General features: G+C 48.8%; 48 protein-coding genes (1 of these 48 cut by a window edge). 20 read left to right on the forward strand and 28 right to left on the reverse strand.

Translation table 11 applies throughout. The features are described 5' to 3' along the window. Positions 1-23: the 5' end (the start) of a WYL domain-containing protein gene (locus tag ACN0S4_RS07690; RefSeq protein ID WP_417657099.1), read on the reverse strand. 676 nt of this gene lie to the left of the window's left edge; 23 of the gene's 699 nt are visible here — the first part of the coding sequence; its start codon is at positions 21-23; its stop codon lies beyond the left edge, outside the window. Between the two features lie 192 nt (positions 24-215). On the opposite strand from ACN0S4_RS07690, the gene ACN0S4_RS07695 reads away from it, so the two are divergent. The 5 genes from ACN0S4_RS07695 (at position 216) to ACN0S4_RS07715 (ending at position 10,873) form a co-directional block, all read left to right on the forward strand. Next, positions 216-1,706 carry a Wadjet anti-phage system protein JetA family protein gene (locus tag ACN0S4_RS07695; protein ID WP_417657100.1) on the forward strand — a complete coding sequence of 497 codons (1,491 nt, stop codon included), beginning with the start codon at positions 216-218 and terminating at the stop codon, positions 1,704-1,706. Beyond that, on the forward strand, positions 1,696-2,334 hold the full coding sequence (locus ACN0S4_RS07700; protein ID WP_417657101.1) for a DUF4194 domain-containing protein: 639 nt from the start codon (positions 1,696-1,698) through the stop codon (positions 2,332-2,334). The genes ACN0S4_RS07695 and ACN0S4_RS07700 overlap by 11 nt, the downstream gene beginning before the upstream one ends. Beyond that, positions 2,331-5,753 carry an SbcC/MukB-like Walker B domain-containing protein gene (locus tag ACN0S4_RS07705; RefSeq protein ID WP_417657102.1) on the forward strand — a complete coding sequence of 1,141 codons (3,423 nt, stop codon included), beginning with the start codon at positions 2,331-2,333 and terminating at the stop codon, positions 5,751-5,753. The genes ACN0S4_RS07700 and ACN0S4_RS07705 overlap by 4 nt, the downstream gene beginning before the upstream one ends. Beyond that, entirely contained in the window at positions 5,750-6,988 is a 1,239-nt protein-coding gene (locus ACN0S4_RS07710; protein WP_417657103.1) for a Wadjet anti-phage system protein JetD domain-containing protein, read from the forward strand. The genes ACN0S4_RS07705 and ACN0S4_RS07710 overlap by 4 nt, the downstream gene beginning before the upstream one ends. A gap of 126 nt (positions 6,989-7,114) precedes the next feature. Continuing rightward, the gene (locus tag ACN0S4_RS07715; RefSeq protein ID WP_417657104.1) at positions 7,115-10,873 is read left to right on the forward strand and encodes a hypothetical protein; all 3,759 of its coding nucleotides are present in this window, start codon (positions 7,115-7,117) and stop codon (positions 10,871-10,873) included. A 937-nt stretch (positions 10,874-11,810) separates the two neighbouring features. On the opposite strand, the gene ACN0S4_RS07720 is transcribed toward ACN0S4_RS07715, so the two are convergent. Then, positions 11,811-12,041, reverse strand: a complete 231-nt coding sequence (locus tag ACN0S4_RS07720) for a DUF2188 domain-containing protein (RefSeq protein WP_417657105.1) — start codon at positions 12,039-12,041, stop codon at positions 11,811-11,813. A 776-nt stretch (positions 12,042-12,817) separates the two neighbouring features. Further along, positions 12,818-13,711, reverse strand: a complete 894-nt coding sequence (locus ACN0S4_RS07725; RefSeq protein ID WP_417657106.1) for a hypothetical protein — start codon at positions 13,709-13,711, stop codon at positions 12,818-12,820. 100 nt (positions 13,712-13,811) lie between these two features. Here ACN0S4_RS07725 and ACN0S4_RS07730 point away from each other — a divergent pair, with 100 nt between their 5' ends. Next, complete coding sequence (locus ACN0S4_RS07730; RefSeq protein WP_417657107.1) at positions 13,812-14,426, forward strand: hypothetical protein; 615 nt, start codon at positions 13,812-13,814, stop codon at positions 14,424-14,426. A 517-nt stretch (positions 14,427-14,943) separates the two neighbouring features. Here the strand turns inward: ACN0S4_RS07730 and ACN0S4_RS07735 are convergent. Beyond that, complete coding sequence (locus ACN0S4_RS07735) at positions 14,944-15,426, reverse strand: hypothetical protein (RefSeq protein WP_417657108.1); 483 nt, start codon at positions 15,424-15,426, stop codon at positions 14,944-14,946. A 225-nt stretch (positions 15,427-15,651) separates the two neighbouring features. Here ACN0S4_RS07735 and ACN0S4_RS07740 point away from each other — a divergent pair, with 225 nt between their 5' ends. Genes ACN0S4_RS07740 through ACN0S4_RS07750 form a run of 3 tightly spaced genes read left to right on the forward strand, consistent with a single transcriptional unit; the run spans position 15,652 to position 21,503 of the window. Further along, positions 15,652-16,209 (forward strand): hypothetical protein, encoded by a 558-nt coding sequence (locus ACN0S4_RS07740; protein WP_417657109.1) that lies wholly within the window; start codon positions 15,652-15,654, stop codon positions 16,207-16,209. Position 16,210: 1 nt separating this feature from the next. Further along, positions 16,211-20,932 (forward strand): RHS repeat domain-containing protein, encoded by a 4,722-nt coding sequence (locus ACN0S4_RS07745; protein WP_417657110.1) that lies wholly within the window; start codon positions 16,211-16,213, stop codon positions 20,930-20,932. Between the two features lies 1 nt (position 20,933). Continuing rightward, positions 20,934-21,503, forward strand: coding sequence for a hypothetical protein (locus tag ACN0S4_RS07750; protein ID WP_417657111.1), 570 nt, complete (start codon positions 20,934-20,936; stop codon positions 21,501-21,503). 55 nt (positions 21,504-21,558) lie between these two features. Here the strand turns inward: ACN0S4_RS07750 and ACN0S4_RS07755 are convergent, their stop codons facing one another. From ACN0S4_RS07755 to ACN0S4_RS07770, 4 genes are all read right to left on the reverse strand, one after another. Then, the gene (locus ACN0S4_RS07755; RefSeq protein WP_417657112.1) at positions 21,559-22,860 is read right to left on the reverse strand and encodes an ISL3 family transposase; all 1,302 of its coding nucleotides are present in this window, start codon (positions 22,858-22,860) and stop codon (positions 21,559-21,561) included. A 23-nt stretch (positions 22,861-22,883) separates the two neighbouring features. Continuing rightward, positions 22,884-23,807 carry a DUF1259 domain-containing protein gene (locus tag ACN0S4_RS07760; protein ID WP_026949793.1) on the reverse strand — a complete coding sequence of 308 codons (924 nt, stop codon included), beginning with the start codon at positions 23,805-23,807 and terminating at the stop codon, positions 22,884-22,886. Positions 23,808-23,898: 91 nt separating this feature from the next. Then, a complete protein-coding gene (gene chrA / locus ACN0S4_RS07765; protein ID WP_417657113.1) occupies positions 23,899-25,353 on the reverse strand; it encodes a chromate efflux transporter in 1,455 nt (484 codons plus the stop codon). A gap of 2 nt (positions 25,354-25,355) precedes the next feature. Then, on the reverse strand, positions 25,356-25,685 hold the full coding sequence (locus ACN0S4_RS07770; protein WP_417657114.1) for a chromate resistance protein ChrB domain-containing protein: 330 nt from the start codon (positions 25,683-25,685) through the stop codon (positions 25,356-25,358). A 287-nt stretch (positions 25,686-25,972) separates the two neighbouring features. Here ACN0S4_RS07770 and ACN0S4_RS07775 point away from each other — a divergent pair, with 287 nt between their 5' ends. Further along, positions 25,973-26,239 (forward strand): hypothetical protein, encoded by a 267-nt coding sequence (locus tag ACN0S4_RS07775; protein ID WP_417657115.1) that lies wholly within the window; start codon positions 25,973-25,975, stop codon positions 26,237-26,239. A gap of 52 nt (positions 26,240-26,291) precedes the next feature. Here ACN0S4_RS07775 and ACN0S4_RS07780 read toward each other — a convergent pair whose 3' ends face one another. The 6 genes from ACN0S4_RS07780 to ACN0S4_RS07805 form a co-directional block, all read right to left on the reverse strand. Beyond that, complete coding sequence (locus ACN0S4_RS07780; protein ID WP_417657116.1) at positions 26,292-26,936, reverse strand: RES family NAD+ phosphorylase; 645 nt, start codon at positions 26,934-26,936, stop codon at positions 26,292-26,294. A gap of 6 nt (positions 26,937-26,942) precedes the next feature. After that, entirely contained in the window at positions 26,943-27,878 is a 936-nt protein-coding gene (locus ACN0S4_RS07785) for a hypothetical protein (RefSeq protein ID WP_417657117.1), read from the reverse strand. Positions 27,879-28,507: 629 nt separating this feature from the next. Further along, positions 28,508-29,188 carry a hypothetical protein gene (locus ACN0S4_RS07790; RefSeq protein WP_417657118.1) on the reverse strand — a complete coding sequence of 227 codons (681 nt, stop codon included), beginning with the start codon at positions 29,186-29,188 and terminating at the stop codon, positions 28,508-28,510. Positions 29,189-29,402: 214 nt separating this feature from the next. Continuing rightward, positions 29,403-29,690, reverse strand: coding sequence for a type IV toxin-antitoxin system AbiEi family antitoxin domain-containing protein (locus ACN0S4_RS07795; RefSeq protein ID WP_417657119.1), 288 nt, complete (start codon positions 29,688-29,690; stop codon positions 29,403-29,405). Further along, on the reverse strand, positions 29,665-29,910 hold the full coding sequence (locus tag ACN0S4_RS07800; protein ID WP_417657120.1) for a hypothetical protein: 246 nt from the start codon (positions 29,908-29,910) through the stop codon (positions 29,665-29,667). The genes ACN0S4_RS07795 and ACN0S4_RS07800 overlap by 26 nt, the downstream gene beginning before the upstream one ends. Before the next feature lie 354 nt (positions 29,911-30,264). Further along, on the reverse strand, positions 30,265-31,179 hold the full coding sequence (locus tag ACN0S4_RS07805; RefSeq protein WP_417657121.1) for a magnesium chelatase domain-containing protein: 915 nt from the start codon (positions 31,177-31,179) through the stop codon (positions 30,265-30,267). Positions 31,180-31,353: 174 nt separating this feature from the next. Here ACN0S4_RS07805 and ACN0S4_RS07810 point away from each other — a divergent pair, with 174 nt between their 5' ends. Next, positions 31,354-31,617: a hypothetical protein gene (locus ACN0S4_RS07810; RefSeq protein WP_417657122.1), complete on the forward strand. Its 264-nt coding sequence runs from the start codon at positions 31,354-31,356 to the stop codon at positions 31,615-31,617. A 12-nt stretch (positions 31,618-31,629) separates the two neighbouring features. Here ACN0S4_RS07810 and ACN0S4_RS07815 read toward each other — a convergent pair whose 3' ends face one another. Genes ACN0S4_RS07815 through ACN0S4_RS07825 form a run of 3 tightly spaced genes read right to left on the reverse strand, consistent with a single transcriptional unit; the run spans position 31,630 to position 33,207 of the window. After that, the gene (locus ACN0S4_RS07815; protein WP_417657123.1) at positions 31,630-32,157 is read right to left on the reverse strand and encodes a hypothetical protein; all 528 of its coding nucleotides are present in this window, start codon (positions 32,155-32,157) and stop codon (positions 31,630-31,632) included. A 13-nt stretch (positions 32,158-32,170) separates the two neighbouring features. Further along, the gene (locus ACN0S4_RS07820; RefSeq protein WP_417657124.1) at positions 32,171-32,914 is read right to left on the reverse strand and encodes a ferredoxin--NADP reductase; all 744 of its coding nucleotides are present in this window, start codon (positions 32,912-32,914) and stop codon (positions 32,171-32,173) included. 29 nt (positions 32,915-32,943) lie between these two features. Further along, positions 32,944-33,207, reverse strand: a complete 264-nt coding sequence (locus ACN0S4_RS07825; protein WP_417657125.1) for an accessory factor UbiK family protein — start codon at positions 33,205-33,207, stop codon at positions 32,944-32,946. A 99-nt stretch (positions 33,208-33,306) separates the two neighbouring features. Between ACN0S4_RS07825 and rep the strand changes: the two genes are divergently transcribed. Beyond that, positions 33,307-35,322, forward strand: a complete 2,016-nt coding sequence (gene rep, locus ACN0S4_RS07830) for a DNA helicase Rep (RefSeq protein ID WP_417657126.1) — start codon at positions 33,307-33,309, stop codon at positions 35,320-35,322. Here the strand turns inward: rep and ACN0S4_RS07835 are convergent. After that, on the reverse strand, positions 35,319-37,934 hold the full coding sequence (locus ACN0S4_RS07835) for a diguanylate cyclase domain-containing protein (RefSeq protein WP_417657127.1): 2,616 nt from the start codon (positions 37,932-37,934) through the stop codon (positions 35,319-35,321). The two genes, rep and ACN0S4_RS07835, sit on opposite strands and share 4 nt — an antisense overlap. Positions 37,935-38,067: 133 nt before the next feature. Beyond that, positions 38,068-38,499, reverse strand: coding sequence for a c-type cytochrome (locus ACN0S4_RS07840; protein ID WP_417657128.1), 432 nt, complete (start codon positions 38,497-38,499; stop codon positions 38,068-38,070). A gap of 92 nt (positions 38,500-38,591) precedes the next feature. Here ACN0S4_RS07840 and dinB point away from each other — a divergent pair, with 92 nt between their 5' ends. Further along, positions 38,592-39,662: a DNA polymerase IV gene (gene dinB, locus ACN0S4_RS07845; protein WP_417657129.1), complete on the forward strand. Its 1,071-nt coding sequence runs from the start codon at positions 38,592-38,594 to the stop codon at positions 39,660-39,662. A 10-nt stretch (positions 39,663-39,672) separates the two neighbouring features. Here dinB and ACN0S4_RS07850 read toward each other — a convergent pair whose 3' ends face one another. From ACN0S4_RS07850 to ACN0S4_RS07860, 3 genes are read right to left on the reverse strand one after another with little or no spacing between them, the layout of a single operon-like run. After that, entirely contained in the window at positions 39,673-40,524 is an 852-nt protein-coding gene (locus ACN0S4_RS07850) for a prephenate dehydratase (RefSeq protein WP_417657130.1), read from the reverse strand. A gap of 23 nt (positions 40,525-40,547) precedes the next feature. Next, positions 40,548-41,603, reverse strand: a complete 1,056-nt coding sequence (locus ACN0S4_RS07855; RefSeq protein WP_417657131.1) for a PepSY-associated TM helix domain-containing protein — start codon at positions 41,601-41,603, stop codon at positions 40,548-40,550. A gap of 8 nt (positions 41,604-41,611) precedes the next feature. Beyond that, the gene (locus ACN0S4_RS07860) at positions 41,612-43,726 is read right to left on the reverse strand and encodes a TonB-dependent receptor (RefSeq protein WP_417657132.1); all 2,115 of its coding nucleotides are present in this window, start codon (positions 43,724-43,726) and stop codon (positions 41,612-41,614) included. Between the two features lie 189 nt (positions 43,727-43,915). Between ACN0S4_RS07860 and ACN0S4_RS07865 the strand changes: the two genes are divergently transcribed. Both ACN0S4_RS07865 and alr read left to right on the forward strand, forming a co-directional pair. After that, a complete protein-coding gene (locus tag ACN0S4_RS07865; RefSeq protein WP_417657133.1) occupies positions 43,916-45,295 on the forward strand; it encodes a Na+/H+ antiporter NhaC family protein in 1,380 nt (459 codons plus the stop codon). Positions 45,296-45,303: 8 nt separating this feature from the next. After that, positions 45,304-46,413, forward strand: coding sequence for an alanine racemase (gene alr, locus ACN0S4_RS07870; protein WP_417657134.1), 1,110 nt, complete (start codon positions 45,304-45,306; stop codon positions 46,411-46,413). On the opposite strand, the gene ACN0S4_RS07875 is transcribed toward alr, so the two are convergent. Genes ACN0S4_RS07875 through ACN0S4_RS07885 form a run of 3 tightly spaced genes read right to left on the reverse strand, consistent with a single transcriptional unit; the run spans position 46,410 to position 49,484 of the window. Continuing rightward, the gene (locus ACN0S4_RS07875) at positions 46,410-46,919 is read right to left on the reverse strand and encodes a TIGR00645 family protein (protein ID WP_417657135.1); all 510 of its coding nucleotides are present in this window, start codon (positions 46,917-46,919) and stop codon (positions 46,410-46,412) included. The two genes, alr and ACN0S4_RS07875, sit on opposite strands and share 4 nt — an antisense overlap. 15 nt (positions 46,920-46,934) lie before the next feature. Further along, positions 46,935-47,360, reverse strand: a complete 426-nt coding sequence (locus ACN0S4_RS07880) for a YqaA family protein (protein WP_417657136.1) — start codon at positions 47,358-47,360, stop codon at positions 46,935-46,937. 9 nt (positions 47,361-47,369) lie between these two features. Next, positions 47,370-49,484: a S9 family peptidase gene (locus tag ACN0S4_RS07885; RefSeq protein WP_417657137.1), complete on the reverse strand. Its 2,115-nt coding sequence runs from the start codon at positions 49,482-49,484 to the stop codon at positions 47,370-47,372. A gap of 337 nt (positions 49,485-49,821) precedes the next feature. Here ACN0S4_RS07885 and ACN0S4_RS07890 point away from each other — a divergent pair, with 337 nt between their 5' ends. The 5 genes from ACN0S4_RS07890 to ACN0S4_RS07910 all read left to right on the forward strand — a co-directional run bounded on the left by ACN0S4_RS07890 (position 49,822) and on the right by ACN0S4_RS07910 (position 55,023). Continuing rightward, positions 49,822-50,901 carry a GGDEF domain-containing protein gene (locus tag ACN0S4_RS07890; protein ID WP_417657138.1) on the forward strand — a complete coding sequence of 360 codons (1,080 nt, stop codon included), beginning with the start codon at positions 49,822-49,824 and terminating at the stop codon, positions 50,899-50,901. Between the two features lie 11 nt (positions 50,902-50,912). Continuing rightward, a complete protein-coding gene (locus ACN0S4_RS07895) occupies positions 50,913-52,274 on the forward strand; it encodes an amidohydrolase family protein (RefSeq protein WP_417657139.1) in 1,362 nt (453 codons plus the stop codon). Positions 52,275-52,431: 157 nt separating this feature from the next. Next, the gene (locus ACN0S4_RS07900; protein ID WP_417657140.1) at positions 52,432-53,889 is read left to right on the forward strand and encodes a cytochrome ubiquinol oxidase subunit I; all 1,458 of its coding nucleotides are present in this window, start codon (positions 52,432-52,434) and stop codon (positions 53,887-53,889) included. Next, positions 53,889-54,890, forward strand: coding sequence for a cytochrome d ubiquinol oxidase subunit II (cydB, locus tag ACN0S4_RS07905; protein WP_417657141.1), 1,002 nt, complete (start codon positions 53,889-53,891; stop codon positions 54,888-54,890). Before ACN0S4_RS07900 ends, cydB begins: the two co-directional genes overlap by 1 nt. Next, positions 54,883-55,023, forward strand: coding sequence for a hypothetical protein (locus ACN0S4_RS07910; RefSeq protein ID WP_417657142.1), 141 nt, complete (start codon positions 54,883-54,885; stop codon positions 55,021-55,023). Before cydB ends, ACN0S4_RS07910 begins: the two co-directional genes overlap by 8 nt. A 4-nt stretch (positions 55,024-55,027) precedes the next feature. Here ACN0S4_RS07910 and ACN0S4_RS07915 read toward each other — a convergent pair whose 3' ends face one another. The 3 genes from ACN0S4_RS07915 to ACN0S4_RS07925 form a co-directional block, all read right to left on the reverse strand. Continuing rightward, positions 55,028-56,629, reverse strand: coding sequence for a leucyl aminopeptidase family protein (locus ACN0S4_RS07915; protein WP_417657143.1), 1,602 nt, complete (start codon positions 56,627-56,629; stop codon positions 55,028-55,030). A 64-nt stretch (positions 56,630-56,693) separates the two neighbouring features. After that, a complete protein-coding gene (locus ACN0S4_RS07920; protein WP_417657144.1) occupies positions 56,694-57,296 on the reverse strand; it encodes a UDP-2,3-diacylglucosamine diphosphatase in 603 nt (200 codons plus the stop codon). A gap of 2 nt (positions 57,297-57,298) precedes the next feature. Then, positions 57,299-57,508 (reverse strand): hypothetical protein, encoded by a 210-nt coding sequence (locus tag ACN0S4_RS07925; RefSeq protein WP_417657145.1) that lies wholly within the window; start codon positions 57,506-57,508, stop codon positions 57,299-57,301. Positions 57,509-57,671: the final 163 nt, after the last annotated feature.

The raw sequence follows: 57,671 nt of genomic DNA on the forward strand, positions 1-57,671 counted from the left end.
GCCAATACTCGCGAGGCTTGCACGCTGGTTATTCCAAACTTTTCCCTAAGGCGCCGATTGGTTATCTCCCCTTCATATGCTAGCAACATCTCAATGAACTCAAACTGCAGTCTCGTGCGACTATCCAATGGTGTAACTCTCTTCTGGATTTGTATTAACATTGGTGTTAATTTAACATTGATGTTAATACAAAGTCTAGGAAGATTGGGTGCCTTATGCCTGAAAATGCGGACAACCTATTTGATCGTGTACCTGAGCATATTTTTAGACCGCTCGGCGCGCACGAGCATGCGCGTCGTAACTGGTCGCTCCTAAACCATCTGTATTACGATTTCTATGCACCTGAGGCTGATCCTCCAGAGGGAGAAGGCTGGACACAGAAGCGCGTGGTAGCATCAATTGAGCGTTTCTTGGTCCGGTGGGATGATGAGAATAAAACCAATGTTGAGGAGCAAGCGACTCCGGTAAACATACGCGCCCATGACGCTCTTTCAAACTTTCTGGATAGTGGCTGGCTGAGCATCGATCGAGTCGGCTTTACTCAATTCGTGATCATGCGCCCGACGGTTCAAAACCTATTTGAGTTGCTCAAAACCTTTGCTGAGCAAGGTCCCGAATTTATCGGTGGGCGTGTGCAATCGGTCCGGAATAACTTACTGCAGGTGCAGGCGGATCCTGAAAAAAATGCTGCTGTGTTTCAGGTTGCTGCTAAGGAATGCTCCGCGCTTCTGCAAATGTTGAACAATACGCGAATGCGTGTTCGGGAGGCTAGCGAATACTTGCGCACCCAAGAGTCAACCCACCTCTTCCTCGAGAAGTTTTTTGGAGACTATATCTCCAGTTTATATATCGGCGACTACTCAGACCTGTTCTCCCGCAATCATCCGCTCGCATCCCGCTGGGATATCGTCGATCTGGCTTCCCGAATTACAGAGGAACCAGAAAGTCGCGAGCAATTACGTCGGTGGTACCGCAGAAACTTACGTTGTCGGTCTATTGAAGAAGCGGATGCATTAATTGAAAGTGATACGGCCCGTGTTATGGCACTTCGCGAGGTCGATAGGTTACTCGCACGCCTTAAAGATGCCGTCACTCGCGCTAACGACCAAGCCCTCGGATATCTCGAATACAAGGTCCGCTCTCAGGGCAATTTCGATATGAAGACCGATCAGGTCATAAATGCGGTTGTTCGCGCTGCTGATTCACGACCAAATGATGAAAATTTGGCTCTATCCACAGGTTGGTCTCAAGGAAAACTCTTAAGTGAAGACGCCCTAAAAATGCCGAACAAGAAGCCACGAAAGCTCAGAGGTGCGGTTATCCAGAAGCGTCAGCTTTCACCGGAGGCAAAAGCACGACGATTGGTACGCCAAATCATGAAAGGGAACCGAGAGGTTTCTGAGACTCGCATTATTCAGTACATCGATCGTCATGTGGATCCTGGAGGTGTTTTGGAAAGTAGTTCCATGGAAGTGGCCTCCATCAACGACCTATGTATTTTGGCAGCATTCTCTCGCCTTGGGTTGATGGCTGACCGAACGGAGAGAAATGCTCGGGCCGGCATTGTTCGACCAACATTATTTAAGGAGCTCAGCAAGCATATCGAGATTGAGCTGACAGGTGAGCACTTTGAGAATGAATACATTGAGGCGCCTGTTGTAAGGATTCGTCGCCGACAGGAAGGGAGTACGAATAATGCCAATTAGCTGGAAACGTATTGCAGAGCAAGACGAGGCTTATACTGTTCGGGATTTTCAGAGGGCGGCACAACGTCTGATCATTGATCAAGTGTTGTATCAAGCAAACCCGAAGCAGAGATCGGACTATGACTTGGTGGCGGCCCATGAAGATGCATTCACGGAAGCGCTTGATCTTTTTGGCTGCATGCTCGATCTCAATGTCCAGGAGCGATATGTGGCTGCTGTTCCGACAGTTACCGAAGTTAGCAAGATTCCTCTCATGCATACCTTGTTGGCTTTGGTGTTGCGGAAACTGTATGACCATCACATGAACAGGGGGTCACTCAATGCAGGCGTTGCGGGTGTTAGTTTGCCTGAACTAGAAGCTGCGTTCCGGGAATCAACAGGACGTGAATTACCAATGAAGCCCCAGTCGGAACTTCAGGGGATGATGGATGCAATGAAAAGGTGGGGAATTGCTCGTTTAGTCAGAACTGAGAATCTAGGAGAGGCGACATGGTTTACTGAGATTCTGCCCGGTATTCAAAGCCTGATAAACGAACGAACTCTCGCCGTGCTGAAATCCCATGCAGAATTGTTATATGAGCCTGATGAGTTGGGCGATACGACAGAACAAAAGGAGAGTTCTTTGTGAAACAGCTCAAACGAATCTCATTAGTCCAGTTCTATCTCCACGAAGCGGTCGATATTGAGGTAGCAGGAGCAACTGCCTTCCTGGGGCCAAATGGCTCTGGAAAATCGTCGACGCTAGACGCGATACAAATCGCCATGCTCGGGGGAAATCAGCTGTACACACGTTTTAATACCCAATCGGTATCAACCAAGCAACGGCGAAGCTTAGCTGGCTATTGCCTTGGCATGCTCCGCAATCCAGAGAAAGATAGTGAAGCAATCGGACGCGCGCGTGACGAGGCTCGAACGTACATCATGTTAGTCTTTGGCGACGACACGGAAACTGAATGGGTTTCTGCTGGAATTTGCATCGAGGCCGATGCAGAAACCGATGAACACGAGATTAAAGGCCTTTTCGTCCTCCCTGGATTGGCATTAAAAGCCGACGATTGCATTATCTACGACGGCGACGATCAACGCCCGATCTCGTTCTCAGACTTTCGGGAAAATGTCAGAGAACAAGCTCGGAACAAAGGACGGACGCCCATCTTTACAGATAAGTCGAGTGAGTATGTTCAGGAGCTTCTATACGCTCTGAATGGCGAACGAATGCCTAATGCACGGCGGTTTATGTCGTCTTTTGTGAAGTCGATGACCCTGAAGAATGTCGATTCGATCGATCAATTTGTCCGAGATTACGTCGTTGAGTCCAATCCAGTTGATATTGCAACGTTTCGCAAACAGGTCGAACAGTTTATCGCTTTGCGTGATTTGATCATGAAAACAAAGGCAAGAATCTCACGACTCGAAGGCATCATTTCTGACTTTGATCGGGCGCGCCAGGCGGAACGTCGAATCGCAACTCTTGAGGCCATAAAGGCGATATTTAATGTCGAACGGCTTGGAGAGAAGATTGACGAGATTGAAACCCAGATCGATACACTCAAAGACCAGACAGAAACTGCGGAAGGCCTTGCTGCTGACGCGAAAGAACAGCGAGATCTCAAGCAAGAGGAAATTACCCAACTGACGGTTCGCTTGGAGAGCGACCAGAATGAGCAGCTTCGGCAACGCCTCGAAGATCAGATTAGCTCCCAGCGCAAAATAATAACAGCCTACCAACATCCCGAGATATCCCGAGCGAACCGCCTGATTACTTCGCTAAGAGAATTGATCGACGAACCAATTTTTTCTGAGCTTCGAAGTCTTATGAATACCGTGGTTGAAGAGCTGGTCGAGGCTCGGGGAAATGAAAACTCTGGAAGCTCGCTGAGCGAATCAATTGGGAAAATCGACGAGAACCTCGCACAAATTCGGGTCATTTCTCAGTCTAATCTGGCCTCGATCCAAAAGAAGCAAAATGAACTGAGTGAGGAGCGTGATGCAATTCGACGTCGGATTTCAGCGGCAGCTCAAACCGGGCGATTGTTGAATGATGGCGCAGCGCGGTTATTGGAGATACTTAATCGCGCCGGTATGAAAGCTAAGCCCCTGTCGGCGTTACTACGCATTTCGGACGCAAGCTGGGCACCGGCTTTGGAGGCTTATTTAGGTGGTGATCGTGATGCTCTGATTATCACGGAAGGAGAGACCCGCGAGGCGGTCAAACTATTGCGCCAGGCGAGGCAGCAAAACATCCAGGTAAACGGTGCGGCTATCATCCAGCCGTTACACCTACGCAATCTCGACACTTCCGCTAAAGGTGAGGAATTCGCATTGGGTGTTTTTGAGACCGATGACGATACGGCTCGCCGTTTCGTTTGGCAGAAGTTCGGAAACATGCGCCTAGTCGACACCGAACTGGAGCTCGAGACCCATCCAAGAGCAATTACCCGCGACGGAATGCTGAGTCAGGGAGGTCTAACTAAATCCATCCGAATCGCACCAATAAGTGATCTTCGTATAGGCAAGGAAGCCCAGGACACATCACAATTATCGCGACATGTATCGGAACTCCAGGGAGAATTGGAGCAGCTTGAGACGTTGAGGAAACGCGTGGAAGAGCTCGAAAAAGCTCTCGCCCCGAACGCCAACGATGACGATCAGGGCGTCACTGAGAAGCTTGCAGAGGCCAATAAGGTGATTAACCAGGCACATCAGCAGCTCAAGGGTCTAGATGTCTCACATCTAGATGAGTTGCGATCTCTTCTTAGTGGTGCTGTCTCGCAACACTCAGAATACGATAATCAATATACGAAGCATGATCGACTCGCGGCAGGGTTGAAAGAGCAAATAGGTCAATGTGGGGAGCGGAAAGAGCAACTGAAACAACAGTTACCTGCAAGTCGCCAAGCTGAACATGAAGCTGTAACCAACGCTTTAGTCGACAAAGAGTGGCTGGACAGTATGAAAGACGAGATTGAGCGCGACGAAACTAGCTATGATCTTCGGCTTAAAGAGGTGGATAGGAAACTTGACTATCACACACCCCGCTTGAGGAAAGCCGAGGAAAACGCCTCTCTTGAACTTGCCCGCTATGTCCAAGACGAGCGTTTGGATGTGCAAGTGCCCCATATGGAATGGCATGAACGTTATGCATGGACACTAGAGGAAAAGACGAAGCTTTTTAATACCGAATTGCATCGGTACGAGGAGGAAGCTGAGTTAGCCCGTCAGGCATCCGAGGAAACGTTGCGCTCAGACATCGCCATGTCTCTCTATGATCGATTCAAAGAAATGGAGTTGGAGCGCCGGGAGCGAAATAAAATACTTGAATCATGTCCGTCTTTCACCGGTGGGGAACGTTACAAGTTCACAGCCAAGGTTGCGCCGCAATACGAAGCCTTAGTGCGATACATCAACCAGATTGCTCAAGAAGACAACAATTTTTCTTTGTTTGCCGAAAACCCCGATGAGATTAGTGAAACACTCCGCGATCTCGTGGAAGCCGCTGCTGACTCTGGTAACGCTGGTGGCGTTCTAGACTACCGACAGTTCTATACCTTTGATTTAGACATCTTGGTCGATGGTAAAAGAGTGGATCGTATGAGTAACCGGCAAGGGGCAGGATCCAATGGTGAACACATAGCGCCGATGTACGTTGCCGCAGGTGCTGCTCTTGCAAAGGCTTATAGGCTCCACAGTAACAAAGGAAAGCAACGCGGTATCGGCCTTATTTGTCTTGATGAGGCTTTTCATGGCATGGACACAATCAACGCCATAGCCACCGCACGCTTCCTACAAAGCATCGGCTTGCAGCTTATTATGGCGGGGCCGGAGCTTGAACGCACTAAACTGGCACCTGTAACCCAGACCATCTATGACTTGGATCGAGAAGGGCTGGATCTACAAATGGAACGGACCAAATTCAAGGAGGCAGCCAACAAACTGATGTTAAGTGATATGCCTGACGAAAACTCGGAGGTTATGAAAGATGCTTACCAGCAACTTGGATTTGAACAGCCAGCAGAATGTGCAGTTTCTTACAATGGTGGGCAATGATGCTGCGCTCAGGAGCAGATGCATGCGATGAGACTATGCGTCGCCTTATCAAGAAAGCTGCCCGTGCTGTTTTCGCAGATGGCGAACTTGAACCGTCTGTAGAAAAGATTTCGGTAAGTTTGCCTGCGACAAATCCGAGCTTGCCGGAGTACTATCGCCTTGAGCGCTTTGCAGACCGGGAGGAGTATCATGCGCGACTTCAAATCTATTCAAATGCAAAAGCGATAAAGGTAGATTGGGACGTCGGTGCAGGAGAGAGAGGGCAGCTTTCGAGAGTAACGCTGCTTGATCCGAAAGTGGTGGGGAGTATTCTTGGCGAAGAATTACCTTGGGAAGTTGCCTCGCGAGCTATCGCAAGAATTGCGGCTGTAGCTAATGAAAGGCTCCCTAACGTTGACCACATTATTGATGCGTGGCGTTGTGGAAAGGCCCCTGCAGGTGTGTCAGCAGAGCGTGCAAATCAACTTGTCGACAGCATGAGGATGATAGATGCCGCGTACAAACTTTCTAGAGGTGGGCAGGATGTACTGCTCCGCAAGCTAAGCGCAAGGCTATTCAATGATAGTAAACGGATAGAAGCACTCACTCGTCAGCTTGCTTTCCTGCTTGGAGAGACCACAGAAACCGAAGAAGACGATGTTTTTGCTCGGTTAGGCCTGGTAAAGCATCCTCAACCTATGCTTCTGAGCGGCCCACCGGGTTGTAGCATTCAAATTGAAGGGGTAGCTATTCCTCTAGCATACCCCTATCTCGGCTTCAGACCGGACACTATTAAAGGCCTGGTCGCTTCAAAAGATCTTATTCGGCGTGTTCTCACCATTGAGAATCTAGCGAGCTTCAACGAAGCAGCTGAACTCGCAAAAAACGCGAGGGACTTGCTGATCGTTTATCTCGCTGGTAACCCTACACCATCTTTTCTCGCGGCATACAATCGAATACTTTCATCCGTGGAACCCACCGAAATCCTGCATTGGGGCGACATTGATGTAGGTGGGTTTAGGATTGCGGCAAGAGTAGCCGATAGCATCAGATCTACCGGCCATAGTCTTAAGCTTTGGCGTATGAATCCATTGGAAGTAGCTTTTGGGCAGCAAAAGATCGTCCCGGAAAAGAAGATCGAAGAAGCATCAACAATCTGCGACAAATACGGCTGGAACGAAGAAGCCGAAGGATTACGGAGCAATCCAGTATTTCAGGAGCAAGAGTTCCTCGACTGGACTCCTCCGAATGATTAAACGAGAGCATAACTTATTGAGACACTGTGGTGTTACCTCAGTTTTCCGCTTTCCCCAGTTCGGTGATGAATTCCGGCGTTCGGATTTAAAGAAAGTTGCCGACAATTACTGCGAAGGATTTTCAACATGCGCATAACAGCAACCCATCTCACACAGTGGTCAGAAAAGCGTGAAGCCCAGGGGATGCTTCCTGTATTGGTGAGAAGATTGATTTCGGCAACAGCTCGTACTACGGCACTTGTTATGCCGGGCGGCGACTCGGTCAATATACCTGGCTGGGACGGTGTTATAGAAACGGCAGAGGGAAACCCTTGGGTTCCGAGTGGAGTCAGTTATTGGGAACTAGGCACTTCAAAAGATCCGGCTTTAAAGGCAACAAGTGATTTCAAAAAACGTCTGGAACAGATTTCCAAAGCGGATGCTGCTCGGGCCATCTTCGTTTTTGTGACTTCTCGTCGTTGGCCTGGAAAAGACGCATGGAGGGAAAGAATGAGAAGACTCAATTCTTGGGCTGATGTTTGGGTGTGGGATGGAGACGATCTCGAAGCCTGGCTGGAAACCTCTCCGGCCACCGCGTTGTGGTTGGGTATTCAGTTAGATATCGCCGGTCACGGCATAGAGGCTGTAGAGAACCACTGGGCGCACTGGGTCAACCAATCCAAACCGGTTGTAACAGCCTCTAATTTGTTTGTCGGTCGGGAGGAATCCAGGACTTCATTAGAGAACAGCATCCAGCTGCATGAACCGTTGATTTCTGTTATGGCTGACAGCCAGTCCGAAGCCGTTGCCTTTGTATGCGCGCTATTGATTGAAGAAGGATATTCCACACGCGCCGCCTGCGTAACCTCAGAAGAAGGCTGGCAATTTGTCGATGCTAACCCTGGCATTGAAGTGGTAGTCATCACCGATAACCGACTGAGCTACCATCGTTCCCCGCGAAATGGAATTAGCTTAATCGTCCCTATGGCTTTTGGAGATCAGGCTTTCAATCTCATGGGCATTGGTGGAAGAGCGATAGAGCAGAAAACTATAGAGCTCCGACGTCCAAAGCCTGATGAATTCGAGAGATCTCTGATTGAACTGGGTATAGCAGCATCAGATGCTGCCCGATATGCTCGTACAATGGGAAGATCGTGGACCGTTTTTCGCCGTTGGCATGCGCTTAATCCCGCCATCAAGAAGCCGGAATGGATCGAGGCGGCCGATTCCACAAGCCTGCTTATTCTGACTCTCGTAGGTGCCTGGAATAGCGCCTCAGATGGTGACAAGGCTTGCATCTCAAAGATTGCCAACCGCGCTTATGAGGACATCGAAAACGAACTACTGCGACTAGTCGCCCTCGATGATGCGCCCGTGATAAAAATCGGCTCCCTATGGAAAGCCAAGGCACCGCTAGAATTGTTGTATCTCATAGCCCCTCGGATAACGAGCGATATATTGATGAGATTCTTCACGGTCGCCAGGGCTGTGTTCGAAGAGCCTGATCCGGCCTTGGATCTCGAGGAAGATAAGCGTTGGATGGCTTCTATCTATGGCAAGGTTCGTGAGCACTCAGGTGTTGTGATGGAAGCCATGGCGGAGTCAATTGCGAAATTGGGTTACTTTTCTGATAGTGCGGGCTCAACTGTTATCAGCGACCATGTGAGGCGCTTCGTTGGTCAGCTTCTTGAAGAGGCTAGCGGAGAGCGCTGGCTTTCAATTTCATCTTTTCTAAGATCATTCGCCGAGGCCGCTCCCGATGAGTTCCTGCGTGCGCTCGAAAACAGTTTGCACAAGCCTGACAAACCGGTTGCTCGGTTAATTACAGAAACACAATCATCGGGGGTATCTGGCCGCTGCTGGCATGCCTCCCTGCTTTGGGCACTGGAGTTGTTGGCGTGGTACCCCGTCCGACTCGGCCGAGTGGCGAATATCCTTGCTGAACTGTCTGATATCGAAGTAAACGGTAATTGGGGCAACACACCGTTCGATTCATTGGTTTCTCTTTTTCGACCATGGTACCCACAGACGGCAGCGTCGGTCGAACTTCGACTTCGTGCAGCCAGAAACATAACCGAGCGACATCCTGAAACAGCTTGGAAACTTTTGTTGGCATTGCTACCAGGGCGACACGATGTAGCTTCACCTAATGCAAAACCACAGTGGCGCGACGATGACGCTGGCGTAGGCGAAGTTGTCACCTATGGAGAAATAGAGCAGCTCGTACTTCCAGTTGCAAATTTATTGCTCGAACAAGCTCAGGGAAATGCCAAACGGATTGCCGATTTAATACCAAAGATTGATGAACTGGATACGAATTTCCGTGACGAAGTCATAGCATTGGTTGTCAGCGCAAAAAGCTTCCTCGATGAAGACCGGGAAATTGTTCGCAGTGCAACCAGGGAATTCCTGAACTGGGAGAACTCGTTTAATCAGGACGGTAGCCGGCATGATCGCTATTCAGCCGATGCACTGAGACCATTATTCGACGCTCTCTCCCCCGATGATTTGGTCATCCGACATGTCTGGATTTTCTCCAATTGCTGGGTGGGGCTTCCTGATGGATGGGCGGAAAACCGCGAAGAAGCTGACAAAGTGAGAGGGACATTGCGCACCACGGCAATTCGGGAAATATATGAAAATCTGGGTTGGCAAGGTATCAACAAATTAGCCAAACAATGCGAGGATCCAAGACTTGTGGGCTGGGAACTTGTCAAGGAGCCATTTCAACGCATCGATGTGTCAACATGGTTATGCCGATGGTATGTCAACTTGCAAAACACTTCGTTTTCCGACTCATTGACCTATGGGGTACTGCATGCGGTTCAGCAAGAAGAATGCATTGATTTCCTGCAAACATGCCTGCACCTGCTTGGGGAGCAAACTGAATCTCCAGAGAAAGTATCTGGGTTTATATCCAATGCTCCCCAATTCATGGCGTTATGGGAGCTTATTGAAAGCCAGCCGCCAGCGGTTCACGATCATTTTTGGTCGATTGTCAGACCATCCTACATCCGATCAGACAGCGATCATTTGTCTTTCTGCTTGGAAAAGCTGTTGAGCGCTGGCAGGCCACTTGCCGCATTGGAAGCCATGGGAGATCGCGCAATCGAACTGCCAGGTGAACTACTGATCCGAATGCTTAAGGGGATAGCTTCTGACCAAGAAGACGCTACTGCTTATGTACGGTCTTGGCATATCGCTCGTGTGTTCGAGGCGCTTTCCAAAAGTGGCTGCAGCCAATCTGAGTTGGTCAGCCTGGAATTCGCTTACTACCCGATTCTGGAAAATGACAAGTATGGGGTGCCCCATTTGATGGCGGAGATATTGAGCGTACCAGAATCATTCATGGAACTGATATGTCTTGCATTCAAAGCTCGTAACGACGAGCGCGAACCGATATCAGAAAACCTGCATGCAGCCGCGGAAACAGCCGCCTCTTTGATCCGCCGTGGACGCGGTGTTCCGGGAAGAAGCTCTAACAGAGAAATTGACAGAGAGTTATTTTTCTCTTGGATCAACAGAGTCCGAGATCTGGCAAAGGTGAAAGATCGAGAAGTTGTCACCGACCGGACGGTGGGTGCCTGGCTTTCCGACTGGCCACTGAACAAAAAATTAGAGTGTTGGCCAGACCCTATCATTGCTGAGCTATTGGATCGGGATGACTGTGAAGACATCAGACGAGGTTTCCATATAGGAGTACATAATTCCCGAGGTGTTACCTGTCGTATGCCATATGACGGCGGAGAGCAGGAGCGAAAGGTTGCAGAGGAGTTCAAGCGTTTCTCCATTCAATGGAAAGATTCAAAACCCAACGTTGCTGCAATGATCGAAAGCCTTGCCAGATCATACGAACAAGACGCCCGGCGTCATGATGAAGACGGATTATGGGCCCAAGAGTGTTAAAGAAGGTTAATATATTAAGGACTCAATCACACTTGGATAGGAATGAAAAATTTTGAACGATTCTCGTGCCGTAGATCATAGTTAAATGATGCGCATACAGTGAATTTGATCTAACAGTCATCGCTCTCTTGAAGTAACAAATTCCGAGATCATTAAAGACGCTCTATTAAAGATATGGCAAGCTTTGAACATGTCGATGTAACTCATAAAGTGCAATCAACGACCCACAAGCTAGAACATCCAAAGGAGAGTTTCCATTCAGAGATTCATGTTTGTTGTGTATCCACTCAACCCTGTGTTTGTTCTGGAGAAATAATCTACGTAGCACTCTATCGCAGCTTAAAATGATAGATATCCGTGCACGTTGGTCAGATGTGAGCCGGCTCTGCAGATATTTGTTAGATTGGACTAGAACCTGGTTTGGCAGGCCCTCCAAAATATCAGACCACAATTCAGTTGTTATTTCCCAGGATTCAAATACCTTTAACACTGCTAGCAGAGCAGCTTGGTCGTGCTCAAGCTTGAAAGTTTCGTTCCGCTGTTTGAATTCTATCGGATCGACAGAGAGTAGACTGACCATATCTTAAGCTCGTAGTTCGCAATTCTTTAAGGTTATATGTATGACCGACAATTGGCAAGTTGGTGAATCGTTGTCAATCTTGTTTGAGTATTTCTCTAAGTTCGTGCACTTTCAACTCACGCTGGGTTCGATCAGTTGAGTTAACTTGTCGAAGCTCCGGAAAGACTACCAGATTACCTAAACTTACAGATTTGGCGATAGCTAAGGCAACTCGGTGCGAATGAGCTTTTCGACTAATCACCTCAGAATCAAGGCTAGATGAGCAGTTCAACGCCTCTGCGAGCATGTTTCAGTTGAAACCGCTTAGATAAATCTTCAGAGTTTATGTTTAAAACGTAAATTTCCTAAATCTTCGTCTTATCCTTCTGTTGATTCAGGGTCATTCCCATACGAATGTTTAGCTCTTATCCTCCCGTTATCAGACCGATGTATTGACACTTCAGACCTGCTCTTTTTTGCCAATTCTCTCGTCTGATTGAAAGCATCGGCCTGTGTATCCGCTACTACACTTGCTCGGGATGCGCTTTGTCGTTTACCGCGCCACTTGCCATCTGCACCTTTGAAAACATTAAAATCATCGTCAGCCATCTTAATAAACTCCCCAATTAGCTTTACTGTGTACCTAAGTACATATTGGGCGGCTGGTTAATAAATCAACAATAAAAATATTATAACTTTGTTTTTAATGAGATTGTTTTTTCATTGAGCTATAAAAAGCTATCCGTCGATGAGGCTTTAGAATGCAAAAAAATATATATCAGACAAATTCAAGTAAGGAGCTAGCGTGGACTCGAAGGAAATTAAATACCGACTCATTGAGAAAGGCTTTGATCAACAAATGCTAGCTGACGTTTTGAATTGTTCATCAAGCCTTGTCTCGAAAGTGATTCACCGAAAAGCACGATCGCAGCGTGTAGCACGAGCAATTGCAAAGTCTATCTCACTGGATGTATACGAGGTATTTCCGGAGCTTGAGGGCTCAAAAACCATGAATAAAACGCTTCGAAATTCCAAGATGAAAGAGCTCAGATTGTTGCTGAGCCAAGACTGATGTACTCAAAATATTGTCATACAATTGAGAACTACTCTCTGCTATTTTCAGGATGGGCGCCATTTTAGTGGATCGTAGAACGTTATACTGAAAACCTTGTTAAGTTCAATTATAAGAGTGGGTACAAGTCTAAACGAACAAAAACTGATAGTGATAAATATTATTCCTCGATCAAAACTGACGCCTATTGAACTAACCGTCAAGCTTTTGACCGCAATATCGGTACTTTAAATTGGCTTAATAATCTGCACTATCGGATCGTGATAAGCATGATCGGGAGTACAAAAGTCTTTTGTACTCCCGATCACAAATTTTATTTTTGAGTCACAGTACATTGAGTTGAGCTAGGATTGCATTCCATATCGGTTTCTCCATTTGAGATTCTAATGATTAAGTTTGTCATTCTCACAAAATTGAGACTACTAGAGCCGCCGCTGAATGTGTAAAGTCGACTCTGATCTTCGAGGTCTTCGGTTGAATCTGGTAGTATATTTCCTTCGGAATCGGTTGAGGAATCATCAACGTACTCCATTGCTAGAGAATCATCTTCTTCCAGAATCAAGTCATCAATTCGAAATTGTGTCATCGAGCCATCTTCAAATTTGAAGATGATGCGGATCTCGAACAATTCCCCAATCTCTTCACTCATAGCTGTTGACGTTACTACGCTAGCTAGATTCGCTAGAAAAATTCCAGATGCAGCCGCAAAATCGTAGTTGTAATCATATAAGTAATCATACATAACTTTCTGTGCAGACGGGCTATTCACTGTTTCGTGAGCACTTTCGATTAGTCCCATTGGTATATTAATTGGTCCTACTGCCCGTCCACTCGCAGAGTACTGAGCTGCTAACTGTGGGTCGTTAGCTGCAATCATAGTTTTTAGATTTTGATAATCATTGAACAGTGCGTTTTCTTGAGAGCTTGCTGTAACTTGCTGTGCTGGCAGTACTTGGTAACTCGGTAATCCGGGTTCAAAATTTCGAATGACAGTGTACTTAGTAACTCTCTCACGGTAAAAGTCGATTACTCTTACGTCGGCATAATCAGTCTCATCTGAAGGAACCGCAGAAATAACTGCCTGCTCTTCCTGATATGAAGAGCATCCATTACAAACAATTGTCGCATTTGTAGCTGCATGCGTCGGTGTGGCAAAACAAAAAAGCAAAGCAAAACCCAATAGAGACCATACAAACCTCATATTCATACTAATATCCTTTGGTATTCTAATGTAAATATTTATGTGATAAAGTCGCCGCCATGCTATCAAAGAGAAAAGTGCTCGTAAAGAGTGATTGGAGGGCAAGTTGAATACAGAAAGCTTTGAAAATTATTCCAAAAATTTGATTTTTGGGTTTTATTTAAGTATCGCTACGCTGATTACTTTTCCAATATTCTGGTATCAAACTTATGGCTTGTCGGTGCCGCGAGTCGAATTTGGAAATGAGTCTAGGTTAATTATTTCATCAATATTGGTATTTTTTGTTGCTTTTTTTGAGTGTCTTGTATGGCGGTATTTTACTGTGACTCTGAAACACAGGAGTGACTCCTTATCTGCAGTAAAATGGGTTAAACGATTCAGTGGCATTACTAATCTATTTTATCTTTCTGTAATAATTACTCTTCTATTGGGGTATTTAGACTTCAAAGAGTACAATACTATTGCTTTTACAGCCCTAGCTATAACAGTCATAGTTTACGCTTTGCGTTATCTAGTAATGTTAATCACAGCAATAATTCTTTGGTTCAACAAAAAACATATCGATACAAATATAAAATCGATCGCAATATTAATGATCGCCGTTGCTCTGATTCATTTGTCAGTGGTTCTAATGCCAATCACGCTGATCGCGACTCCCATGCTTATGGCGAGTATTGGTCTGTTTTTCCGAAAAAACGTTAACCATCAAGACCGCAAGTAACTTAGATCTTCAACCATAATTAGCTCTTATGAAATGTATTCGCCTCAGACTATTCTAATCTCAAGGATTTCAATGGTTTGGGGCTTTTTCGTATAGAACTATTTGTCGAGACATAATTAAGAGCAGATGGGACATTTTATCGACCAGGATAAAGTCTCATTAACTTTGAACTCGAACAGACACATCTGCCATTCAATTTAGCTGACGAAAGAAACACGACTCTTGTTTCAAGAGGCCACCTAAAGCGAATCGAGCTATGAGTCTCGTTACATGGAATATTAAAAATCACTCATTCAAATAAAATTAATTGAATTTATGTCGGGATTTGACAATAAGTGCGTACTTTTACACCACTTCCGATCGAGTTCTTCCATAAAAAATCTCCAAACGCGTAAATTTTTGGATACTAAATATTCCCCGAAACTCCAACCAATTGATACCTAATACTCGTCCGCATATGAGCGCGCACGCCTACAGGCAATATTTTACAGGGCCTGTGAAGTGCATCATTCAAGTTTTATTTTTTGCAGCTATTATGGGAATTGACAACAAATGAGGCATTTAGAAAGCATCCAGCCTCGAGCTTTATTTCCACCATACCGCGCGGACGATCAGGGTCTGCACATTCGTCGATGTAACTCTTATTTGGTGCAAGGTCATAAGCAAACCCGCTTGCATCCTGAGACTCTTCACAATCGGAATATACGATATACTCATTCATGACATTCTTGGTCCATCGACGGCGTGTCAATTCATGATACTTCGCCGCGTGATTGTAGTACCTCAATAGTAAGAAAGCCGTCGCAAATACAAGCAATATAGCTAGGTTTTCCGGGCTCTTGAACGTCAATTCAAAAATCAAGCCATTCACCTTGGATAGCTCGGCTTCAGAAATGTTCATTGCTATAAGAACTAATGAAACAACAATCAACGATCTCCGACTAGAGGTCAGGCGGGTGTCTTCTAACATTTCATTAAATTTATCTTGGTTTGCTGCCAAAATCATCTCCCCTCAAACCATGCTCTTTCCAAAATGAAGAATGACCTGAAGTCAGGTGCAAAATAAGATATTCCTGAGTCTACACCAAAAGTACATAAGATCTTCGAAGATTATAAACCGTGCCATAAATAAAATATTTTATAATATTTACACTTTGACTCATTGCATTTACATAATGTTAACGCTATAACCATTAAATAATTATACCCACACCGCAAGGAGGCGATGATGTATCGTCTATTAGGTTTACTACTGGTTAGTGTTAGCTTTACTGCGCATGCAGATATCAAAGGAAAAGTGGAGACGATACAAGAGCAGCCCGATGGCTCTATTGAGGTCACCGGTTGGGCTTGCGACGAATCGTTGCAAGCCCCCGTATCTATTCATCTTTATCTTGGTGACCCTGAAAATATTGAAAACCTCTACGCATCAACTGCCGCACAGCTGAAATCCCCTTCAGAAGCTGTCAAGGCGTGTCCAGATAACACCGCAGCAGGCTCTGGATTTGTATGGCGCCTAAACGCGCTGGAAGTCCAACAAAATCGTAACGAGCTACTCCATGTCTTTGTCATTGACGACGCTGGACAACGGGTAGCGTTGACCGGCTCCGGCAAACATCGACTGCACGGTCAGTCCCAATCACTTTTGACAGAGCAAACAGCAACCGGGGTGACCTACTTACATACCGATATGCTTGGAAGTGTGATTGGACACAGCAATGCCACTGGCGATATCACCCAAACAACCAAATACAAGCCTTACGGCGAGCACGAGGATAACTAAGATGAAACGGACCTTCACCACGCTTACCCTCAGTGGCTTAGTACTACTCGGTGCAACTACAGATGCACAGGCTCGCTCCGACAAAGAGCGCGAAGAAATCACCGCCATGTTGCTACAAGCCCAAAAGGCAAAGAAGCCCAAACCTTTCGCGGTACTTGCTGAAGAGCCAATGATGCGCTCGATGTCGATCTTTAATGATTCGTCGGCAAAACTATCTACCGAGCTCGCATTGGCACGCATGGAAGTGAAACAGCAAATCACACCGGAAACGACCGATCTCTTTGGCGACCGCGTTGATTTGAATTCAGGTAGTGTTAGCTTTGAGCATGTTGATGTATCGCTGCGCGGCAATAATGAGCTTCCGGTAGAAATCCGCCGCACATATTGGGGCTCCAAGAATAACTTCGCCAACAATCTCAGTTTTGGTGATTGGAACATTGCGATTCCAAGTATCACGACGACCACAATGGAGTACGATAGTCGACTCCCTTCAAAACCAAAGGTATTAAGCCATTTACCCAATTGCGGTGAATTGCCACCTAGCTATGTAGATACGCAATTCGCTACAGTTGGTGCGAAGCAGTACTGGAGTGGCGACACGCTGGACATTCCCGGTGTCACCAATCAGAAGCTACGCCAAGGTGGTTCCGGTATGAACCCACGCCAGGCGGACAATTGGAAGGTAACTTGTTTATCTGACCGCTATGGGTTTGAAGCGGTTTCACCAGAGGGCGTAACCTACACATTTGATGTGGTCTCACTGACACCATCAACCTATATCCCCGTCAATCAAGAAGCCGACATCTTCAATCCAGATTATGATGCGATTGAATTGATGCGCACCTATACATTGAACGTACAGGTCAGCCGAATCGAAGACCGCTTTGGAAACTGGGTGGACTACAACTACGACGCAGCGGTACTAGCCTACGGTATGGCTAGCAACTTCATTTCCTACTCTAACAAGCTTACCAGTATCGAATCGAGTGATGGCCGAGAAATCAACATCAGCTACGAAAATGGAAGCGGTGGCGAACGAGTTAGCAGCATTAGCGCCGACGGTAAGACTTGGTCTTATGATTATACTACTCGGTATGATGGGATAGACGAATTGAATAAGGACGTCTTGATTGAGGTCACTCGACCCGATAGCAAATCATGGACGTTTGATTTGGCCTTTCATACCTATGGTGGCTTCATTGCCAGTACAGGTACAAATGATTGTGGCTCGTTAAGCACGACGTCCAAAGTTTCCACCATCACGCATCCTGAAGGCGCGGTCTATACGCTGACGCAACGGCCGACACAGTTTGGTATGTCGCAAATCCCGCAAGGTAGCAGTCGCTGTTTTTCCAACTTGGCGGTGATCAAGAAGGAACTTGATTTCAACCTCCAAACCTTAACTTGGAACTACAGTTACTCTCAGAACGCTGGTTCTCCAAAGCACACCACGTTGTCGACGCCGCAGCCGGCCGCTCTCAGTGGTTTACCGTTCACACCCACCGGTTACGCATTGATGGACTTGCGCTCGACTACGGTCGTTAATCCAGATGGCAGCAAAACACTACATGCATTCAACCGAAGTCACACGCCGTTGGAAGGCAAAGAAGTTGCGACCTATTGGTTTGATACCAATACAAGTACGTTGTTACGCTCTCAAGTCACTTCATTCACTCAAGTTCTTAAAGCTGGTGATGTTCGCCTTGAATCTTGTAAGCCAAACGTATACCCGCTGCAGCAACAGGCGCCATGTTATAACCACGAGCACTTTGCCAACAACGATTTGCATAACTACCATGCATATCCGAATGTACAAACCACAAAGTCTCATGATGGTGGAGTTGCGACAACATTCACCACGACTTACAGCAACTACAATGCTTATGGCAAACCACTGTTAACCCATGAGCAAAGCAGCAATGGCTCTCGATATATTCGTCAGACGTATCAGCATGATACGACCCAATGGATTATCAATCTGCCGACCAAGACTGAAGTGTCGAGCAACAACAGTACTTGGACAACCGTGAATCAGCAAAGCTATTACAGCGCTGCTCATGCGAGCAACCTACTGCCGTATCAAAGTACACGCTATGGTCAGCTCCAAAAAACGTCGACGTATCACAGCTCTGGATTACTGAAACGCGAGACTCTCAACGCGCCTGGCCGATATGTTGAATTCAATAACTACGTCCGCGGTATTCCGACACAAATTCTCATTCCGAAGCGATATACAAGCGGCTCGGAGACTGCCTCGCAGACCGTCAATACACGCGGCGAAGTCACCTCGGTCGCCAACTTTAATGGTCACACCACAAGCTATGGTTATGACGTACTAGGCCGTGTAACCAGTATCACGCCTCCGTCGCCATGGACAGCGACCACGATCACTTACACTTCCAGTGGGGATACTTTTATTCAAACCCTAACTCGCGGGAGCTATCAAAAGCGCATTGAGATGGACGCGCTTTTTCGGCCAATCTTGACTCGGGAGCGAGATACCAGTCTCAATATTAATCGGTATTTCCGACAAAGCTTTAATGCTTACAACAAACCGACTTTTACCTCTTATCCAAGCGCCTCAAGTGCTGCGAGTACCGGTATGGTCAGCACCTATGATGGACTTCAGCGTCCACGCTTGCACTACAGTAATGTCGACTCCAGTGGCACAGAGCATACTTACTTGTCAGGGAACCGAGTTCGTGTCGAGGATGCACGCGGAAATCTAACGACCACAACCTATCGCTCGTTCGGTGCACCAGAGCAAGAATTACCAACGCTGATAGAGCAACCACATGGCGTTACGACGTCCTTAACCTACAGTTTGTTCGATCAGCCGGTAACGATTAGCCAAGGTGGGCAGACGGAAACTCGACGCTACGATGCGCAACAGCGACTCTGTCGATTGGTTCGCGCGGATGTTGGACATACTGCTTATGCATACAACGCACTGGGTGACATTACATGGGAAGCACCTGGTGCCTCAGGGAGTTCTTCCGCTTGCAACGCAACGAGTGTGCTAGCCGCTGAGAAAATCAACTACACCTACGATAATGTGGGGAATGTGCGTCAACAAAGCTTCAGTGATACCAGCGGTACTCGCACTCATACTTACGACGCGCAAGGGCAATTGACCCAGCTCACTTCGGGCTCAACTTCGTGGGCATATACATACAACAGCCTTGGTCTTGTTGAAAGTGAGACGCTTGCAATTGATAGCTTTAACTTTGTTCTGAACCAAGGCTACAACACTGCAGGTCATCTGACGTCATTGGTGTATCCATCTGGACGGACCGTAAGTTTTAGTCCAAACGCGTTTGGCGAAGCACGACAAGCAGGAGTCTATGCCAGTCAAGCGGTCTATCACCCGAATGGACAACTGGCGAGCTACCAGTACGGCAACGGCTTAAGTTTCAGTCAAACCATGGACAGCAAACAGCGTCCGTATGTACGCACCATCAGCGACGGCGCTGCACTTTTAAAGCAGACCTATAGTTACGATGACAACCACAACATCACTTCAATTATCGATGGTGTGACTTCTGGGAACAGTGTGACTGGGTTGGTCTACGACAACCTCGACAGGCTGATTGAAGCTGATGGTTACTGGGGGCAAGGTACTTTTAGCTACGATACGTTGGGTAATATTACCAGCAAGCAATTGGGTAGCCAGAGCCTCAGTTATACCTACAACAGTCAAAAGAAGCTAACAGGTGTCTCAGGAAGTGTCAGCCGTACTTTTACCTATGACACCCGCGGTAATGTTACCAATAATGGTCAGCGTAGCTTCACCTACAATCGCGCTGGTCGTCTCGCCAGCTCTGGAACCGCAGACTATCAGTATGATGGACATGGTCGTCGAATTAGTAAAAATATTGGTGGCGCAAAGTCTTATAGCCTTTACTCGATCGATGGTCAGTTACTCAGTTCTTACAAGAGTGGCGGTTATACCGATTACTTCTACCTCGGTAAGAACCTTGTCGCCCAATACCAAGACCCAAATGCGCAGACTGATCCTGTTGGCTATACGGGACACTTGCGAGACGACACGTTGAATCTTTCTTATATGCAGCAACGTTACTATGACCCAGTTATCGGTAGGTTTTACTCGAACGATCCTCTCGGATTCAGCGCTGAGTCACCGATGATGTTCAATCGATTCGCATATGCGTTTAATAATCCGCTCAAGTTTGTAGATCCCGATGGACGGAGCTCTGTAGATTTCAATTCTCTATTTCCTCAATCTGAAGAGCGACGAATTGTAAACAATATGTACAATAATGTGGTACATGCGGCACAAGAAGCCCCAAGATACGCAATTAGCTCAGCTGGAACAGCTGGTGTAGCTATTGGGCAATCTACCATGAGAACTTCTGGGGATATTGCTACCGTAACTGGGCTTATACCAGGAGGACAAGGTGTCGCAGCATTTTTTTCCGTTCTAGACTTGATAGAGACTGGAAGCATTTCCGCTCTGGGTGGTCTTGCTGCAGGTGAGTCCACAGCCATGCTTATGGAAAAGCATAAATTCGGGGAAACTGCGAAATTTCTTGTATCAGTAGCAGTCTCTGCGAGGGCGTCTGAAGGAATCGAGTCACACGAAAAATCTTCACTCAATCAATCTAATTCAATACTAAATGAGGGCTCTGGAAGCGTTCCAGTTTACAATATTGAAGGTAGACTAGATTCGTTAAACCTGAATCAAGAACTTGAGAAGCAATAACATGAAATACATTAAAAGCCGTTTCACTCTCATCAATGTGGTTTTTATAGCATTTATTATAATTTCATTGCCCGGATTCATTGATGCCGTAATTGGCGGTGAAGTATTCATTATTTCGATGACGATAACTTTCGACTCTCAGCCTATTTTTTTCTTAATTGTAGTTAGTATGGTTTCTGCAGGTTACGCAGTATTGTTATATGCAGTTTTTATTGCCAGAGCACCAATAGATGAGATTTCTAGACAGGTTCTACAAGACATAGTTAGTTTTAGAACTCCTATTTCTGATATACGTCGCATAACAAGCGACCCTATTTATTTAAAAAATGTTGAAACAGTCCACGTTGGAACGGCGCATGTAAAAGAGGCTCTACTTAAGAGAGTTTCATATGAAATAACCGGGATTGAACTGAAGGAGTGGGCTTGCTTTATCCGAGACCATGATTTTTTTCAATATAAGACTGAAGAGGAAGAGTCTATTGAACCTATCATAGAAAAGTTATGTGAAACAGACGAGATAGATGGCTTGTCTGCTGACATTTGTCAAAGTTACCTCACAGAACTTCATTAAATAAATTGGGTATTCGGATTAAGTGGTTGATGTGACCTTCCGATCCAATCCCATCTTAGTCCTCCCAGAAGGTTGATAAATCGACACCGAAGTTATACTCAGACTCAAAGAGTCCCATGCTGTAAGTCTTGATTGCTCCGTCCAGGAACGGGGATTCTTTCGTCTGCGGTGACTTCTTCTTGTGCTTGGTGGTATAAAGCATCCGGGCTCGCATGACCTCGAACGAATAGCCGCGCCCATCGCGGTTCTTGTCTTTAGCTAGTCGGTTGATCGATTCTGTGAAGGCGTTAGTGATCGGGATGTCATTCTCAAAGTAGGCCATCATCTCCTCACGCCAGTTACTGACGGCGCTGACGAGGCACTTCCAGACTGCCTGTTGCCCTTGCGGGATGTCGTCAATCCAAGCAGTCAGCGCTTTCTCGGCATCACTTCGGTTGGTGCAGCTCCAGATATGGTAAAACCGCTCCTTGTGTTCGTAGGCAGCTAGAAGTTGAGGAAAGGCCCCGGTCCAGGTCTCCATGATGAGCCGTTCACGGTCCGAAATGTCGTGAGCCCGCTTTAGGAGTATCTTTCGATCACCCTTGAGGGTTCGAATTTGGGAGGACTTCAGTTCCTTCCGGAGGCCCTTGCGCACCTTCTCCAGGGCATCGTTAGCCATGCGCACCACATGGAACTTATCTACCACGATACGGGCATGCGGCAACACTGCCTTGACCGCTGCCCGGTAGGGATTCCACATGTCCATACTGACGATCTCGACCTTCTGACGGTCTTTCATCTTCATCAGATAGTTGGCCACTACATCCTGACGCCGGGTGGGCAGTAGTTCGAGCAAAGTCTTTTCCTCAATGTTGGTCAGGATGCAGCGGTAGTGCCGGTTCAGGTAAAGCTCGTCAATACCCAGAATGCGGGGCGTCTCGAAGCGGTGCCAGCGGCTCAGGAACTCGGCGCGAGTATTGAAGATGTCTCGCACCGTCTTCTCGTCCAAGCCAGTCTGCTCAGCCACGTAGGTGCAGGGGTGGTTGAAAGATTCCTTCTCCACGTACTCATGTAGCCGCAACGTCATGCGGAAGCCATCCACCATCTCCGGTAACCGGGGCCTGAAAGTGGTGTTACAGGCCCGGCAGGTGTATCGGCGACGGATCACCCAGAGGGTGACCCACTTGCCGTGGATGGGGAGATCGCGATAGGGAACATCACGTTTGCCGAACCGTACAAACTCACCCTGCACGCCGCATTCCTCGCAGGCAGCGGGATCGAGCGCATCAACTTGGAAGTGGAGCCAGCCGTCCATCTCCTTGATATTTATTACGCGATATTCGGGAAGATGAAGAATATTGTCGGGTAGCTTCAGCATTCGCAAGTCGACGTTATGTTCCTTTAATGGCTTGTGCCGGCGTTTTCTTGGGCTTCTAATGCAGCATGAAGCCCCTGTGCCAATACCTCAGGATCGCCGTTACCCCAGTAGTGCAAGAAATAATAGGGCGGCGTCTCGCCAATCATGTGATTATGCAAGGCAACAATATGGATACCGGCGTCGCGCAGAGCGTGCATAACAGGTTGAACCTCACCAGCAGTCATGGCGAAATCCCCATCGACGACCGCATGATCCTTATTGCCAGAGAATGCTGCCCAGGTCGACAGTCCCATTGATGCGCCAAACTCAGTGCCATGCATGGAAGCACTGCGCCCAAAAGTAAATTTTAATACCTGACCATTGAGACTGCCTTCGGCACCCAAAATGGTTTCCAGCGACGCTGTGTCATACTCCCCGGTGATTTCGGGCACACTGCCAGGAAAGCGCTCTACCGGTGTGACGTGTTTCTCGCGAACCTTCTTTATGGCATCCCACATGGCCTTGACGCCTTCGGCAAGCTTTTCAGCGCTCTGTCCGTGGCCACCGATATGCATAAAATAAACCGGAGGACGGTCAAACACGAAGTGGTTATGCAGCGCGGTGATTTCGAGGCCATGGGCGAAAGCCGCATCCATCGCCGGAGTGATTTCATCCTCAAATACCACCGTGTCTCCCATCAGCATCACACCGCCATCCGGAACTGCCTTGAACGCAGCCCAACTGCCCAAGCCTGCTGGTGTCGGAAGCTTTATCCCGTCTACCACGACCGGCACGGCATCGCGTTGCCAGCCGATGCGTACTACGCCGTCCGGTTTGACCGTCGCCTGTGTGTCCGTAGCCTTACTGATGATTTCTGGATTAATATCGCTTGGCGCATCTGCGAAAGCGACTGGCGCCTGCATCAGCAGAGCGGTGATAATAAATATTTTAAGCGGATGATTTTTCATAGTTATCCTCCATTATTTAATTTTCGATTGGGTTTCAAATTGTTTGAGGTTCAAACTGGCAAACCGGATACTAATCGCATCGGTTAGCTCTTTACGATGCTGGAGCGCCTCCGAATAACAGGTAATAAATGATACCCAGCAGCGCACTGACGAAAATCACCGGCAACATGCCCACCTTGAAACGCAGCATGGCAATAAAGGCGCCCAGAGCCAGCACAACGCTGGCGATCTGAATACTGTGCCATGTCGGTAACAGCCACTGTATACCAAAGGACCGAACCGTATTCACCTCACCGAAGGCTACATGTACAGCGAACCAGATGGCCAGATTCAGCATGACGCCTACTACGGCAGCGGTCACCGCCGACAGTGCCGCGCTTACTGCCTGATTTCCGCGAAGCGTTTCCACATAGGGCGCGCCCAGAAATATCCACAGAAAACAGGGAATAAAGGTGACCCAGGTCGCCAGAAGCGATGCGAGAATACCCGCTGTAAAGGGATCGAGCAGTCCGGCATCCCGGAAGGCGCCCATAAAACCTACAAATTGCACTACTTGAATAAGGGGGCCGGGCGTGGTTTCTGCCATGCCCAGGCCATCCAGCATTTCCCCTGGTGCAAGCCAGCCGTAATTCTGCACGGCCTCCTGTGCCATATAAGCCAATACCGAATAGGCGCCACCAAAGGTGACGACGGCCAGCTTGCTGAAGAAGAGCCCTATCTGGGTGAAGACATCGTCATACCCCAGCGTCATAAGCAAAACAATAAGCGGTGCGAACCACAACGGCAGCCAGACCGCGAGCACTTTAAATGCCCGGTTACTTGTTGCCTTTGTGTGGTTTGCTTCGCCGCTATCGATCATGGTGTCGATCACATGGTCAGCCTCTTCCGGGGCATCGTGCCCCTTGATAATCGTAAAACGTTCTGGATGTACATACCTTCCCAACAAACCAATGAAAGCAGCCGTCAGTATCACTATCGGAAATGGCACGGCAAAAAAGAAGATCGCAATAAAAGCCGTGGTCGCCAGTGTGTACATATAGGCATTCTTGAGCGCTCGCTTACCGATCCGGATGACGGCCTGAATCACGATCGCCAACACCGCCGCTTTAATGCCGAAGAAAAGCGCCTGCACCAAGGTCGCGTCCTGAAATCCCGCATAAAGCACGCTCAACACCAGGATGCTCAAAAAACCGGGTAATACAAACAGCCCGCCGGCCACGAGCCCACCCTTGACGCCATGCAGCAGCCAGCCGATGTAAGTAGCCAACTGCTGGGCTTCCGGCCCCGGCAGCACCATGCAGTAGTTCAGGGCGTGCAGGAATCGACTCTCACTGACCCAGCGCTTTTCATCCACCAGAATACGGTGCATGACGGCGATCTGGCCAGCCGGACCACCGAAACTAAGGATTGCGATCCGCAGCCACACACGCACGGCTTCCCCGAACGAAATCTGGTGGCCGAATTCGTTAAGGTTGCCATCCGAGGACACGGCAGTGTCTTGACGGGGCCTGTCGGGTGAAGGGGTCGAACGGGGGGACTCCGGCATGGTTAATTCTCCTTTGTGTAGGTTGTGTAGAGGCTGTCGAATACCGCGCTGGCAGCCAGCAATAGCTGGTCATCATCGCTGTGGGACTCGCGGAGGCCCATCAATACGCACTCAACCCCCGCGGCCTCGGGTGGCTGATGGCCGCCCACATCGAGGTAGTGCACCAGTTTCCCAATCCGTTGCAGCGCCACCGGCCTCACGGACGTCGCCGGCGACTGCCTCCAACCTCTCGACATGATCAGGGCCGGCGGGCAGCACATAGACACCATCGCGCAGTGACGCCGCACCCCATGCCTTGATGGAGCGCCAGGCCCGCATGCGCACCGTCGCATTCTCGGTGGGGAGAGAGAGTATTAGCAACAACCACGACATGATGTAGAGGATACTACTATTTTGTATTAATCACTACTGATATATCTATACCAACCAGATCTTCCGATGAGGATTTTATCTTGTCGCTTCACTCTCCGTGACGAAATCAACCAGCTAATCCGAATACCCAATAAATTAAAGTTGATATGACTCTATGCGCACAACGAGTTACTTAACGTTTATTTTCTGTGGCAGTTATGACTTAAACCATGTTTTCAGTGCCATGAAACGCTGTGGAGGACTCAGCATGGATGCAAACGAGATCAAAAATCAGCTCTATCAAAATGATTTCGACTTACAAATGCTTGCTGACGTCCTAAACTGTTCATCAAGCCTTGTCTCGAAAGTGATTCACCGAAAAGCAAGGTCGCAGCGTGTAGCAAGAGCAATTGCAAAGTCTATATCACTGAATGTATACGACGTATTTCCAGAGCTTGAAGGCTCGAAGACCATGAACAAAACGCTTCGAAAATCTAAGTTAGAAGAGCTCAGGTTACTGCTGAGTCAAGACTAGTGTACTCATTTATGCAGTCATTATGGTAATCGACATAAGTGTCGATTACCCTTTAATCTTGACGTTCGGGGTCAACGATATTTATACCCATTTCTGATGTAAGTTTGTTTATAGCTCTTATTGCTGTTTTACTGGAGAGTAAATCAACCCTGCTATCAACTACATACAAGTCACTTGCATCTACTCTGTCACCGTAAAGCATGATTGCTCTATCTGAAGAGTTTTGTTTTGAAGTCCAAATCATTCCTTGAATATCTGGGTGTTGGTGATGAATGGCTTCTGCCCATTGTCTCGTATAGCTATAATGAGCCGCACTACTGTGTATAAGGTCGTGCTCCGAAATCCCTAAATGCCTCGCTCCGGTATCAGAAACACTCGCTAATGAGAGGTCATTTTGGGCTGCTATCACACTGTATGACCTACCGTTAAAATCTTTAACGTTAAAAGTTGTGCCAAAAGTGCTTTCGGGAAGGTCATGAAAAACGGTCTCCATCAACGCGACTTCAACAGTGAAAGCTCCGTAAATTGTAGGTATCTTATTTCCATCTTTGTCATAGATAGGGCTAAACCTTGCATTCCCAAACCCCGGATTAAATTGTGTTTCCGAGAATTCAGTTGAATGGACGCGATGAATATTTTCTCCCTCTTGGAGTGTGATACGTAAAACATTTATGGTTTCGGGTGGAATTTTTATCATTCTGCGCTAACCGTGCATTTCACCTGAAACCTCAACGCGCGCGGCCTTGAGTAATTCTTCTGGCTCTTCCATTAACACATCTTTAGGCTTCATTCCATCAAGCCAGCTGTTGTGATTTTCAAACCAACACGCGATGGCTAAATCTGTATTCTTAGGTTTTAAAATGTCCAATAGATCTTTCATCAATGGGATTGGGTGTCCATCGTCCATAAACTCGTAGGCTGGATACCAATCCTTTCCTTGGCGAGATACAGCAAAAATTTTTCCGGCCTTTTTCCAGCGGTTGGCTAATGCTGAAGGGTTGTTTGTATTCTTTGAGCCAGCATTCAAAGCAACATTCGCGGAAGTAAGCCAGGTATCTTGGTTAAGTAATTTTTCCCAAATAGCGCTATTCGTGGTGATGTTTAATTCGCTCGATGTCTCGCCTTCAAGCTGTGACCAAATGATGTATTGACCAAGCTCGTAATGCTTTTTAATAACGTCTTCAAACGTCTCCCGAAGAGCTTCTTTTAATTTGTCTTTAGACTTGTCCTTTCGCCAAATGCTCGTGAGATTTTTTTCAGTAGCGATCGTTAAGAATGTCTCGTAAATAGAATCAGACATTAACGAAATCTCTTTGGAGATCCGTTTGGATAACTTTTTTTCTTCTTTCTCAAGAACAGCGGTGCAGGTTTTAACAAAGTCAAAAACCTCTGAGGGTAAAGTGTTTTTTTCGCAATCATGAATGGTCCTGTGCCTTATGGGTTCGATGCGTCCAAGAGAGACCGGTTGCTCGGATTTAATCACGAGAAACGTATAACCACCTGTCTCAGCAACCACGCTAGTACGGCAAAAAAACGGTGCCTCTTTTTGACTGGGAATAGTTGCAATGCTCTTAAACATTGGACGTCTTCGTAAGTCTTTGGGTCTGCTAGTCCTTGTTTGTGTAGCTTTGCTGTTCATAATCACCTCCGCACGAATACTTTAATTATATTGGATATATTGGATATATTCAATGAAACAGTATTTCACTTCATGCTGTAAACATCTCTTAACAAGGAACATGTTTCGATTGAAACGACGGCGATCAACGTCTTTGGTGTATTCCCAAACACGCTCGAACATCTCGAAATATTGCTTTGCTACAGAGCAGCCAATTGCCGTAGCTTTATAAGTTGTAGAATAAGCTTAACGTCTGCTTTGGCGATGACCTCTCCGACTCATCCTTGTCGCTGTCAAGCAAGATAGGTCGTTGGCGAGTTTGACAACCTTGGTGTGTTACTTTTTACATCCGGTCCGCAAAACTGGATAAATTGAGTGATCATCGTAATCACGCTGAGACTCGTCGCGACCATCAACCACCTATTTATGGGGTGATGGAGATCGGGGAATATCTCTGGCCTGTGACCAGCCAAGCTCATTTGGCTACTCACCTACTACTCTATCTAGATTTTGTTACTTTTTAGCTTCTGGCAATCTTCGCTTTCCGAATCTCTTTGAGAAAACACTCAAAAGTTAACATCTTTATGTTCGTTAATTCTCTGTATCGCTATTGCAAAAATAGTCTGTTAAATGACGTAAAAATCCAATTATCATGCAACATCGAAGATTCCATATAACTCTTGAATGGACTGCTCTGGACTGATCATTCTGCCCGAATCTTTGATATAACGAACAATTGGTGCAAAAGTGCACCCCCATTGCTGGAAGTTGTAACGTGTAGAACAACTGTCCCGACGCTCTTCTGGATTAAAACACTTATGAAAGTACCCGATAATTTCGCTACCTGACAGACACCAACGGTCCGTATCCTCGGCGTTAGCCATAGGGCAACATATCAGTGCGCGAATGCGTACTTCATTGTCCACTAAGCCTTTCATTGAATTATTCGCATCTACGTCATCCATCAATAAAGGACGCAATTCACTTGCTAATGAATTCAGTTTTTCCTCTGGAAATAGGCCGGACCACCTAAGTATAGAAGCTAAAGCGAAGTCATCGTTTTTCCAGGTTTCATTGAATTTTATTCTTTCAGGGTCATGTTTAACTTCACACACGATTAAATCAATTTTTCCCTCGTTAGCACCAAGAAATTCAGATGGCTCAATCTGTCGCTCCGGTTCCCGGTAATGCGGGTGACGTACGGCAATACAATCGACTTCAGTCCGGGCTTTCCCCCAGTCATTAGAGTGAACAATAAACCCTGATGTGAAGTAGCCGTTTAAACGCAAGTACAACTGAACTAGAATTTCATCTACATCAGATTTTGTCATTGTAATTGAACCATAATTGATTTCTTAAAATTAAATTGAGAGTCAAATGGCAATCCCTTCGGCACTCGATATTGCCCAAATATTCATCAACCATCAACCAAACAAAAAATCCCCGTCTCTAACCGCTAGCGATAAGAGACGGGGATTCCGGTAAAAATCTTAGTTACTAAGCCACAGCATTGTCCCCTGAAGGACAGATTATCGATTATTCCATTCACTTCAATTCCGTTGGTACAGTGATTTGGTATTTCGCGACGTAAACGCCGTTGGCTATTATTGCATGTTTGCCGGAACCCAAGCTTATCTTGCTCAAATCAAGATATCGCACACAGTCGTGATTCCCTTTATCGCCCATGTAAAGAAATAAGCGTTTCACTTTAATTGAATTGGAGGCCTCTAAGAGCTTTTGTGAGACTACAGGTCGCAGATTATTGAGGTCTTCGAAAAGCTCGTAAGCTTTCAGTAGCGATTGTGATTTAGGCTCCAGATAAAGACATTCCATGATCAGCTCTCGCTGAGCCTGATACTTCAACAGTAAACTGTTTATAGATTATTTCGGTTAGACCGATTTCGGCCAGCAGGAACTTAGAAAGCGTATACTTGACGTTAACGCTCCAATCTCGCTTTTTTAACCACAGCGGTACATGTTCGGTTTGAACTCCGAATAAATGGGCTTGCTTTGGAGAAAACTCTAAAAAATGCGCTTTGCCTTGCAACCCCATTGCAGTTCGTCCGCCAGGATGACCAGAGCACAACGCCAGACGGCTAGGCTATCAGTAGTCGATTTGATTTTGATGATATATCGGCACTCATGGGGTTAACCTGCACATCATTTCACGGCTAGAAGCTAGTTTATCTTTACACTTTTGTCAGTACTGTCCGTACTTACTTTGTCAACTTTTTAAACCCAGATCTACTTGATACCCGCGACAGATCCGTAATCTTTTGGGCACAGAAAATTTCCGTATTTTCTGCGTGATTGGGAATCAATATTAGCCCGCATACGAATACATCTAGCTACAACCCTTGTTGTATAGGGCATTGAAAATCGTTCATTCAAAATGATTTTATTGCGTCTATTTCGGGATTGTTGCATTTATTTCGGGATTTGACATACCTCCGCCGACGAGCGCCGCGGCAGAACAAGAATGATGAGGCGAGCGGAGGCGGCGCTGCAACCAATGGTGCGGTTCGGCGGTACCAGATATCGAGCGAATCGCCGCGACTTCGAGCGCTTCCTCTTCATCCAGTGCCGGTAGCAGCCCTAGTAAGCGCTGCGCCAACATGGTTTTGCCCGTGCCTGGCGGACCTACGAAAAGCACATGATGACCACCCGCTGCCGCTAGGAGCAAAGCCCGCTTCGCTTGGTCTTGACCAATCACATCCGAGATATCACCGACACCAACCGGAAGCTTACTCTCGTCGGTTTGCGGATTACTCTGTGCGGTTATATTCGGCAGTCGTTGCGGACCTTGCAGATGCTCAACCACATCACGTAAATGAATCCCGGCAACACACTGCTGCTGTTTTAACAGCCCTGCTTCCGCTTGATTTTGTTGCGGGATGACCGCTTCACGACCTTCATTTCGACAGGCCAGCACCGCTGGTAAAATGCCATTCACTCCGCATAGTTCACCGGTTAGATTCAGTTCACCATAGAACTCACGACTGGCCGCTGCCGACTCCGGCAGTTGTCCATCCGCAATCAAGATTCCAACGGCTATCGCCAAGTCATAGCGGGCGCCGTACTTGGGCAAATCGGCAGGTGCTAAATTCACTGTAATTTTCTTCGCGCGAGGAAAATCATACCCACTAGCCATCAACGCCGAACGCACGCGGTCCCGCGCTTCTTTAACGCCCGTCTGCGGCAAGCCCACAATCGCAAACGCGGGCAACCCACCCGCCAAACACACTTCCACTGTCACCAGCGGCGCATCAATTCCCTGCAGCGCACGAGTATAAACCCGCGCAATCGCTAACTCCGCCGCCATTCCAACTCTCCCTGTTTCGTTCACCCAGCAAGAGTCAGCCTAGTCCTCAGCATCACCAACCTCAAGACGCCAAAATCGTATTCTTACGTGCGATTGCATCGCACCTAACTGCTTACAATGGTTATATTTAGCCTAGAATGGTAAAAAAGCACGCAGGGAATGTAGCGGAGGGGAATGATGTTGCGGCACGTCTATTTGTTTATGAAAACTATGGTGGTAATTACGCTGATTATTATGGGTGTAATCTACGCAATGAGTGCTTTCTATCTGCTCAAAGACGGTGAATTTAAGGGGCCATCGACATATTCTGAGTTTATGGTTTGTCTCGAGATGGCTCTCTGGTACGGTGTTGTGTTTGCTTGCGCTGAGGCTTTCTTTAATTGGGTGCGTTACCTCAAACAGAAAGAGCTTGAGGAAGAGGCGAATTCAAATTCGTAAACTGGGCTTCAGTTACTGAGCCCAGTCCGAAATATCATCTTTAAACGGCTCATTGCCGCTGTCGAGTCCTTCTACTAAAAGGCCACTGGTCGCCTCCACGAATTTAAGATTTCGAATGCCACTGTAGCTTTTCAGATGTTCTTCTTCCAAAAAGAGCATAGTCGATTTGAATTGCACTAAATTCGCGCTGAACTCGCTTGTGGTTGCGCCACCCACCGCGGTATTAACAAGCACGAGTGTTGAATCTGGTGAGACGACATACTTGTCGATAAAGCGCGGCGATTGCCAACCGAATTGAAAGGTTTGATAAAAGGTAAAGATCAAAAATAAACCGAGCATGACCAAGTATTTACTGCGCGGAAACAACACGTATACACCGAAACACACATACATCAACCCAACCAGTGACAACCCCAAGTTGTACCAGAGATAGTGTTCCGAAAAGTACCAAAAGAATTTCAGGTCACTGAGACCCATTACCACTAAAACGGCAACCGGCAGCAACACTATGAGAGTCCCTATCCATTTGGACGTTGGCATGTCAGTTCATCCTCTACCAATAGTGTTCGACGGTTACGTTCCCCGGTTTGCGACGAAGGTTTTTCGGTAAGCCCATGCTGTCGAGCAGCACTTTCGCGTCTCGGATCATTTCCGGATTACCACAGAGCATCACTTGCGCGCGATCGTTCAGCTCATCCTTGCAGGCTGCTTGCAAAGCCCCAGACTCTATAAGTGCTGGTACGCGACCACGCAACGCGCCAGCGAAGTCTTCACGGGATACAATTGGCTGATAATGCAATTGGTCAGGGTGTTTATCGACCCAGCCCTGAATCAAGTCACGATACGCCAGGTCAGCGCCGAAACGCACAGCATGAATCAAATGAATGCGTTTGAAGCGTTGATATGGAATGTCGGTCGTTAACATGGAAAGGTATGGACCAATGCCGGTGCCCGTGGCTATCAGCCACAAGCTATCGCCGTCGGGCACTTCATTCAACGTGAAAAAACCGGATGGCGGCTGCGATACTTGGATCTTTTGGCCTGCCTTCAAGCCATGTAACATCGGTGAGAACAGGCCGTCATGAACGCGGTTCACCAGAAAATCGAGAACCGAATCATCGGGACCATTCACTAAGGAATAAGCGCGCTGCACGCGCCCATCTTCGTGGGATAATCCCAGCCGTACGAACTGTCCGGCAATAAACTCAAAGGGCTGCTCGGTGCGTACACGCAGACTGAACAATTCTTGATTCCACGCGTAATTTTCGATGACTTCACCGTCTAACCACAATGCCATGCCAAATTCCTCTCTACGATTCTAAAAACTTACTCGTCGTCTTGCGCTTTTTGTAAGCTCGCTACTTGCTGCTCGAGCTGCTCAACGCGCTGACGTAGACGCAACAACAACTGTTGCTGCACATCCAACTCTTCTCGCGTCACCATGTCTAGTTTGCCCAACTGCTGCTGCAGAATTGTCTTGATTCGGCCTTCCATGGAGCCAGCAAAATCTTTAACGCCGGCAGGAATGCTATCGTTGATTTGACGGGCAATTTCTTCCAGTTTTGTCGCGTCGAATTTTTTACTATCCATTTGCTTCTCTCCGTTGACCGTATTGTCGTTTAGCTTAACAGGAGTTTACGGTAAAATCCCCGTTCTCGATCGACTTCTATCACGCCCAACAAGGTCATCATGCAGTTAAATCCGAGCCAACAAGAAGCAGTTCACGCCATCCGCGGGCCGGTTTTGGTGTTGGCGGGTGCCGGTAGCGGCAAGACCCGAGTTATCACTGAAAAAATTGCACATCTAATTACCCGTTGCGCTATTCCTGCTCGTCATATTGGAGCCGTCACCTTTACCAACAAGGCAGCGCGGGAAATGAAGGAGCGCGTTGGGCAAACCCTAGGCCGCGAATATACCCGTGGCTTAACGGTGTCGACATTCCATACCTTAGGTTTGACCATTATTCGCAAAGAAGTCAAAAATCTCGGTATGAAGTCTGGATTTTCCTTATTCGATGATCAGGATAGCTTCTCATTATTAAAAGCGCTCACCGAAGACGAAATCGACGCCGACAAAGCCATGCTCAAATTACTGCAAAGCCAAATCAGTAATTGGAAGAATGCGATGTTGCAGCCGCATCAGGCTCTCGAACAAGCCAAATTGCCTGATGAGCAGTTGTTTGCAGAGTTTTATCGGCGCTATCAGCAGAATATGCAGGCCTGTAACGCATTAGACTTTGATGATTTGATCTTGCTCCCCACCTTGCTGCTTAAAACGAATGAAGCAGCACGAGAGCGGTGGCAGAAAAAATTTCAGTATCTGTTAGTCGATGAGTATCAAGATACGAATACCAGTCAGTACGAACTGGTACGGCTGTTGGTCGGCAAAGACGCAAACTTTACGGTGGTTGGTGACGATGACCAATCGATCTACTCATGGCGCGGTGCGCAACCGCAAAACCTGGCGCTGCTGCAACGCGACTTCCCCCAGCTACAAGTCATCAAGTTAGAGCAGAACTACCGCTCCTGTAAGCGTATTCTCAAAGCTGCGAACATTCTCATTGAAAATAATCCGCACGTGTTCGACAAAAAGTTGTTCTCGGAAATGGACGAAGGTGAACCGCTGCGAGTCATCAAAGGTCGCAACGAGGAACACGAAGCAGATCGCGTGGTCGCGGAGATTGTTCGGCAACGCTTTTTGGCGCGCACGCCGTACCATTTTTTTGCCATTTTATACCGTGGAAATCACCAATCGCGGGTGTTTGAGAAGGCTCTGCTGAATCAGCGCATCCCCTACCGCATGACCGGTGGCCAGAGCTTTTTTGCACGCGCTGAAGTTAAAGACATCATGGCGTACTTGCGGTTATTGGTGAATCCAAGTGATGACACCGCTTTTATTCGTATCGTCAATTTGCCCAAGCGCGGCATTGGCCCACAAACCGTTGAGCGCATTGGTGAATTGGCACATGAGCTGCACGTGGGTATGTATGAAGCCGCGCAACACCGTCAGCTCGAAACACGACTCGGTACTCGCGAATACGCACAAGTGCAGGAGTTTGTGCAACTGATTAGCCAAGCGGCGCGCCGTTGTGACCATCCTCCAGAAGTCGCCAGCACGCTGTACGGATTAGTGAAAGAGATTGGCTATGAAGAGTGGTTGTATGAGGTCAGTCCGAGCCAGGCTGCCGCAGAAATGCGCTACAAAAACATCAATGAGCTGCTGCGCTGGGTTACCGAAATGGTGAAAGGTGACACCGAAAACGAACCGCTGACACTTGAGCAAGCGGTTGCCAAGTTGTGCTTACGCGATATGCTCTCGCGCAACGAAGAAGAAGACCAAGCCGACCAAGTGCAACTGATGACGCTGCATGCGTCCAAAGGACTCGAGTTCCCACATGTGTTTATGGTCGGCATGGAAGAAGGCTTACTACCGCATCAATCCAGTATCGACGAGGGCATGGTTGAGGAAGAGCGACGACTCGCTTATGTCGGTATCACCCGCGCCCAGCAAACATTGACGTTCACCATGGCACGCGAACGCCGCCAGTATGGTGACGTTATCAAACCTGAGCCCAGTCGTTTTCTGTTTGAATTACCGCAAGACGATATTGAGTGGGAAGAGCAACGTGCTGCGAATGAAGAAGCAAAAGAACAGCAACGGCAATCGGGAATGGACTTACTGCGCAAGGCCTTAGAGAAAAACTAAGCGCTTGCCGACTTAGCTTCAGCGGCATCAACCTCTACATCATCAAAATGGACGCGAACCGGTTCACCAAACTGTTTGCCTTGGCCAGTCACTACACCCACCGTCAGTAAGGCGTCTTGTTGCGCTTGCTCGTCAACGCCGGCTGCGACCACTTGAATATCCAACTCGGTGCACAAATTGACGACATTGCGCACCATTTTCTGCGCGCGGTCACTATTAGCAATGTCTGCGACAAAGTTCGGGTCCAACTTCACGTGGGTGAACGGGTAGCTCAAGATAAACTGCAGCGCACCTGCACTGCGGCCAAACTCGTTCAATGCCAACCCAACGCCAAATTCAGCCAGCTGACGCAACGAACTTAATTGGCGCTTCGAGCTGTAATTAAGCTCTACTTCACTGAACTCAAGAATCAATCGATCAGCTTTGATTTTTGAATCTTTAATAATTTGCATCAGCACCCGTACATCAGCGAGTTTGTAGAGATGCTTGGTCGATAGCGAGACAAACAATGGTGGATGCTTTGGATTCTGCGCCAATTGCCCACAGCAGCGTTTCAACATCCAGTGATCAAGCGTAATGATCATCCCGGTTTTTTCAGCAACAGCCAGGAATCGATCGGCAGGCAACAGCGTATTATCTCGCTGCCAACGCAGCAGCCATTCTGCCGCATGCTCGGTGCCGGTATTCATATCGACTACATCATAGCGATGCACAATAAAATCTTGGTCGAACTGCGCGTGCCGTAGCTCGGATTCACGATGCAAAGAGGCGACTAAGTCTTTGTGAATACTCTCATCGAATACTACAAAGCGACCGCGGCCCATGCTCTTCGCTTGATACATAGCTGCATCAGCGTCGCGTAATAGCCGCTCTGCAGAATCATTCCGCGCGCGACATTCCGCAATACCAACACTGGCACCCGAATAATGCTCACTTTCACCGAACACAAATGGACGCTGCATCTTCTCGATAATGCGCCCAGCGACTTCTTTCGCGTCTTCAACGTGGTTAATCATGTCCAGCAAAATAACGAATTCATCGCCACCGAGCCGTGCAACGGTGTCATTGTCTCGCACACATTCACCAATACGCCGACTGGCTTCCAGCAGGAACTCATCGCCGGCGCTATGGCCGAGTGTGTCGTTGATATCTTTAAAACGATCCAGGTCGACAAACAACACCGCAAAGTTGTGCTGCGGGAAGCGCCGCTTGTGCTTGAGCGTTTGCTGTAGACGCTCGGTAAACATCGAGCGATTCGGCAGGCCAGTTAATGCGTCATGATGCGCGTCGTGGAAGAGTTTTTCTTCAATTTTCTTACGCCGCTCAATTTCGTTCACCAACTCTTCGGTCCGCTCGGCGACTTTGCGTTCGAGGTAGGCATTCACACGGCGCACTTCTTCAGCATTACGGCGTCGCTCAATGGCAACAGCAACGTGCTGAGAAACGAAGTTCAGTAGTTCTAAATCGTCTTGTTTGTAAGTGACTTCGTCGGTGTATGTTTGCACCGACAACACGCCAATTACTTCATCATCAATCAGTAGCGGTGAACCCAACCATTGCTTCGGCTGCGTGCCGTAGTAAGAAGAAGCCTTCTCAATCTCACCCGCACCAATGAGCTCTGCATACTTGTCTTTCGTAATAAATACCGGCTGCTTGTGGCGGATAACAAATTCAGTCATACCTCGACCCATGGGCCGAAGTTTGCGTAAGTGAGTGTCAAAGGCGTCGACGTAATAAGGGAAAGTTAGGTTTCGTTTGTCTTCATCAACCAACGCGACAAAGAAGTTTTCATTGTTAATCAAACGACCAATTTGCTCGTGCAATTGGTGATAGAAGCTTTCCATACTATCAGAGGTGTTGGTGACCTCTGATATGGCGAAGAGGACGGCGGACACCTTTTCAGCGCGTTTGCGCTCCCCTACTTCTAGCGTCAGGTTGTCGTTGATTTCGCGCAGTGCAGCCGTTTGCCGAGCAATCTCCGCCTGCATGAATTCACGCTGGCGAACCCGCTCGAGCGCGTTCACAATATGCTGCGAAACGAACATGAATAGATCTTTGTCCGCTTCTGTGTAGCGTTGATCTTCGCTATAACTTTGTACCACCATCGCACCGATAATCCGATTCTCGGACTGCAACGGTACACCGAGCCAATCGACTGGCGGAGAGCCTAAATCCTTAATTTCACCGCTGGCGAGGAGCTCTTTGAACACTTGCTCGTTATAGAGAAACGGCCGGCCCGTGCGCATGACATAACCAGTCATACCCTGTCGCAACAAATCCATCGGGAAGTTATCTTCCGTTGGGATTTCGTCATATTCGTCAACAAAGTACACAAACTTGACGGTATCGTTGTCGTGGTCGGCTAAACAGATGAAAAAGTTCTTTGCATTCATCAACTCGCCAATAATGCTGTGCACAGCAGCATAAAATTCCTGCATATCTTGCACTGATGCGGCGAGTTCGGAAATCTTGAAAAGGGCTTTCTGGATGACTTCGGATTGGCGATATTTTAATGTCAGTTTTTGTAGTCGAGACAAAGCCTTACGCAATCGCGCAATCTCTTTTTCAGTGCTTTCCCCAGTACTCTCTATGGTACTTTCTCGACTAGACATTGGTGACATTCAGGTGTTTTGTTTTTGTAATTATTGTTCCGAGTATATCTTTACATTCCTTGACATGAAAGCGTTTGCGATCAAAAAACAGGCACAAAAAAACCGCCGAAGCGGTTTTTTCAATTCTTAGTGTTTAAATTTCCGCAATCATGTAGTCAATTGCGGCTTGAATTTCTTCATCGCTACAATCGTTACAGGTACCTTTGGCTGGCATTGCGTTATAGCCTTCAATAGCATGTTTCAACACTGTGTCCATACCTTGCGCTAGGCGCGGTTCCCAATCTTCAGCGTTGTTGATTTTCGGTGAACCTAACACGCCGCTGGTGTGGCAAGCTGCACAAAAACGGTTGTAGATGGCGTCACCTGCGCGTGGACCACTTGAACCAGCGCTGCTGCTACCCGTATCAGGGGTTGCACCCGCTAACTTCACCTTACCAATTGGGGCAATGCGATCTTTAATCGCATCATTATCTTGAGGCACCATTGCAGCGCTCGCACCACCAACGACTAGGGCGAGAACAGCAACGAATACACGGCTCGATTTTACTACTTTCAGTACGTTCACAGTTTACTCCTGTCTGAGCTGATGAGCTTGCGTGCTCACTAAGTTGTTGCGATTATAGCCAGATTCCGGCCACGATTAAACACTTCCGTTGCATGTCTGTAAATACGCGCAAAATAGCGCTTTTGGATCTCGATGCTTTTTTTGCTAGTGCCGAGGTCTTGCGCGACCCTAGTCTCAAGAACCGTCCCTTTGCGGTGGGCGGCGGAGGCGCGCGTGGCGTAGTTGCAACCTGCAATTATTTAGCTCGCGAGTTCGGTGTGCGCAGCGCCATGTCAGGCTCTCATGCTCGCCGTCTTTGTCCACATTTACATTTCGTGTCACCAGATCACGGCTATTATCGCTTATTAAGTCGACAAGTCTACGCTATTTTGCAATCGGTCACCGACCGCATTGAACCAGCCTCCATTGACGAGTTTTACCTCGATTTGTCAGCGGTTGAAACGCATCAAGGCAGCGCCACGCGGATCATGGAAGCGGTTCGAGCTGATATTCGGGCGCTCGGTATTACCGGCTCAGCGGGTATATCGAATCAAAAAATGGTGGCCAAAATAGCCAGCGACGACAATAAGCCTGATGGTCAACGCGTGGTGGCTCCCGAACAAGTTGTGCCTTATATCGCTTCGCTTCCTTTAAAACGAATTCCTGGGGTAGGTCCGAAGAGTTTAGAGCGGCTGCATGACGCCAGTCTGTTTACTGGCGCAGATATTCAACGCAGTGATATTGAGACTGTGCAGTCGATTTTAGGCGAGAAGTCCGGTTGGCTCTTGTACCAACGCTGTTTAGGTAACGACCCACGCGAGATTGTGACGGAGCGCGTGCGCAAAAGTGTGGGTGTAGAAGAAACGCTAAGTACGGACTTTACGTCGCTGCGCCAGGTTGAGCAGTTTGCGGATCAAGTGTTACTCCCACAGCTCCTGAAGCGGCTCGGCGTTCAGCGCTGGCAAGCCACGCATATTAAAAGCCAGACGGTGAAACTTAAGTTTGCAGACTTTCAGCAAACCACAGTATCGCGCACTGGCTCGAAGGCATCGCCCAGCCTGTTTTACCAACTGGTTAGGGAGGCTTGGGAGCGTCGTAAAGGCCGTGGTGTGCGGCTAATTGGACTCAGCGTTGCTTTGCCTGATCCCGATGACCAATTACAACTCGAGCTCGATTTGGAATAAAAGGTTAGGCTTACTCAGCTTTCGGAAAGCTGCCCAACACAGTCACTCGGTTGCGTAATTGAATCAAAGTCAACGCCGCTTGAATCGACGAGTCATGCGCGTGACCTTCACACTCGATATAGAAATGGTAGTGACCAAAACGACGGCCGGTAGGTCGCGATACAAGCGCCGTTAAGTTGACACGGTACGCCGCAAATACCTGCAGATGCTCAACCAATAGCCCCGGATGATCAGCGTCATCAATGATCAGAATCGCTGTTTTGTAGTGAATATCGGGCTGCGCATCTTCTAACTCACGCGGCTCACGCACCGCAATAAAACGTGTCTCATTGTGCGCCACATCAGTGACGTCTCGCTGCACATGATCGAAGTGATGTTCCGCTAACGCATGCGCCGGCACGATAGCGCCAGCAGGTTGTTCACTGTCGAGTAACTGTTGCAGTGATTCGCTGTTGCTCGCTGTGGTCAAAACAGGTGCCGATTGCCCTGCCAAGAATTCACTGCACTGCCCTTGCGCCACAAACTGCGCAAAAATGCGCTCGGGTTGGGAGTGGTTTGCGACATACGCAAACTGAATTGGCACCATCACCTCACCGATTATTTGCAACGGGCGCTTTACAAACGAGTCCACTACCGGTGACACGATACCTTCGACGATATTCTCAATTGGCACTATCGCCAAGTCACAGTTATCGGGCACAGCCGCCAACGTTCGCGCCAGCGACGGATAAAAATGCAGAGCATTTTTGCTATTTGCTTCAGCGGTGAGCCAATGCTGAGCCGCGCGCTCCGAAAAGGTGCCGGTTGGCCCTAAAGTCGCAACGCGAGGATAGTGGTTGGTTTCGTTAGTTGTGGCAGTCACATGAAATCTCGTTACAGTCGGCGCTAGACCCTAACGGTACTGGTTTTTCGCCGCTGACGCCAGAGCCAAAACCAGACGCCTGTTACTGGTAACAAAATAAGCATGATGCCACCTGCCAGTAATAGGACAAACAGCGGCAAGCCACCCACCGCCGCCACATGCAACGGATAAATGGTTTGGGACAGTTGATAGCCGAGTGCGCTATTGCGCGTATCGCTCCAAGCGGCGAGCTCACCAGTTGTCGTCGAAAAGCTCAGCGAGCTGCGGCCATTTGGATGCCACTCACCGTCGTAGCGCAGGCGCATCGAAACCGTGCCATCTCCCTTGATCGGCAAGGACACTAGTGCGGGTGTCATATCTGGGAAGATCTTTTCCGCTGCCTTCAGACGCTCGTTCCAATTGAATGCTTGCACAGCTGTGGTGGCTGGTTGCCAACGTTGATCTTGCTGCGGAAGTAATTGCGTCAAACTTCCCGAAACCGTTGCGGCATACATAATTGCGGTGCCGGTCACAGCACCCAATAAGATACCAGGTAGCAGAATGATTCCGAAAGTTTTATGGAATTGATACAGGGTCATTTGAAAGCCGGTTTGCCACGGCCAATGCCAACGCACGGACCACAGTCGGACACTCCAGCGGCGCGGCCACCAGCGAACGATTCCAGATATCAAAATAAATAAGGTGATGAGGCTGAGAACACCCATCACATCCTTACCCAAGTCACGCAGCAACAGGTGATGGTGAAACTGCACGGCGACGTCAATCCAATCGCCCAGTGCTGAACGAGTCAACAGATGTTCCCCGGCCACTCCGTGATAATGACTATTCCCCTCACCATCAATCACTTCAATCCAAGGCTTGTCGGCACGCGGCAGGTAAGCATAGCCTGTGTCATAGCGATCAAACACAGCGCCAGCAGTAGCTGTGGAGGGAAGTTCCTCGAGTTGCAACTGTGGGTATTGCCACTGCAGTAGGTCGGTTTTATAAAGCAAAAAGGTGCCTGTCAAAGCGACAAGCACCAACCATAAGCTAACTAAAATCCCCAGCCAACGATGTAGCCGACCCATCCACTGTCGCATAGAGCTCCTTAAAAGCTATACTGCCAGTTCAGGCTCAGCGTACGACCACGACCCGCGAAATTACTAGTATTCGAGCCAGCGGTTTGCGAGTAATACGAGAGGTAGAACTCATCCAGCAAATTCTCGACACCGACCGAGAATAGACCGTAATCCATGGTCTCTAAGCTCACTTGCAGATCCAGGGTGTTGTAGCCGTCAAAGTTATTAATCGCGGCGGCACCCGTGTAAATATCGCGATCAAACAATTGATTCCACTGCAGGCGTGATGAAACCCAACCATTCCATTGCTGCTCCCAATGCAGATTTAGACGGCGCGGGGCAATATTGCGGCCACCTAATTGCGTATCGACCTGCTGGTCGCCATCACTATCGAATTCGCCGTCAGTGTCAGCATAGTTCAAACCAAAACTGGTGTTTGAACTCGGGCTATAGGTTGCAGCCAATTCATAACCATCAATCTCAGTGCGCTCACGTAAAACTGAGAAAATACCATCTGCATCGGCTTGCAAACGGGCACCTAAATCGGAGTCCGAACGGAAGTAGCTCAAGCTGACCTGTAAAGCTTGGGCGCGATACTCAATACCGATCTCTTGATTGTCGGCAATGACTGGCTGCAAATCGAGAAACGAATCAATTTCTTGATTCGGCGTGCTGATACCACGCAATACACGTCCAACGTCAGGCATACTAAAGCCTTCTGAGTAGCTGACAAAGGCGCGCCACTGTTGGTTGAAGGCGTATACAGCACCCACATTGGGTAGTAATTCGTTAAAGGACGGCTCGCCACCTTTCACAAAGGTGCTGTTGTAACCTGCTAATGTGGTGAAATCGTCGACTTCTAACTGGCCATATTCATAACGCAAGCCGCCGCTTAGGGTCAGGGCACCTTGTTGGTACCGTGCTTGAGCAAAAGGCGCCCAGTTATTGAAGGTGGTTTCTGGAACCCATTTGCGGCCCGTTTGCGCAAGCTCTTGGAAAGTCGTGTCATTCAGATAATCCAAACCAGCCGTCACATCGACTGGAGAATCCGCGACGTCGGTCCAGTTCAAGGTAAAGCGCGAACCGTATTTGCTTGAATCATTGCGTGACTGGTCAAATAGATTTTCGCCGAAAGCTGGGTCTTGGAATACTGCAAAGCTGCCACCGCCATATAAAGCAGAGAAGTCTTGCAGGAATAGTTGCCAATTTAGAGCTGCACCCAAAACGTCTGCGTTGAGGTAGGTCATTTGTGCTGTAGTGACTTTGTTGGTCGCCGGGTCACCCTCAGAAGCTTGCTCCACTGCAATGGTTGGGATACCTGCCTCACGGTCACCAGCAACGGGTGAATAGTCGCCGTTTCCTTCCATATTGAAGTGGTTCACCATGAGCTCAATCGACTCGCCTTGCGCAATGTCGCGCTTTATTTTGGCGAATACGTCATAGCTTTCTGAATCTTGAGTGTCACCTTGGGTGACGTCGGTGCCGATAAAGTCGCCATTGCCATCCACATACATGCCAGTGCTGCGCAATTGCACGCCTGTCACGACACTCCAGTCACCCGTTGCACCGCGAAACAAATAGCCAGTACGGTATGAAAGTCCATCATCCACTTCACTGGTTGGCGCTGAGAATCCAGCCGTCACTTCATGAACTGCGCCTTCTGTTGCTGATTTGGTGATGATATTAATGATACCGCCACTTGCACCCATACCTTGAATGGCACTCGCACCATGAATAATTTCGACGCGCTCGATCATCAGCGGGTCAATGGTATAAGCAGCACGCGAGCCATTTCGTAACGGATTCGATTGCGGCACGCCATCAATCAGATACAACGGATCACGACCGCGCAAGGTTTCACCGGCGCTCGATAATTTTTGTCGAGATGGCGAGAACGATGGCGCCAAATTACCCAGTACATCAGACAGTGAATCGGCAACGGCTAGCTGTTGGCGTAGCTCTTCACCATCAATAACCGTCACTGTTGCTGGGATTGCACTCGCTTGCTGATTGGTGCGAGTTGCGGTGATTTCGATACGCTCGTCAGCCTCAACAGGAGTTGAGTCTTGTGCGTATGAAACGCCAACAAAAGAACTGGTGATTGCTAATGCGATGATTGATCGTTTGAACTGCGTTGCCATCATTACTGCGCGCTCCAACTACGGAATAATTTGAAAGTGCGCTAATGATAACGATTCGCATTTATAGATCAAGTCTAAATGCGAATTATTTTTATTTAGAACTGATTTTTGGATTGTATTTCCATCCCCCTCGTTTTCTTGGCACACTATCGCTATTGAGTGAATCAGCAACTTATCTGTGAAGGAATGAACATGACGTGGCTATCGATACTACCGCCTCTGGTGGCGATTATTGTCGTGTTTTGGCGCAAGGAAGTGATTGTCGCGCTCTTACTCGCGGTCTTTACCTCTGAGTTGTTGCTGACCCTGCAGGCGCCCGAGCTCTCGCTTGGTTATGCCTTTATTGCCACACTAGAACGAATTGTCAGCGTGTTTGAATCACCGGGAAATACTCGGATTTTGGTGTTTAGCTTGTTAGTCGGCGCGCTGCTTGCCTATATTCGCGAGTCGGGTGGCGTTGCCGCTATGGTTGAAGGCTTGCTGAAACGCGGCATGGGTAAAACCAAGCGCAGTGCCAGCTTATTGACCGTTTTCACCGGCATTTTTATCTTCATTGAATCGAATTTAAGCGTGTTGACCGCAGGTATTTTATCGCGTGGCTTGTTTGAAAAATTAGGCATGAGCCGCGCTCGTTTGGCGTACTTAATTGATAGTACCAGTGCTCCTATTTGTATCTTGATTCTGCTCAATGGCTGGGGCGCCTATGTATTAGGGATGCTTGAGCAGCAGGAATTACCAGGTTCATCAGTGGTGACGCTCTGGAGCACTATTCCCTTTAACTTCTATGCGCTGGTGACTTTAGTGCTGGTGTTCTACACCGCTATTTCGACCCGAGTTCATGGTCCAATGCGACGCCTCGAAGCCCAACCACAGCCGACGCAAGACATACCAGACCATGTGCCCAGTAATAGCAAAGCGCGCTACATGGTAGTGCCTTTGGTCGTGATGGTGGGCGGCATGATTGCCTTTATGATTGGCACGGGGGGCGGCGATATTACTCAAGGCGATGGTTCCAAAGCGGTGCTGTACGCCACTGCCCTTGCCTGCTTGGTAGCCTACTTGATGCTATTGCTAAGCAAACGCGAAACGCATCAGAACCTAGTTAGTATGGGCTTCAAAGGCATGGGCGAACTACTGCCACTTGTGACCATAGTGCTATTGTCATTGGCACTAGGCAGCAGCCTACGTGAGCTCGGAACAGGTATTTTCTTAGCTGGTTTAGTCGGCGATTACCTGCCACTGGTGCTCATTGCTCCCATGCTGTTTGTTGCTGGAGCTTTGATCTCATTTACCACCGGCACCTCATGGGGCACCTTCGCTATTTTGATTCCGATTGCAGCACCACTCATTATCGCTCTTGATTTGCCTGCACCTCTGCTATTAGCTGCCGTTTTAGGGGGTGGTGTATTCGGCGACCACTGTTCACCGATTTCTGACACTACGGCAGTTTCGTCATTAGCATCAGGCTGCGACTTACTCGAACACGTTCAGACGCAATTGCCATACGCACTCGTCGGCGGCGGCATAACCATCGTGCTCTACGTGGTCGCCAGCTTCGTGATGATTGGGTAGGTCAGAGTATGGGGAACGGGATTCATTTTCGGGCAACGCGGGCAGAGATCGATCGTGATGCATTAGCGCACAACGCTCAACTCATCCGCGAGAACGCCGCTGAAGCCAAAGTGCTTGGTGTGATCAAAGCCGATGGGTATGGGCATGGTGTTATTAGCACCGCCAATGCTATTGCGGCCCATGTGGATGCCTTTGCTGTCGCTTTTATTGATGAAGCATTGCAGTTGCGTGAAGCTGGTTTTAGTTTGCCGATTGTTCTGCTGGAGGGCTGTTTGTCTGAGGCAGAGTTACCGATTTGCGCGCATCACAACCTGCAACCAGTGGTACATGAGCCTTCCCAGCTAGATGCCATACTGACGTCACGATTGGTGCGCCCACTTGCCGTGTGGCTGAAAGTCGACACAGGCATGCATCGGCTTGGCTGGCATCCGCAAGAAGTGGCTCGGGTGTATCGTGAGCTAGAGGCTTGCCCAAATGTTGGCGCTATTACACTGATGTCTCACTACGCGAACTCTGGCGATAGTGAACATCCACTTACCCAACAACAGAATGACCTATTCAGTGCGGTGTGCGCAGAAACGGCGATGACGGAATCGCTCAGTATCGCGAATTCAGCCGCCCTCTTAAGTTCATCAAAAGACTTCAGCACGCTCGATGGGCACTGGGTTCGAACCGGATTAACCTTGTATGGCGTCGCACCACGAACGCCAGACCGCAACATCACAATACCGCTGCGGCCAGTCATGCGCTTGGTCGCCCCTGTTATCGCACTGCGCGAAATCTCGGCGGGCGAAACCGTCGGTTACGGCAGTCGTTGGCAAGCCAAACGTAAGAGTTTGATTGCGACCGTCGCTATCGGTTATGCCGATGGCTATCCACGGCATTGCCCAGACGGCACTCCGGTGTATTTAAATGGTGTGGAAGTCCCGCTGGTAGGCACAGTATCCATGGATATGATTACGATTGATGTGACTGACCTTGAAGCTGTTCAGGTTGGTGATGAAGTCGAATTGTGGGGACCTAATCTGCCAGTCGACCGCATTGCTGAGGCCGCTGGCACTATTAGTTATGAATTGCTCTGTCGGGTGTCGTCGCGAGTACCGCGAGTCGAAATTTAGTCACCGCTGGTGTCTGACTTATCTCGCGTGAGTTTATCTAAGTAACCCATCGCAAATGCTGAACCGACAAAGGTCAGGTGCATAATGACGTACCATTTAATCTTGTCGTCGGCCAAGTTCTCAGCATTCATAAACACTTTCAGCAAATGAATCGACGAGATTGCCACGATAGAAGCGGCGACCTTGTTCTTCAAACCGCCCGAGTCAATTTTACCCAGCCACGCCAGCTTCTCAGTACCGCCATGGATATTAAGTGTCGACACAAAGTTCTCGTAACCACTGAGCATCACCATCACCAACAAGCCACCGACCAAGGCGATGTCGATGAGCGTCAGAACCATAAGAATTAAATCGACTTCAGGCGTGCTCAGAATAACCGGAAACGCATGCACGAGTTCTTGAAAAAACTTAATCGCCAGCAGCAACACCGCTAAACTCAGCCCCAAATAGATGGGTGCGAGCAGCCAGCGTAGGCTGTACATCAGATTCTCAAAAAAGCGTTCCATGGTGCTCCTCTTTCGTTACTGCGGCCAGAATAGTTGCATGATACCAAGCAACACGGCATACCGACCAGCTTTACTAATGAATACTAATATGAGGAACTGCCAGAAGCTCAAGCGCAACATGCCCGCAATAAACGTCAATGGGTCGCCCAAGAAGGGTGTCCAAGCGAGTAGTAACGACCATTTACCATAGCGCTCGAACCACCAATGGCCTTTTTCTAGGGTTTTGGGTTTGAAGGGAAACCAGCGGCGGTCTTGGAACTGGAGTAAGTACCGCCCCAATACATAATTGATCACGGAGCCAAGCGTGTTGCCTGCTGACGCAACTGCCCATAACCACCACAGGTTGTAGCCCTGCTGCTGAGCTGCTACTACTAAGATTTCTGACTGCACGGGCAGTATGGTTGCTGCCAGCAATGCAGTCAGAAAAATGCTCAGATACATAGCGAGAACTTATTCGCCGTCAGCTGATTTCAAATAACGCTTAAACCAAGCTACCGTGTAATCGACCTTGGCATTGATGCGCGACGGCCGCGCCGTAACACCATGGTAAGCATCGGGAATGCGCACCATCACCGTTGGAACTTGACGAATTTTTAGCGCTTGATAGAACTGCTCGGTTTCAGCAATAGGTGTGCGTCGATCTTTCTCACCTGTGAACATCAGGACTGGGGTTTTCACATTGCCAACTCGCGACAGTGGTGAGCGCGCCCAGTAGTGGTCCGGATCTTCCCATGGCAACGCTGGGAACTGATTGGTGATTTGACCAATGGAGCTATCAGCTGTCAGGGTTTTGCTCACCCAGTTGATGACTGGGTTTGTTGCTGCAGCGGCATTAAACCGATCTGTGGTACCAACGGCAAACGCGGTTGCGATACCGCCTGCTGAACCGCCTGCAATAAACAGATTATTCGGGTCGGCGACGCCTTTCTCAATCAACACATCAAGGCCTGACAGATGGTCGGCTAAGTCGTTGTCCGACGAATAAAAGCCATCCAATAACATCGCGAAGTCTTTCCCGTAGGAGGTGCTACCGCGATAGTTGTTGTAGAAAACAACAAAACCTTCCGCCGCATAACGCTGATGCTCGGCACTAAAGAACGGACCATAAGCCAAGTGCGGGCCACCATGAATTTCGACCATGGTTGGGTAAGCTTTGCTCGGATCATAGTTTGGTGGAGTGAGATACCAGCCATGAATTTCGGTGCCGTCAAAGCTGGAGTCATAGGTAAACTCGTTCAGCTGCGCCAGCTCACGATACCCCAGTACGTCTTCGTTCAACGCGGTCAGAACTCGTGTGCGCTTAGCTTCTGAGCGCTGCTTTAAATCATACACAGCAACGTCAGCCGGTCGAGTGGCGCTGCCATAGGTAAAGGCAATCACGTCTGAGTCCGCAGCGGCAGAGAACATGCCGAACAGATAAGGACGACTCACACTGGTGCCACCGATTTTATCGGTTAAGTCGGTGCGACGATCGTTCAAGGTCACTTGCGCTAGTTTGTACTGACCGCGGTCGGCGTATTGAACTGCTAGTGTTTTGTTGTCGAGCCATTGCGGGCTTTCCATTGAACGGTCAAAGTCGGCTTGCAACGATTGAATGTCGCCATTACTCAGATTCATGACCTGCAACTTTGCATTGTGATAAGGCTCTGGTGCACTAGAGCGGCTCAAGAAAGCCAGATTTTTGCCGTCAGGCGATAGGCTGGCAGAATATTCACCGCCGGGTTGATCGGTGAGCTGCGTCAGCTCGAGTGACTGCGTATGCACCTGCCACAAGTCTTGCTCGCCAGTTTGATATTCCCAATTTTCGGCGCGCGTTGCGCCGAAAATGATGTGTTGGTTGTCGCGCCAGGTGAGTGGCCCACCGTGGTCAAATGCGCCAGCCGTCAGCTGTCGTGCACTACCACCGTCGCTGGGAACCACAAACACTTGCCGATACGCCGACGGCACCACGCCTTGGCCATCACGCTGATAAAAGGTGCGTTCAACCACAATCGGTGCCGGCGCCCATTTCGCGTCTTTCGGTTTGCTCGCTGACTTCACTGACTTGGCAAAGTCTGTTTTCGGAGCTGGCTCGTTCATCATAAAGGCGATGTGCGTGCCGTTCGGCGACCAACTTAAGTTACCCGGACTTTGCTGAACACTGGTCACCGCAGTGAGCTTTTGCTGCTCTAGCCAATACACATGAATTTGATTCTTGCCTGCACGATTCGAGGTGAAAGCTAAACGGGTGCCATCTGGCGACCAAGTTGGATTGCCATATTGATACTGGTCTGCAAACAACGGCGTATGGGCTCCGCTTTCCACATCAATCAACCACAGCGCATTGCGCGTGCCGTCGGTCATGATGTCATAGCGCGACCTTACATAGACCACATGCTTACCATCGGGGCTGACTTGCACATTGTTCGCCCACTCCAAGGCAAATACATCCTCAGCACTAAAGGTTTGCTTAGTATCGGGGATAGTTGCGGTGTCTGTGGTCGCGCTCAGCGTATCAGCCGAAGCGCTCGGGGCCGTCAGCCCGAGCGTCAGCAACGCGGCACCAATCAATGTGTAGTTCTGCATGGAGTATCCTCTGCTAGTTTGCGATGTTGTTCGTCAAGTGAACAGTGAATAGTGAACAGGGAATGGCAAACCGCTCGGCAGCATGTTTTTCTTTGTCTGTTCACTATTCACTGTTCACTATTTACCGTCTTTCCCCAGATTAACAGTGCTTGGGTGGTGTGCAATAGATTTCCGACCAAGCCCTATGAGACAACGACAAATGGTTTGTTTATTTTGTGTAAGTTCCGTATGCTTCGATCAGTTTTGTGCCAATAACGGGTGAAGCAGGCGTCTGATGTTGCATCTTCCGACTCTGATAATCGTCAGTATAGTGATGAACATACTGCTCGGATTTTTGATGTTGGTAATCTATCGATTACGCCAGCAGCAGCGCTGCTTTGTCTACTGGTCAGTGGCTTGTTTTGTGTTCGCGGGAGCTGCGGTTACGGCGAGTTTGCGAGCCTTCATTGATGCACCGCTACTCACCGTCTATTTCGCTGATTTACTGATTATATTGGCGCCGTTAATTGCGGTTGCCGGCCTTCGCGAATACCTCCATTACACACGTAGTTTCCTTTATTTACGAGCGCTTTGGGTCTGTTGTGCTATTTTGCTTGCTCCTCTGCATGGAGAACCATTACTGGCTCAGTTGGTGACCTCCATAGTGCTGGCCGGATCGTTCGGTTACGCAACCTTGTTACTGGTCAAAGTGCCAACCCGTTCTGTGCTACCGAAACTGGTTTTAGCGCTACTTTTCGGGGCGCATGCTCTGATCATGATCATACAATCAAGTTTACTTTTCACCTCAGTGCGAGAAGGACCTTTACCCAGCTTTGCGCCTTTGCTCGAGTGGATATTGGTCAATCACTTGTTGCTCACCACAGCAACCGCAATGGTGTTTCCGCTGTTGGTGTTTGTTAGTAGTGAGAATCGGCTAACTCAACTCGCCAATTACGATGACCTCACCAAATTGTTTAATCGACGTGCTTTCTATCAACAGGCAGAGGATCATTTCTCGCTGAGCGAAGTCGAAGAGAACGATTTTAGTGCTTTGATGCTGGATCTCGACCATTTCAAAGCCATCAATGACCAATACGGGCATGCCGCAGGAGATGCTTGCTTACGCTGGGTTGCGCGCCAGATTCGGTCTCAACTCAGAGAGCAAGACGTAGCGGCACGCGTGGGTGGCGAGGAGTTCTCGATTGCGCTTCCAGGAACAGATGAGAGAGCCGCCATAGCGATTGCCGATAGACTGCTCGAAGCTATTGGTGGTGAGCCGTTTGAGTATCAGGGAAGACCCATTCAGTTGACCGTTAGTATTGGGGTCATTCATCGCAAATCCCGACATGAAGCCTTGCAAGCACTCCTTATCGACGCCGATACTGCGCTCTATACCGCAAAAAAACAGGGGCGCAACCAAGTCGTGCTCGCCTCTTAACGGAGGTTTCCATGCGTTCATTTCATTCTTCCTACGTCGCTATCGCGGCGACTATTCTTACTTTGGTTGGCTGCACCGCTGAAAACAGCACTGCACCTGCCGTTGCTGCCGATACCGTGGTTCGTAACGTCAACATTGTAGATGTTTCTGGAAATTCGTCGAAAATTGACGAAGATCGGGTTATTTTCATCGAAAATGACCGCATCTCCGCAATCTTACCCGCTGATACTGAAACGCCTATGGGTGCCACCGTGATTGATGGTGCTGGCGGATACGTGGTTGCAGGCTTTGCGGAAATGCATGGACATGTGCCGCCTGCCAGTAGCTTTGGACAATTACCAGAGCGCTACCTTGAAGATGTCCTGTTTTTATACGTTGCCAACGGTGTCACTACGGTACGCGGCATGTTGGGTTATCCCCATCAACTTGATTTAAAAGCATCAATTTCCGCCGGTGAAATGGTCGGCCCAACCCTATATTTAGCCGGTCCGAGTTTTAATGGTAATTCTATTGAGTCACCAGAAACGGCCACCCAACGCGTGATTGACCAACGTGAAGAAGGTTGGGATTTGCTCAAAGTACATCCCGGGCTGACGCTAGCTGAATACCAAGCCATGGCGCGTACTGCACGTGAATCAGATATGGAATTCGGCGGGCATGTACCCAGCGACGTTGGTCTAGCGAATGCTTTGACAGAAGGCCAACGCACTATTGATCACTTAGATGGCTACTTGGAAGCTGTGGATGCCGTCAACCGCCCTATTACTAGCGAAGAACTGGAGCAGTTAGTCGAAATGAGCCTTGCTGCTAATGTTGCTGTGGTTCCTACCCAAGCACTTTGGGCAACGCTCATTGGCGCAGGTGATGCCGAGGCATTGTTAGGCTACCCAGAGCTCGCTTACGTGCCACAACAAGTGAGTGACGGCTGGCGTGGCTTCCTTGAGAATCCATCAACCTCATACTTCAATGAATCAACTGCTGCGATTCAACAAGCCAATCGACAGCAGCTATTGAAAGCGCTGTATGACGGCGGCGTGGACATTATTTTTGGCACCGATGCGCCGCAGCTTTTCAGCGTACCTGGATTCTCGATTCACCATGAAATTCGTTTTATGCAAGACGCTGGGATTCCGGCTGACGCTATTATTCGCTCGGCCACCGTTGCCGCTGGTGAGTATTTTGCCGAGCAAGACGCATTTGGCACCATCGCCGCCGGACAACGCGCCGACTTTATGATCGTGAACGGCAATCCGCTCGAAGACATCACTCGGTTGCGGGATACACAGGGCGTCATGGTTCGTGGCCAGTGGCTCTCACGCACAGCAATCGACAAAAGACTCGAAGAGATAAAACAGGTGAATAGTGAACAGTAGAAAGTGAACAGATCTATTCTTGTCTGTTCTCTATAACCTGTTCACCATTCACTATTAGTTAAAGTATCCCGAGCATTAGAAATGGTCTCGGTGGTGGGCTGAACATTTCGTGAGCAGGAGCGTATAGTAAATACACCCATTGCTGTTCGAGGTGTTTATGCTTACGCTCGTTGCAACTAGTGCTATCACTAGCGGTTTTATCCAAGACCCAACTGCTTTGTTGTTGGCACGCTTTCAGTTTGCTTTCACCGTCGCTTTTCACATTATTTTTCCTGCATTTACCATTGGCCTTGCCAGCTACCTTGCGGTGCTCGAGGGGCTCTACCTCAAAACCCGTAACCCGGTTTACCAAAAACTCTTTCGCTACTGGGTGAAGATTTTCGCCGTTGCGTTCGGGATGGGAGTCGTGTCTGGCATTGTGATGAGCTACCAGTTTGGTACCAATTGGTCCGTGTTCTCGGACAAAGCAGGACCGGTAATCGGCCCGCTCATGGGCTATGAAGTTCTGACCGCCTTTTTCCTCGAGGCGGGTTTTCTCGGCGTCATGCTGTTTGGCATGAATAAGGTGGGCGAAAAACTTCACTTCTTTGCGACCTTGATGGTCGCGATTGGCACCGCCATCAGCGCCTTCTGGATTTTATCGGTCAACAGCTGGATGCAAACACCCACTGGCTTTGCCATGAATGACGTCGGCCAATTTATTGTGGTCGATTGGTTTGAAGTTGTCTTCAATCCGTCATTCCCGTATCGATTAGCGCACATGCTGCTCGCCGCTTATCTGACCACCGCATTTGTGGTGGGTGCCGTTGCCGCTTGGCATTTGCTAAAAGACAAAACCAACGCGGGTGCCCGCAAGATGTTCTCGATGGCGATGTGGATGGCGTTGATTGTCGCTCCGTTGCAAGTGTTCGTGGGTGACCTGCATGGCTTGAATACACAGGAATACCAACCTGCCAAAGTCGCCGCTATGGAGGGTCACTTTGAGACCCAGCGTCAGGCGCCATTGTACTTATTCGGCTTGCCTAACGAAGACACCGCCAGTGTTGATTACGCCGTCAAAATCCCGGGGCTTGCGAGCTTCATTCTCAAGCATGACTTTGATGCAGAAGTGACTGGATTGGATGCGTTCCCTCGTGATGAATGGCCACCTGTCGCCATTGTGTTCTGGTCGTTCCGCGTGATGGTTGGGATTGGCATGTTGATGGTGCTGATTGGTGTGTGGTCCGGTATTCAGCGCTGGCGTGGCAAGCTCTATGACTCACCACTGTTACACCGTGCAGCTCTATTCATGGGACCCATGGGTTTCGTGGCTGTAGTTGCCGGCTGGATAGTCACCGAAGTGGGTCGTCAGCCGTGGGTGGTCTATGGATTATTGCGTACTTCTGATGCGGCATCGCCGATTGCACTTGAAGGTATTGCGGGCAGTCTGCTGGCGTTCATTGTGGTCTATTTCCTCGTGTTTGGTGCAGGAACCTTCTACATCATCCGGAAAATGGCAGGTTCACCAGATAACGTGAACATTCCAGATTATGCCAAACGTCAGCATGCGATGGCAGTTGAGAGGATGTTCTACGATGACGATGATCAGTCACCGTCTAAAAGGGAGGACAAGTAATGGATTACGCACTGATTTGGGCCATTCTGATTGCTGTTGCCGTGTTTGCTTACGTGGCATTGGACGGCTTTGACCTTGGCGTTGCGCTGCTCTTCCCGTGGTTTAAGAAGGAGCAAGACCGCGACATTATGATGAATACAGTCGCTCCCGTGTGGGACGGCAATGAGACTTGGCTAGTACTCGGTGGCGGTGGCTTACTGGCAGTATTCCCACTCGCTTACGCCGTGCTGATGCCCGCCTTATATATGCCGGTGATCGCCATGTTGTTGGGGCTGATTTTCCGTGGCGTCGCCTTTGAATATCGGTTCAAGACCAAGCGCGCGAAGCACATTTGGGATCTATCCTTTATTATCGGCTCTTTCGTTGCCGCCGTGAGCCAAGGCATCATGCTGGGCGCCATGCTTCAGGGTATTGAGGTAGAAGGCCGTGCCTACGCCGGTGGTTGGTTTGATTGGCTCACGCCATTCAGCATTTTCTGCGGCCTAGCAGTAGTGGTTGGTTATGCCCTACTGGGTGCTAGTTGGCTCGTGATGAAAACCTCGGGAGACTTGCAGACGCGGAGCTATGCACTAGCGCGCAAAGCCGCCTTGCTGTTGGTTGCTGCCATTGCTTTTGTCAGCCTGTACCTACCCTGGCGCGATGCCACCATTGCCGAGCGTTGGTTTAGCTTTCCAGCCTCAGTATGGTTGTGGGTGTTGCCGGTAGTGCTAGCAGGCGTGACGTTTGGGTTGTTGCGCTCACTGTTCAAACAACAAGAAGGCCGCCCTTATTTGTGGGCTCTGGGACTGTTCTTACTTTCGTTTGCGGGCTTCGCGGTCAGTATTTTCCCTTACTTGGTGCCGTTTGAAATCACCATTTGGGAAGCCGCTGCACCGGACAATAGCTTGAAGTTCTTATTGGTAGGAGCGGTGGTACTGATTCCGATTATTTTTGCCTACACCGGCTACACCTATTGGGTGTTCCGCGGCAAAGTTGACGCTGATAGTGGTTACCATGACTAAGCGTTTTGCTTCAGGTCGTTCTGCTTCAGGTCGTTCCGGCTGGCGCCAGCTTGCGTGGTTTGTTGGCTTATGGGCCGCCGGCGTGATTGTGATCACGCTGGTCGGCCTCGCTATTCGTGCGGTAATTATGTAAGTGGTTAGTCGGCGCTGGTTGCTGCGTCGTACTGCTTCACCCACTCGGTGAGTAAGCGCACACCGTAGCCATTACCACCAGCTGGATGAATACCTTTGGCGCTTTCGCTGTAAGCATTGCCCGCCATGTCGATATGCACCCACGGCGTGTCTTGCGCAAAATGCTGAAGGAAACGTGCACCAGCTTGTGCACCTGGACCACCGGTATTTTTGATGTCTGCTAACCAGCTATCAATAATGCCATCATACGGGCCCAATGGCAGTTGCCACACCAACTCAGCAGTGTCATCACCTGCCGCCTTGATGGCGTTGAGTATGGTTTCATCTGGTGTGAATACCGCAGAATATTCAGTACCTAACGCGCCCACTTTCGAGCCAGTCAAAGTCGCAATGTCTGCAATGGCACGAGCTTTTAATCGATCACGTGCATACCAAATGCCGTCGGCTAAAATCAGTCTACCCTCAGCATCAGTGCTGGTAACCTCAATACGAGTGCCATCGCCGGCAATCAGTACATCACCTGGCAATGTCGCTGAACCAGAAATCAGGTTGTGTGACAATGGCACGACACCCGCTACGTTCACGTCAGCTTTCTGTCCTGCTAGTGCCATCACAGCACCAATAACTGCGGCACCGCCGGCTTTGTCAGTTTGCATACGCAGAATCGAGCCGCCGCTAGTTTTTAAGTTGTAGCCACCGGTGTCGAAGGTGTTGCCTTTACCTACCAGAGCGATCGGCGCTTCATCGTTGCCGGCACCCTGCCACTCAAGAATCAGCATATGTGCTTTGTGTTGGCTACCTTGGCTGACGCCATACAACGAGCCCATGCCCAGTTCTTTCACTTGTTCAGGCGTGAGAATAGTTGCCTTGATGCCATAGGGTTCAGCGGCAGCTTTAGCGAGTTCAGCAATAGCCTTCGGATAGCCGTCGCTGCCCGGTAAATTGATGATGTCACGGGCAACAAATACACCGTGCGCAAGCGGCTGCGTTTGCGCGTAGGCTTGCTCGGTTGCGGTGGTATCAGCTACTTGCCAAGTAATCGCGTAATTTGGGCGCGGCTTAGGCTCTTTCTTATAGCGATCAAACCGGTAGTTGCGTAAGTCCATGCCGTGCGCAATGTGCGCGACTTGCTGCGCGTCTAAGCCATTGGCGTCCAGCATCACCGTAGTGGTTTTGTCATTCAATTTAGCGGCAATAGTTGCGCCCAACTCTTCGGCTTTCGTGGCTTCGAGTTCAGTGCCGGTGCCCATCAACCACAACCGCTTCGCGTCTAGGCCCGCTGGTGCAATCACTTCAACCACTTGGCCAGACTTGCCAGTAAACTCAGCGACATCGGCAACACGACTAACCTGATTCCGCGCATCAGTAGAGAACCGTGATGGCAGTTGCAGGGTTTCCGCTTCTGGTACAAACACTACCATGACATCTGGATTCGCAGGAGCTTGCTCAGCGAAAGTTGTGGTGGTTTGGAGATAATCTTGCCACGTTGATGCCGCTTTAGCAGGTGTGGTGGCGAGCATACTCAGCGTGAGTATCGACGCTGTTAGTAAAGTGGTGATGGTTTTCACGTTAGAACCCTCTTGTGGATAATCAAATACTTGCCCCACAAGATGCCTGATCGACCTAAAATAGACAAGTCGATACGGCGAGCTTTATCGCATGGTTGGGACGTTATGTCGCGTGTTGTTGCTGTTCATGGCCGCGGTTTAGTGTGCGTGCTTCGTTGGTCGCTGTGGTCATAGCCGCATCGGTATAGCGAAGCAGGTGCAACTCGCCGTCCGAGCTTTCCAAAATAGCTGTACAATTCTCCACCCAATCGCCGGTGTTTACGTAAAGTTTGCCGTCAGTGGGCGTAATTTCAGGACGGTGAATGTGCCCACAAATAATGCCATCGAGCTTACGTTTCGTCGCTTCACGCACCGCCGCCGCACGATAATGGCCAATCACCTGTTCGACCTTACCCACTTGGCTTTTCACATATGCCGCCAACGACCAATAGTTATGTCCGAACTTCTTACGCAGCTTGTGCGTCTGGCGGTTAAGAAACATCACCGCATCGTAGAGGTGATCACCAATCAAACTCAGCCATTGGCTATGGCAGGTTTCGGCGTCGAACGCGTCACCGTGCATGACCAATAAGCGTTGATTCTTCGCGGTAGTATGAATGGCTTGCTTCTGGATGCGAATGCTCGCCACATCCGGATGCCGATACTTACGCATCACTTCATCATGATTACCAGGTATGTAGATAACCTCAACGCCCTGCTTCGCCATTTTCAGCAGTTGCTGAACACCTGATGGTGTTCAGCCGGCCAAAACATCTGCTTTTTCATCGCCCAGAAATCGACAATATCACCGACCAAATAAAGCCGCTCGACGTCAATTCGTTTTAGGAGGTGAAGGAGGAACTCGGCCTTACAATCCTTCGAGCCGAGATGAACATCAGAAATAAACAACGTACGCGCATTCAGACGAGCTTGGGGCATGACCTTCTCCCGCTGTGGGTTTCGTCTATGTTTCGCGCCAAGTGTGAAATTGCCTTGACCAGTTGATGAAGTTTTTGCGACAGCGGTGGTGGGCTTTTATGGCTGGACATTACCGCCGATTTTCCCTAGAATTCCCGCCTGCTCATCAGCAGCCCCACAATAC

Source organism: Pseudidiomarina aestuarii, from assembly GCF_048263735.1.
Lineage (GTDB): Bacteria > Pseudomonadota > Gammaproteobacteria > Enterobacterales > Alteromonadaceae > Pseudidiomarina > Pseudidiomarina aestuarii_B.

Coding starts and splice junctions, on each gene's coding strand:
- ACN0S4_RS07720 (WP_417657105.1), bottom strand. CDS start 12,041: ATGGCTGACGATGATTTTAATGTTTTCAAAGGTGCAGATGGCAAGTGG.
- ACN0S4_RS07875 (WP_417657135.1), bottom strand. CDS start 46,919: ATGGAACGCTTTTTTGAGAATCTGATGTACAGCCTACGCTGGCTGCTC.
- ACN0S4_RS07820 (WP_417657124.1), bottom strand. CDS start 32,914: ATGGCATTGTGGTTAGACGGTGAAGTCATCGAAAATTACGCGTGGAAT.
- ACN0S4_RS07925 (WP_417657145.1), bottom strand. CDS start 57,508: ATGCCCCAAGCTCGTCTGAATGCGCGTACGTTGTTTATTTCTGATGTT.
- ACN0S4_RS07710 (WP_417657103.1), top strand. CDS start 5,750: ATGATGCTGCGCTCAGGAGCAGATGCATGCGATGAGACTATGCGTCGC.
- ACN0S4_RS07700 (WP_417657101.1), top strand. CDS start 1,696: ATGCCAATTAGCTGGAAACGTATTGCAGAGCAAGACGAGGCTTATACT.
- ACN0S4_RS07780 (WP_417657116.1), bottom strand. CDS start 26,936: ATGATAAAAATTCCACCCGAAACCATAAATGTTTTACGTATCACACTC.
- ACN0S4_RS07760 (WP_026949793.1), bottom strand. CDS start 23,807: ATGAAAAATCATCCGCTTAAAATATTTATTATCACCGCTCTGCTGATG.
- ACN0S4_RS07715 (WP_417657104.1), top strand. CDS start 7,115: ATGCGCATAACAGCAACCCATCTCACACAGTGGTCAGAAAAGCGTGAA.
- ACN0S4_RS07785 (WP_417657117.1), bottom strand. CDS start 27,878: ATGAACAGCAAAGCTACACAAACAAGGACTAGCAGACCCAAAGACTTA.
- ACN0S4_RS07790 (WP_417657118.1), bottom strand. CDS start 29,188: ATGACAAAATCTGATGTAGATGAAATTCTAGTTCAGTTGTACTTGCGT.
- ACN0S4_RS07810 (WP_417657122.1), top strand. CDS start 31,354: ATGATGTTGCGGCACGTCTATTTGTTTATGAAAACTATGGTGGTAATT.
- ACN0S4_RS07800 (WP_417657120.1), bottom strand. CDS start 29,910: ATGGGGTTGCAAGGCAAAGCGCATTTTTTAGAGTTTTCTCCAAAGCAA.
- dinB (WP_417657129.1), top strand. CDS start 38,592: ATGTCTGTAAATACGCGCAAAATAGCGCTTTTGGATCTCGATGCTTTT.
- ACN0S4_RS07695 (WP_417657100.1), top strand. CDS start 216: ATGCCTGAAAATGCGGACAACCTATTTGATCGTGTACCTGAGCATATT.
- ACN0S4_RS07755 (WP_417657112.1), bottom strand. CDS start 22,860: ATGCTGAAGCTACCCGACAATATTCTTCATCTTCCCGAATATCGCGTA.
- ACN0S4_RS07795 (WP_417657119.1), bottom strand. CDS start 29,690: ATGGAATGTCTTTATCTGGAGCCTAAATCACAATCGCTACTGAAAGCT.
- ACN0S4_RS07740 (WP_417657109.1), top strand. CDS start 15,652: ATGATGTATCGTCTATTAGGTTTACTACTGGTTAGTGTTAGCTTTACT.
- ACN0S4_RS07835 (WP_417657127.1), bottom strand. CDS start 37,934: ATGTCTAGTCGAGAAAGTACCATAGAGAGTACTGGGGAAAGCACTGAA.
- ACN0S4_RS07890 (WP_417657138.1), top strand. CDS start 49,822: ATGTTGGTAATCTATCGATTACGCCAGCAGCAGCGCTGCTTTGTCTAC.
- ACN0S4_RS07825 (WP_417657125.1), bottom strand. CDS start 33,207: ATGGATAGTAAAAAATTCGACGCGACAAAACTGGAAGAAATTGCCCGT.
- ACN0S4_RS07750 (WP_417657111.1), top strand. CDS start 20,934: ATGAAATACATTAAAAGCCGTTTCACTCTCATCAATGTGGTTTTTATA.
- ACN0S4_RS07725 (WP_417657106.1), bottom strand. CDS start 13,711: ATGAATATGAGGTTTGTATGGTCTCTATTGGGTTTTGCTTTGCTTTTT.
- ACN0S4_RS07745 (WP_417657110.1), top strand. CDS start 16,211: ATGAAACGGACCTTCACCACGCTTACCCTCAGTGGCTTAGTACTACTC.
- ACN0S4_RS07815 (WP_417657123.1), bottom strand. CDS start 32,157: ATGCCAACGTCCAAATGGATAGGGACTCTCATAGTGTTGCTGCCGGTT.
- ACN0S4_RS07885 (WP_417657137.1), bottom strand. CDS start 49,484: ATGCAGAACTACACATTGATTGGTGCCGCGTTGCTGACGCTCGGGCTG.
- ACN0S4_RS07920 (WP_417657144.1), bottom strand. CDS start 57,296: ATGGCGAAGCAGGGCGTTGAGGTTATCTACATACCTGGTAATCATGAT.
- ACN0S4_RS07900 (WP_417657140.1), top strand. CDS start 52,432: ATGCTTACGCTCGTTGCAACTAGTGCTATCACTAGCGGTTTTATCCAA.
- ACN0S4_RS07770 (WP_417657114.1), bottom strand. CDS start 25,685: ATGCGACGGTGCGCATGCGGGCCTGGCGCTCCATCAAGGCATGGGGTG.
- cydB (WP_417657141.1), top strand. CDS start 53,889: ATGGATTACGCACTGATTTGGGCCATTCTGATTGCTGTTGCCGTGTTT.
- ACN0S4_RS07880 (WP_417657136.1), bottom strand. CDS start 47,360: ATGTATCTGAGCATTTTTCTGACTGCATTGCTGGCAGCAACCATACTG.
- ACN0S4_RS07895 (WP_417657139.1), top strand. CDS start 50,913: ATGCGTTCATTTCATTCTTCCTACGTCGCTATCGCGGCGACTATTCTT.
- ACN0S4_RS07805 (WP_417657121.1), bottom strand. CDS start 31,179: ATGGCGGCGGAGTTAGCGATTGCGCGGGTTTATACTCGTGCGCTGCAG.
- ACN0S4_RS07855 (WP_417657131.1), bottom strand. CDS start 41,603: ATGCGACAGTGGATGGGTCGGCTACATCGTTGGCTGGGGATTTTAGTT.
- ACN0S4_RS07860 (WP_417657132.1), bottom strand. CDS start 43,726: ATGATGGCAACGCAGTTCAAACGATCAATCATCGCATTAGCAATCACC.
- ACN0S4_RS07775 (WP_417657115.1), top strand. CDS start 25,973: ATGGATGCAAACGAGATCAAAAATCAGCTCTATCAAAATGATTTCGAC.
- ACN0S4_RS07910 (WP_417657142.1), top strand. CDS start 54,883: ATGACTAAGCGTTTTGCTTCAGGTCGTTCTGCTTCAGGTCGTTCCGGC.
- alr (WP_417657134.1), top strand. CDS start 45,304: ATGGGGAACGGGATTCATTTTCGGGCAACGCGGGCAGAGATCGATCGT.
- chrA (WP_417657113.1), bottom strand. CDS start 25,353: ATGCCGGAGTCCCCCCGTTCGACCCCTTCACCCGACAGGCCCCGTCAA.
- rep (WP_417657126.1), top strand. CDS start 33,307: ATGCAGTTAAATCCGAGCCAACAAGAAGCAGTTCACGCCATCCGCGGG.
- ACN0S4_RS07865 (WP_417657133.1), top strand. CDS start 43,916: ATGACGTGGCTATCGATACTACCGCCTCTGGTGGCGATTATTGTCGTG.